This window comes from Nocardiopsis sp. NPDC006832, from assembly GCF_040635885.1.
Lineage (GTDB): Bacteria > Actinomycetota > Actinomycetes > Streptosporangiales > Streptosporangiaceae > Nocardiopsis.
In genome coordinates, this window is sequence record NZ_JBEYLC010000027.1 from 1 (window position 1) to 56483 (window position 56483).

Here is a 56483-nt window from a genome sequence, read left to right on the forward strand (position 1 = left end):
CGGACCGCAGGAGGGCGACCAGGAAACCGGCTTCGACCACCACCAGCGCGACGGTCGCCCGGACCGGATCACTGAGTGACGCGACGGTGTACAGGGCCACCAAGAGCGCGAGGTCGGCGAGGATCAACCCGACCGGCGAGACCATCTGTACCGCGGCGACGACGGCGATGACCGTGAACACCGTCATGGGCAAGGCCCGCCGCAGCACCAGGGGCAGCAACAGCGCGACCGCGAAGACCGTGCGAACGAGCGAGGCATCCGAGGGTCCCGTGCCGAGGGCACCGAGGTACGCGCCCACGGTCAGCAACAGGAAGGGAGCGACGCTGATCGTGTCGACCAGCAGCACGTGCTCTCCCAGCCATTTCCTCACTCTGTCGAACACCCTCGACATTGTAGGTCCCGGTGCTTCGGCCGCCCCGGGGAAAAGGGCTTTCCCGGGGCGGTACCGCGTGAGAGGTTGGGCGCATGCCTGATCCTCGACGTGACCTGCTGCGCGACCAGTACGACATGACCTGGGCGCTGTTCGAGTACCACCTGGAACGCCTGGATCCGCAGGACCACCTCTGGGAGCCCGCTCCGCTCCGCTGGACCGTGCACCGACAAGCCGACGGCCGGTGGCACCCGGACTGGGCCGAGACCGAACCCGACCCGATCCCGGTACCGACCATCGCCTGGATCACCTGGCACATCGGCTGGTGGTGGTCGGTCACCCTCGACCACGTCCTGGAACGCCCGGTACGGGAACGCACCGAGGTGACCTGGCCGGGCGAGGAGCGTGCCGTGCCCTGGCTGCGCGAGTTGGGGGCGGAGTGGCGCGAGGCCCTCGAAGGGATCGACCTGGACGCTCCCACGGCCTTCCCCTGGCCGGAGGGACGGACCCGGGCGGACACGGCCTGGTGGGTCAACGCCGAACTCATGAAGAACGCCGCCGAGATCGGGCAGCTGCGGATGCTGCGGGCCGCCCGGGGGTGACTCGTCGGACCCTCGATCCACCTCGGCCCGGGATGGTCGAACACGGCCACGTCGGCCGGGCGACCTCCGGTTTCGCACCCCGCCGCCCCAGGTGAACAAGGGCACAGCGGCGGTACGGAAGAAAACGCGGTGAACTATCGTCACTCAAGTGGGGACCTACCGGCGGGTATGAGGGGCCCTACGGCCCGTCCGTACCCGCCGAGGACGAACACCTGGAGAGTGCACAGTGCGACACCACACCCGGGCCGGGGGCGCCCGGCCGACCGCCGTGGAGCCACGGTGACCGCCGGGATCGAGGTGCGCGGCCTCACCAAGAGTCACCCGGGCGCACGCCCGGATCGCCCCGCGCTCCAGAACATCGACCTGGAGATCCCCCACCGCCAGTTCGTCAGCCTCATCGGCCCCAGCGGCTGCGGCAAGTCCACCCTGTTGCGCATCCTCGCCGGGTTGGATCACCCCGACACCGGACAGGTCTCCCTGCTCGGCCGGAGCCCGAAGCAGGCGAGCCGACGCAAGGCCATCGGCCTGGTCTCCCAGACCCCGGCCCTGCTGCCCTGGCTCACCGTCCGTCAGAACATCGCCCTGCCGGGGAAGGTCAACCGCCGCGCCGGTTCGGAGATCGACTCCCCCGACGAACTGCTGCGCGCCGTCGGGCTGGAGGAGGCCGCCGGCCAGTACCCGCACGAACTCTCCGGCGGCATGCTCCAACGCGTCGCCGTGGCCCGGGCCCTGGGCCTGCGCCCTGACGTGCTGCTGATGGACGAACCCTTCTCCGCCCTCGACGAGTTCACCCGCGAGGCCCTGCAGTACCAACTCCTGGGCCTGTGGCAGCAGCGGGCCACCACGGTCGTGTTCGTGACGCACTCCGTCCGCGAGGCGGTCGTGCTCTCCGACCGGATCGTCGTGATGTCGGCCCGCCCCGGTCGTATCCACGAGGTCCTCGACGTCGACCTGCCCCGCCCCCGTGACCGGAAGGTCGTGAAGGGGCCGCACATGCACGATCTGGAGGACCGGGTCCGCGCCTCGTTGCAGAGCGCGTGGAAGGCCGGCGCCGCCCCCGACGACCTCGTTCCGCTGTGAGAGAGGAGGCGGGCATCGCCACCCGCGTCACCGACGAGGCCGACGGCACCGGGGACCTCGGTTCGACACCTCCGACCCCGGTTCCGAACGCCACGGTCCCACCCGTCCCGGAGGGCACGCCCGCCGCGCCCGCGCGCGGCGCCCGTCGACGTTCGGTCCTGCACCCCGCCACGTGGCTGCCCGCCACCGTGGTCCTGGTCGTGCTCGGCCTGGCCTGGTCCGCGGTGGCCGAGGCGCACCCCTACATCCTGCCGGGGCTGGGCGAGGTCGGATCCGCCCTGGTCGGCGACCCTCCGCTGTTCCTGGAGAATGCCTGGGCGACGCTGAGCATCGCCCTGGTGGGCGTGGGCGTGGGCGCGGGCAGCGCGTTCGTGCTGGCCCTGCTGATGTCGGAGATCCCGATGGTGCGCCGGGCCGTGATGCCGTTCGCGGTGGTCCTGAACGTGACCCCGGTCGTGGCGATCACGCCGGCGCTGGTGGTCGCGTTCGGGTTCGGAATGGCGCCGAAGGTCATCGTCACCGCGATCATCACGTTCTTCCCCGTGCTGATCAACGTGGCCACCGGCCTGCGTTCGGTGCCCCTCCCGGTCCTGCACGTCTTTCGCACCCTGAACGCCTCCCGCTGGGAGGTGCTGTTGCGACTGCGCGTCCCGAGCAGCCTGCCCTACACGCTGGCCGCGCTGCGCGTGGTGGTTCCGTTGTCCCTGGTGGGAGCGGTGGTCGCCGAGTTCGTGGCCGCCGGTTCCTCGGGCGGCCTCGGCACCATGATCCGCAACTCCGCCTCCACCGCGCGCCTGGACCACGTCTACGCCGGGGTCGCCTGCCTGGCGGCCATGGGCGTGCTCCTGCTCACCCTGGTCACCCTGGTGGAGAAGCGCCTGCTGTTCTGGCACGACTCCCGACGCCCCACCCGTGGATGAAACGAAAGAGAACCAGCCGATGCCCGTCCCCGCTCAGCAGCGGTTCCGCCTCCTCGGACCCGCCGCGGTCCTGACCGCCGCCGCCCTCCTCGCCACGGCCTGCGGCGAGGACGCCGACACCCCCGAGGTGGCCGTCGCCATCGACCAGGAGCGGTGCGACGTCAACCGGGAGTCCGGGCCGATCACCTTCGTCACCGGCTACCACTACCAGGCCTCCGTCACCCAGCTGGAGGTCATCGCCGCCGATGCCCTCGGGTACTTCGACGCCCTGTGCCTGGACGTGGAGATCCAGCCCGGCAACGGCGACCTGATGGGCAACGCCCAACTGGTGTCCGCCGGGACCGCTCGGTTCACCGCGATGAGCAACGAGGCCGAGGTCCTGCAGGCGGACACGCGCGACCACGAGGTCATCGGCGTCGCCACCTACGGGCACGTGCCGATCTCCACGCTGCTCACGGGGACCGGCGTCGACGACCTCACCGAACTGGAGGGGCGGACCCTGGGCCACCAGAGCATGCTGCCCGCACCCGTGGAGGCCATGCTGGTCGAGGCCGGCGTGGATCTCGAAACCATCGAACAGGTCGAGGCCGGATACGACCCCTCCGTGCTCCCGCGCGACCAGGTCCAGGCCCTCACGGGTTTCCGTTCCAACGAACCGCATCGACTCGACGCCCTGGGTAAGGAGTACACCCAGTGGATGCCCGAGGACTTCGGGGTGGTCGGCTCCTTCGGGGTGATGGTGACCGACCCCGTCTGGGCGGAGGAGAACCCCACCGCCACCGAGGACTTCCTCCGGGCCGTCGGCCACGCGTTCGACCACTGTCAGGACGCCGCCGGGGCATGCGTGGGGTACGCGGCCGAACTGGACCGGGCGGGCTACGACACCGAGCACAACCTCAAGGTGTGGGACACCGAGCGCGAACTCGTGGCCTCCTCCACCCCCGATGGTGAGCCTCGGGGCTTCGTGGACCTCGAACTGACCGAACGGGAGGCGCAGACCCTGCTGGCCAACGGCGAACTCGACGAGGTCCCCGATCTGGGACCCCTCTTCGACACCCGTTACCTGGAGGCGGTCCACGAGGGATCCGAGTTGGTCTGGCCCGGGGCGAACTGAGGGTCCGGGCGGCGACGACCCTTACCGGCATACCCCGGGCACCGGCGATTCACATGAGCACAAGGGCGACACGGCAAGCTTTCCGTGCACTACCGTCCCACTCATGACAGAACCGACGCAGACCCCCTCCGGCCACCCCACACCGCCCGTCCTGAACATGATCGAGGCGCTCTCCGCCAAGTGTGGAACGCCCCTGGCCCCACGCCGCTTCACCTTGCCCGACGGCGTCCGGGTCGGCGTCGACGGGGCCGACCGCGACCCGCCCAGGGTGCTGGTCCAGGCCACCCGCGCCGGCGGGCGCGTCAAGTCCGCGCATCGCAACAAGGTCATCGCGGACGCCTTCAAACTCATCTGGTTACGGGACGCCCACTTCCCTGACGCGACGTTGATCCTCGCGCTGAGCCCGGATCTCTCCCACCTCCTCAGCCAGGGAAGCTGGTTGTCCGCGGCCCTCGAACAGAGAAGGATCCATACGGTTCTGGTCGGCGATGATGAAGGAAACCTTCCGCGCGATATCAGTCCGTGACCACCCGTTCACCGAACGGCAATGAAGCACTCCTACCTTTGACGGGTCAACGACCCCGCGGGCCGCTGACGTCCCATGCGCTTCCGCCCGCACTCCCCTTGACGTCCTTGGGACCCCCTACCCGAGCACGCCCCGGAGGGTGCATGGAAACGCATGCCCAGATGAAGAACGCTCCGCCCACCCGGGTGGACGCACTGTGACCAGCGATGACATCGAGATACGCCACCTCACCAAGCGTTACCGGGGTGGAGCGTCCGACCGGCCCGCGCTCCAGGACATCGACCTGGAGATCCCGCACCGCCGCTTCGTCAGCCTCATCGGCCCCAGCGGTTGCGGCAAATCCACCCTGCTGCGGGTGATCGCCGGGCTCACCGTCCCCGACCACGGCCACGTGTCCCTCTTCGGCCGTACGCCCCGCGAGATGTGTCGACGCAAGGCGATCGGCCTGGTCCCCCAGACCCCGGCCCTGCTGCCCTGGCTGAACGTCCGCCAGAACATCGCCCTGCCCACCATGGTCAACCGCCGACGCGGAACACCACCCGAGTCCACCGACGACCTGCTGCGCGCGGTCGGGCTGGAGGACTCCGCCCGCCGCTATCCGCACCAGCTCTCCGGCGGTATGAGCCAGCGGGTGGCCATCGCCCGCGCCCTGGGCCTGCGCCCGGACGTGCTGCTGATGGACGAACCCTTCTCCGCCCTCGACGAGTTCACCCGCGAGGCCCTGCGCATGCAGCTCCTGGAGTTGTGGCAGCGGCGGGCCACCACGGTCGTGTTCGTGACGCACTCCGTGCACGAGGCGGTCGTGCTCTCCGACCGGGTCATCGTGATGTCGGCCCGACCCGGCCGCATCCACGAGGTCCTCGACGTCGACCTGCCCCGCCCCCGAGACCGGGAGGTCGTCTCGGCCTCGCGCACGCGTGAGGTGGAGGGCCGGGTCCGGGCCTCCTTGCACGGCGCCTGGAGCTCCGGAATCACCGCCACGGAGTCGGTGGCGTCATGAGCACCGAGGTGATCGGCCCCTCCTCCACTTCCCCGTCCCCGGAACCCGCACGGGACACGACCGAACGGCGCCCCCGCGCCCGTTCCGTGTTCCACCCCTTCGTGTGGCTGCCCACGACCGTCCTCCTGCTGATCCTCGGTGCGGTGTGGGCGGCGGTGGCCGAGGCGCACCCCTACATCCTGCCGGGGCTGGGCGAGGTCGGAACGGCCCTGGTGGAGAACCCGGCACTGTTCCTCGGGAACGCCTGGTCCACCCTGGGCATCGCGCTGACCGGTGTGGCCGCGGGCGCGATCTCGGCCTTCGTCCTCGCGGTCGTCATGTCCGAGGTCCCGGTGGTCCGCCGCGCCCTCATGCCGATCGCGGTGGTCCTCAACGTGACCCCGGTCGTGGCGATCACGCCCGCGCTGGTGGTCGCGTTCGGCTTCGGGATGGCCCCCAAGGTCATCGTCACCGCGATCATCACGTTCTTCCCGGTCCTGATCAACGTGACGACCGGCCTGCGTTCGGTCTCCCCGACCGTGTTGCAGGTCTTTCAGACACTGAACGCCTCCCGTTGGGAGGTCCTGCTCCGGCTACGGCTCCCCGGCAGCCTGCCCTACACGCTGGCCGCCCTACGAGTCGTCCTGCCGCTGTCCGTGGTCGGCGCGGTGGTCGCCGAGTTCGTGGCCGCCGGTTCCTCCGGAGGCCTCGGCACCATGATCCGCAACTCCGCCTCCACCGCACGCCTGGACTTCGTCTACGCCGCCGTCACCTGCCTGGCGGCGATGGGACTCACCATGCTCGCGCTGGTCACGGCGATCGAAAGCCGGGTGCTGTTCTGGCACGAGTCCCGACGACATCCCTCCGGATGACCCCCCACAGAGAACGGAAGACCCCCTACATGACCCTCCCGAGCCATCCGATCCGCCCCGGACGCCTCACGGCGGCCCTCCTCACCGGCGCACTCCTGACCTCGGCCTGCGGCCAGGAAGCACCCGAACAGGACGCGGCCGCGGCCGTCATCGACGACGACCGCTGCATGGACAACCAGCGGGCCGGGACGATCACCTTCGTCACCGGATACCACTACCAGGCCTCCGTCAGCCAGCTGGAGGTCATCGCGGCCGACGCCCTGGGACTGTTCGAGACGCTCTGCCTGGACGTGGAGATCCAACCCGGCAACGGCGACGTGATGGGCAACGCCCAGTTGGTGTCGGCCGGAACCGCGCAGTTCACCCCCGCCAGCAACGAGGCCGAGATCGTCCAGGCCAACGAGCGCGACCACGAGGTGGTGGGCATCGCCACCTATGGGCACGTGCCCATCTCCACCCTGCTCACCCAACAGGGCGTGGACGACCTGACCGAGCTGGAGGGCCAGACCCTGGGCCACCAGAGCATGCTGCCCGCACCCGTGGAGGCCATGCTGGTCGAGGCCGGGGTCGACGTCGACACCATCGAACAGGTCGAGGCCGGATACGACCCCTCCGTGCTGCCGCGCGACCAGGTCCAGGCGCTCACTGGTTTCCGTTCCAACGAACCGCACCAGCTCGACGCCATGGACGAGAAGTACACCGAGTGGTTGCCCGAGGACTTCGGGGTGGTCGGTTCCTTCGGGGTGATGGCCACGAACCCCGAGTGGGCCGAGGAGCACCCCACCGTCGTCGAGGACTTCCTGCGCGCCGTCGCCCGGGCCTTCGACCACTGCTCGGAGAACGGCGAGGAGTGCGTCGGGTACGCCGCCGAGCTCGACGAGGCCGGATACGACACCGAGCACAACCTCAAGGTGTGGGACACCGAACGCGAACTCGTGGGCGGCTCCACCCCGGACGACCAGGTCAACGGTTACATCGACCTCAGCATGACCGAGGACGAGGTGGAGATCCTCAAGGACAGCGGCGAACTGGACTCGGTCCCGGACCTGGAGCCCATGTTCGACCCCCGTTACCTGGAAGCGGTCCACGTGGCCACCGAGGTCGTCTGGCCCGGCGACGAGTGAACCCGAGAGGAACCGAGGTACCACGATGACGAATCTCAGGGCTCCCGGAACCGAGTACGGGATCTTCCTGCCCATCGGCAGCGGCGGCTGGATCGTGTCCGAGACGGCGCCCCACCCGGAGGCGACCTACGCCTACAACCGCCGCTCCGCGACCCTCGCCGAGGAGCACGGCTTCGACTTCGTCATGTCCATGGGCAAGTGGCGCGGCTACGGTGGCGCCACCGGGCACTGGGACCACACCCTGGAGTCGATGACGATGATGGCGGGGCTGGCCGAGGCCACCGAACGGGTCGGGGTGTGGGCGACCGTCCACACCAACCTCTTCCACCCCGCCCTGGCCGCCAAGATGTTCACCACCCTCCAGGAGATCAGCGGCGGACGCGCCGGGATGAACATCGTCGTCGGTTCCTACGCCGACGAGTTCCGGCAGATGGGGCTGTGGCGTGAGGACCTGGAGCACGCCGACCGCTATCGGTACACCGAGGAGTGGGCCACGGCGCTGCGCCGGTTGTGGACCGAGGACTCGGTGACCCTGGACGGCGAGTTCTTCGACCTGAGGGACTGCCGTTCCCTGCCGCACCCCACCGCGCCGCCGACCATCATCGCCGCCGGTCGGTCCCCGGCCGGGCTGGACTTCCAGGCCCGGCACTGCGACGGGTCGTTCCTCACCGCCCACGACCTGACCGGGCTCCGGGACGCGTGTCGGCGGGTCCGTGCCGGGGCGGCCCGCCTGGGTCGCACCATCCGTACCTACTCGATGCTCACCGTGATCATGGACGACACCGACGCCGCCGCGGAGGCCCGTCGCCGTGAGTACGGCCGAGGCGCCGACATCGAGGCCATCGTCAACATGAAGCGCTCCTGGGGGCTGCCCGCGGACAAGGCACTGTCGCTGACGGCCGAGCGCCCGGAGGACGAGGCCTTCCAGACCCCCTTCGTGACGGGGTCGCCCGGCACGGTGGCCAAGAGGATCAACGAGATGGTCGAGGAGGCCGAGCTGGACGGTCTGATGCTGATCTTCCCCGACTACCACGCGGACCTCGCGGCGTTCGGCGAACGCGTGATGCCGATGCTGCGGTCCACGGCGGGGGCGCCGGCGTGAGTCTCGACGTCGTCGACGTGTCCGGGCGCTCTCGCCCGGTCCCGTCGGCGCGGGAGGAGGCGGCGTTGGTGGTCGTGGACGTCCAGCGGGACTTCGGCGACCCCGAACATCTCCCCTGGTTGGACGAGGAGGCACGGTCCCGGGTGTGGGACGCCGTCACCCGGATCTCCTGGCTGGTCGAACGGGCTCGCGCGGCCGACGTGCGGGTGGTCTGGGTGCGACTGGAACAGGATCCCGAGTCCCCTTGGTGGTCCTCGCTCTGGCTCCGAGGTCTGCTCGACGCGTCCACCGCCACGCGGCTTCCGTTGGAGCCCTGCGTGGCCGGGACCCCCGGCGCGGACTGGTTCCGGGTCTCCCCCGCCGGCGGGGAGGACGTGGTGGTCAAGCGACGCTATTCGGCCTTCCACGGAACCGGCCTGGACGCGCTACTGCGTTCACGGGGGATCACCTGGTTGGCGGTGTGCGGGCTGACCACCGACTGCTGCGTGGACGCCACCGTGCGCGACGGTTTCCAGTCGGGTTACCGCACCTTCCTGGTCGCCGACGCCACCGCCTCCTACCTGCGCGAATCCCAGGAGAGCACCTTCTCCGTACTCGCGAAACACGCGGCGTCGGTGGTCACGGCCGACACCATGGCTCAGGTCTGGGAACACACGCGATTGAGCAGTGACGGCGCAGGGTAGCCCCACTCTGCCAGTGCGGGTCCGGTCGATTCCGCTCCTCGGGGCGGCGCGTCCGGGCCCTTCTACCGTTGGGGGCGGTGATGGGTGTCGAACGCGGCCTTGCGGGGCTCCGGAATGTTCTGGAAGGCGTACGGTTCCCGGTGACACGGGACACGGTGGTGAACGCCGCGCTGGACGCGGGGGCGGACGAGGAGATGGTGAGCGCCCTGCGGGCCATGCCGGCCGCCGAGTTCAACGAGGCGAACGAGATCCTGCGCGCGGTGCCGCTGCCGGACGCCGAACCGGACTCGCACACCGAGTCGGCCCGCGCCCGAGAGCGCGACCGACACGATTGAACCGGGTTCCTCGACTTCAGGTGGGGGCGCTCCCGCGCAGGGGGGCGCCCACTCGGTACAGGTGGGTGATCGCCTCCGCGTGCGAGCGGACGAACCCCGTCTCGTGGTACGGGATCCCGATCTCCGCGCAGTAGTCGCGCACGATCGGCTGTGCCTTCGCCAGGTGCGGGCTGGGCATGTTCGGGAACAGGTGGTGCTCGATCTGGTAGTTGAGCCCACCGAGCGCCAGGTCGGTGAAGGCCCCGCCCCGGATGTTGCGCGAGGTCAGCACCTGCTTGCGCAGGAAGTCGAGTTTCTCGCCCTTCTTCAGGGTCGGCATCCCCTTGTGGTTGGGCGCGAAGATGCAGCCGAGGTAGACCCCGAACAGGCCCTGTTGGATCGCGATGAACGCGACCGCCTGTAGCGGGTCGAGGACCACGAAGACCACTCCGAGATAGATCACGAAGTGGGCGCCCAGCAGCACACCCTCCAGAACGCGGTGCTTGGTGGAGGGGCGCAGCAACGCGCGCACGCTCCCGTAGTGGAGGTTGAGCGCCTCCAGCAGCAGGACCGGGTAGAAGAGGAAGGCCTGGTAGCCGCCGAAGAACGCCGGGAGACCCCGGGCCTGTTCCGCCTGGTCCTCGGACCACACGAACAGGTCCGCTTGCACATCGGGGTCGAATTCCTCGTGGTTGGGGTTGGCGTGGTGTCGGGTGTGCTTGTCCTGCCACCACCCGTAGCCCAACCCGATCCCGAGGTTCCCCACGAGTCGGCCCACGCCCTCGCTGAGGCGACGACCGTTGAAGATCTGTCGGTGCGCGAGTTCGTGGGAGACCAGCCCCACCTGGCCGAACACCACCGCCAGGGCGACGGCGGTGACCAGTTGCCACCATGACGGTCCGATGAGGACGAAGGCGGTCCATCCACCGACGTAGGCCAGGAGGATGAGCGTCAACCGGATCGCGAAGTAGGCGGGCGTGCGTTCCATGAGTCCGGCTTCCCGAACCCGCAGGGAGAGCCGCGAGAAGTCGCTGCCCCTCCTGCTCTTCGTCGGTGCCGTGGTGCCTTCTTGCATGGGACCGCTCTTTTCCTGGTGGAGCCGGAGTCGACCGGTGCCCTCCGACGGTAATCGGTGTGAGGGCGCGAATCCATGGCACCCGTACGTCACACAAGAGGGGTACCTGCACCCCTGATTCTTGGTGGATCGTACTTTGCTACCCGCGAGTTACCCGAACTTCTCCGACGAAGGCACAGGTCAAAGCGGTGCAAAGTGAGGAGAAGGTCTCAAAACTGCACTCCGTTGAGCATTCGATACTGAAGTTAGGTTAGGCTCCCCTACATCAAGAACTCGTAAGGAGACCTCCATGAAGTCCGTCCCCCGTCCGTTCGCGGCGCTCTCCCTCACCCTGGTGTCCGCCCTGGCCCTGACCTCCTGTTCCACCGGTCAGGAAGAGACCGAGGACACCGCCGCGGCGAGCGACACCGTCGAGGTCGAGGACAACAACGGCACGCAGACGGTCGCCGTCCCGCCCGCGTCGGTGGTGGCGCTCGACAACCGCACCTTCGAGACCCTCTCGGACTGGGGCGTGGAGCTCTCCGCCGGTGCCGTGTCCCTCATGCCCGACACCATCGACTACACGCGGAACGACTCGATCATCGACCTCGGCTCGCACCGGGAGCCCGACCTCGAAGCGATCGTCGCCGCCGAACCCGACCTGGTCGTCAACGGGCAGCGCTTCGCCCAGTACCACGACGACATCGCCTCCCTGGTGCCAGACGCGACCATCCTCGAACTGGACCCGCGTGAGGGCGAGCCCTTCGACGCCGAACTCAAGCGCCAGGTCGAGGTCCTGGGCGAGGTCTTCGGCAAGCAGGACGAGGCCGAGCAGACCATCGCCGACTTCGACGCTTCGGTCGAGCGGGTCAACGAGGCCTACGACGGGGGCGACAGCGTCATGGCCGTCACCACCTCCGGCGGCGAGATCGGCTACCTGGCCCCGGGCGTCAGTCGCACCCTCGGCCCGGCCTTCGACATCTTCGAGCTGACCCCGGCACTGGAGGTCGAGGGCTCCAGCGAAGACCACCAGGGCGACGACATCTCCGTCGAGGCGATCGCCGACTCCGACCCCGACTGGATCCTCGTGATGGACCGCGACGCCGCCGTCGCCGCCGACGAGGAGGGCTACGAGACCGCCGAGAACATCCTGGCGAGCTCCGAGGCGCTCTCGAAGGTGACCGCCGTGGAGGACGAGCAGATCGTCCACATGCCCGTCGACACCTACACCAACGAGGGCATCCAGACCTACACCGAGTTCTTCAACGCCTTCGCCGACTCCCTGGAGGCTCAGGCTTGATCCGGCCCACCCGAATGTCTCGCGCCCGCGGTGATGCCTGGAGCACCACCGCCGGCGCGAGCCGCCGCGCGGAGGTCACCGGAACATGACGAACACCGCGACCCCGGCCCCGTCGCGCACACGGGACAAGGGCCGGCTCCTCGACTGGAAGCTGCTCATCGGTGTCGCCGTCGTGGGCGCACTGCTCGTGCTGTCGCTGTTCACCGGCGTGTACGACGTCTTCGGCGCCGACGACGGTGACGAGATGTTCGCGATCACCCGCATCCCGCGCACGATCGCCCTCGTACTGGCCGGCGCCGCCATGGCGATGTCCGGCCTGGTCATGCAGTTGCTGACGCAGAACCGCTTCGTCGAACCGACGACAACCGGCACCACCGAGTGGGCCGGGCTCGGCCTGCTCACCGTGATGATCCTGCTGCCGGGCGCGAGCATCGCCACCCGCATGTTCGGCGCGGTGCTGGCGGCCTTCATCGGCACGATGGTGTTCTTCCTCTTCCTGCGCCGCGTCACCCTGCGGTCCTCGCTCATCGTCCCGATCGTGGGCATCATGTTGGGCGCCGTCGTCAGCGCGGTTTCCACCTTCATCGCGTTGCAGACCGACATGCTGCAGAACCTCGGCGTGTGGTTCGCCGGCAGCTTCACCTCGGTGCTGCGGGGCCAGTACGAGATGCTGTGGATCGTGGCCCTGGTGGCCGTCGCGGTGTTCGTCGTCGCCGACCGGTTCACGGTCGCCGGCCTGGGCGAGGAGATCTCCACCAACGTCGGCCTGAACTACAACCGGGTCATCCTGCTCGGCACCGGGCTGATCGCGGTGGCGACCGGAGTCGTGACCGTGGTGGTGGGCAACCTGCCCTTCCTCGGCCTCATCGTCCCCAACGTCGTCTCGATGTTCCGCGGCGACGACCTGCGCGGCAACCTGCCATGGGTGTGTCTGTTGGGCGTGGGGATCGTCACGGTCTGCGACCTGATCGGCCGGACCATCATCATGCCCTTCGAGGTACCGGTGTCCCTCATCCTCGGGGTCGTCGGTGCCGTCGTGTTCATCCTTCTCCTGTTGAGGCAGCGTCGCCGTGGCTGAGACGACCGTTTCCCGTGTGACCGAACGTCCGCTCACCGCGCCGCCCTCGGAGCGTTCCTCGCGCACCCTGTCCACCCCGCGCGCCCGTCGCCGCTACCTGGTCATCATCGCGGTGCTCTCGGTGCTCGCGATCGGATTCGCCTTCGGCCAGCTGGCCTGGGACAACCCGATGCCGATCGGCTCGGACGGCTTCTGGCGCATCGCCGAGTTGCGCGCCACGAACCTGGTGATCATGGCCGTGGTCGCGATCTGCCAGGCCGTCGCCACGGTCAGCTTCCAGACCGTCACCAACAACCGCATCATCACCCCGTCGATCATGGGGTTCGAGGCGCTCTACACCGCCATCCAGACCGCCGCCGTGTACTTCCTGGGCGTCGCCGGGATCATGGCGGTCCAGGGCGTCTCGCAGTTCCTGCTACAGATCACGCTCATGGTCGGCTTCTCGATGCTGTTGTACGGATGGCTGCTGTCCGGCAGGTACGGAAACCTGCAGATCATGCTGCTGATCGGCATCATCATCGGCGGTGGCCTCGCCTCGGTCTCCACGTTCATGCAGCGGCTGCTCACGCCCAGCGAGTTCGACGTGCTGGCCGCGCGGCTGTTCGGCAACATCGCCAACGCCGACGCGTCCTACCTGCCGGTCGCGGTACCGCTGTGCCTGATCGCCACCGTCCTGCTGTGGGCGAGTTCGCGGCGGCTGAACATCGTGGCGTTGGGGCGTGACGCGAGCACGGGACTGGGCCTGAACCACCGCCGCGAGACGATGCGCGTGCTGTTCCTGGTGTCGATCCTGATGGCGGTCTCCACCGCGCTCATCGGCCCGATGACCTTCCTGGGCTTCCTCGTGGCGACGCTGGCCTACCAGTTCGCCGACACCCACGACCACCGGTACGTCTTCCCGGTCGCGGTGCTGACCTGCTTCGTCGTGCTCAACGGCGCCTACTTCGTCATGCGGAACATCTTCTACGCCAACGGCGTGGTCTCGATCATCATCGAACTCGTCGGTGGACTGGTGTTCCTGTTCGTCATCCTCAGAAAGGGCCGACTGTGATCACCCTGACCGGTGTGCGCAAGGAGTACAGCAGCGAGGTCGCGATCGGCCCCGTCGACCTGCGGATCCCCAAGGGCGGCGTGACCGCGCTGGTCGGTCCGAACGGCGCCGGCAAGTCGACGCTGCTGACGATGATCGGTCGGCTGCTCGGCCTGGACCAGGGCACCATCGACATCGCCGGTCACGACGTGTCGAAGACGGCGTCCAAGGACCTGGCCAGGGTCGTCTCGATCCTGCGCCAGGAGAACCACTTCGTCACCCGGCTGACGGTGCGCCAACTCGTCGCGTTCGGCCGTTTCCCCTACTCCAAGGGGCGGCTGACCGTGACCGACGAGGAGATCGTCAGCCGGGCCATCGACTTCCTGGCCCTGACCGACCTGGAACACCGCTACCTCGACCAACTGTCGGGCGGGCAGCGTCAGCGCGCCTACGTCGCGATGGTGCTCTGCCAGGACACCGAGTACGTGCTGCTCGACGAGCCGCTCAACAACCTCGACATGCGCCATTCGGTGCAGATGATGAAGCACCTGCGACGCGCGGCGGAGGAACTGGAGCGCACGATCGTGATCGTGCTGCACGACATCAACTTCGCGGGCCACTACGCCGACCACATCTGCGCCGTCAAGGACGGTTCGGTCGTCGAGTTCGGCACACCGGACGAGATCATGACCGACGAGGTGCTCACCCGGGTGTTCGAGACCCCGGTGACGGTCGTCGACGGACCCAACGGACCGCTCGCGGTCTACTACTGAGCCCCCGTTCCGGGCACGGGAGGGCGCGCCTCCCGTGCCCCATACTGGAACGATGCGCACCCCCCGAGCCGAAGTCGACGTCACCCCCGACCTCGTCCGCGCGCTCCTGCGCGAGCAGTGCCCCGAGTTGGCCGGGCTCCCCATCGAACCCGTCGCCAACGGGTGGGACAACGCGCTGTTCTCCCTGGGCGATGACCTGTGCGTGCGCATGCCCCGCCGCTCGATCGCCGCTCACCTGGTCCTCAAGGAACAACGGTGGCTGCCCGAGATCGCCACGCGCGTCGGCGTTCCCGTGCCCGCGCCGCTCCACGTGGGCCGCCCCGGCCATGGTTACCCCTGGAGTTGGTCGGTCAACCCGTGGTTCGAGGGCCGTACCGCGGCCGAGGTCCCACCCGCCGAGCGCGGCCCCCTCGTCGAACCCCTGGCGCTCTTCCTCTCCCGGTTGCACGTACCCGCGCCACCGGAGGCCCCACGGAACCCGGTCCGCGGGGTGCCCCTGCGCGAACGCCACGAGCGCGTCGTCCAACGCCTCGACGACTCCGACCACCCCCGCGCCGCCGACCTCCTCGACCTGTGGCACGAACTGGTCGACACCCCGGCCCGGGAGGGCCCGCCCCTGTGGCTGCACGGTGACCCGCACCCCGCCAACATCGTGGTCGACGACGCGAACGGACTCGCGGCCGTCCTGGACTTCGGCGACCTCACCTGCGGCGACCCGGCCACCGATCTCGGTACCGCCTGGATGACCTTCGAGGCCCCCGACCGCGTCCGCTTCCGTGACCGCCTCGACGGGCTCGTCGGCGTCGACGAACACACCTGGAAGCGCGCCCGCGCCTGGGCGGTCGTCTACGCGTCGGTGCTCGTCACCAGCACCGCCGACAACCCCCTGCTGGCCGGGATCGGCGAACACACCACCGCCCAGGTCCTCAAGGACGACTGACCCCGGGACCACGGGGCTGGGTCGATCACCGGTCTCAGCGGCCCCCGCGCGACCAAAGGCTACACGCCCTTATAGTTCACTACACGAACGTGTAGCCTGAAGTCATGGACATCGACCGCCTCACCAACGAAGACCTCACCGGACGGGCGCGGATCCGCGACGCCGCGCTGAAGGTCTTCGCCGAACGCGGGGTCAAAGGGGCCACCGTGCAGCTCATCGCCGCAGCGGCAGGTGTCTCCACCGGCCTGATCCGCCACCACTTCGGTTCCAAGGAAGGGTTGCGGCGGGCCTGCGACGAGTACGCGATCGGCACCCTCCTGGATCAGGCGCGGCGGGCCTTGGAGAAGGACACCGCCGCCCCCGGGTTCCTCGACTCGATGTACCGGGCCAGCGGTTCGAGCACCCGTTACCTGGCCCGCGCACTCGTGGAGGATTCTCCCGCCGCCTCGGAACTCTTCGACACCGGCGCGGCGCTCGCCGAACGCTTCCTCACCGAACAGGACCCCCACCGCTACCCGGCCGGAGCCACGACCACCCAGGACACCGCCACGGTCATGGGAGCCATGCAGTTGTCCACCCTCGCTCTGCACACCCACATCGGCCGTCGCATGGGCGTCGACCCCCTCGACCCCGCACACACCCCACGCCTGGTCGCGGCCATGGTCGAGGTCCACTCGGCCACCCACGCGTTCCTCTCCCAAGGGCGAGGGCGTCCCATCTCCGACGAGGCCACGGGCCCGTGGCAGGAGGAACCATGAGCACGACCGAGGCCATCCGCGTTCGCGGACTCCTCAAACGCTTCGGCCGCGCCACCGCACTGGACGGCTTGGACCTGACCGTACGAACCGGGGAGGTCCACGGCCTCCTGGGACCCAACGGGGCCGGAAAGAGCACCGCCCTGCGTGTCCTGCTCGGGCTGACCCGCGCCGACGCGGGCAGCGTGCACCTGCTCGGCGGCGACCCGTGGCGGGACACCGCGACCCTGCGGCGGCGCCTCGCCTACGTGCCGGGGGACGTCGCCCTGTGGCCGGGCCTGTCCGGTGGTGAGACGCTCGACCTGCTCGGCCGCCTACGCGGTGGCATCGATGAGCGCAGGCTCACCGAACTCGTGGACCGCTTCGCGCTGGACACCCGTGTCCGTGGGCGTGCCTACTCCAAGGGCAATCGGCAAAAGGTCGCCCTGGTGGCCGCGCTGGCCGCCGACACCGAACTCCTCGTACTGGACGAACCCACCTCCGGCCTGGACCCGCTCATGGAGGAGGTGTTCCGCCGCACCATCACCGAAGAACGCGACCGGGGTCGTACCGTACTGCTCTCCAGCCACATCCTTTCGGAGGTGGAGGCTCTCTGCGACCGGGTCTCCATCGTCCGTGCCGGACGCACCGTCGAGAGCGGCACCCTCGACGACCTCCGGCACCTGTCCCGCGTCACCGTCACCGCCGTTCTCACCTCCTCGCCCAGCGCGTTGGCGGATCTGGCCGGGGCGCACGACCTGGAGGTGTCGGGCGATCGGGTGCGTCTGCTCGTCGAACCGCGCTCCCTGACGGAACTGTGCTCCCGGTTGGCGTCACTGGGGGTCCGCGACCTCACCGCGCACCCACCGTCCCTGGAAGAACTGTTCCTGCGCCACTACGACACCGCCGGGGGCACGCGATGACCTCGATCGTCACCCGTCGCGTCGGAGGTTCGTCGACCGGAGCCGGTCTCCTGGCCCGGGAGATCCCGCGCAGGGAACGAGTCCTGCTCACGGCGTGGGTGCTGTCCACGATCGGTATCGTCCTGGGCGGTGTGGCCGCCGCCAGGACCACCTATCCGACCGCGGCCGACCGGGCGGACCGATGGGAGCAGCTCCAGCAGATCCCCATGTTCGTCCTGTTCCAGGGGCGGGCGTTCGCCGACACCGCCGAGGCGCTCGCCGCCCAGCAGGCCTTCGCGGTCGGGACCCTGTGCGCCGCTCTGGGCGCGGTACTGCTGGTCGTTCGCACCACCCGCGCGGAGGAGACCTCCGGAAGGCGCGAGCTACTCGGCGGTCTTCCACTGGGCCGACACGCTGATCTGGCCGCCGCCCTGATCGTGGCGCTGGGTGCTGGTGTGGTGATCGCCGCCGCGATCGCGGCCGGTCTGGTGGTCACCGGCGCACCCGCCACGGGTTCCACCGCGTTCGCGCTGGTGATCGGTTCCTCGGTGTGGGTGGGTGCGTCCCTGGCCGCTGTGGCCGTCCAGGTCACCACACGTACCGGAGCGGCGTTCGGGTTGGCCTTCGGCGCCTTCTACGCCCTGCACCTCCTGCGCGGACTCGGTGCGATGGCGGGCGGCGAAGGCCTCTGGACGACCTGGCTGGTACCGAACGGATGGCTGGAGAACGTTCGTCCCTTCACCGACGAGCGATGGTGGGCGTTGCTGCCCGTGCCGATCTGGACCGCGGTGGTGGTGGCGGTCGCCTTCGCCCTCGCCGGCCGTCGTGACCTGGGTGGGGGTCTGTTCCCCGACCGGGCCGGGCCCGCCCGGGCCGCACCTTCCCTCCGCTCGGTGTTCGCTCTGGCCCTGCGTTCGGAACGGGCGTCCCTCCTGCTGTGGGCGACGGTGATCGCCGGATGCGGCCTGGCGATGGGGTACGTCGGATCGGGGGCGATGGCGGAATACGCGGACACGGCCTGGGTTCGAGCGATGGGCGCCGGCATGGGGGTGGAGCCGGCGCGGGTCTTCTTCGTCTACACGGTGTTCGTGTTCGTGTTCCCGATCGCGGCCCAAGCCGTGTCGGCGACCCTGCGTCCACGCCGAGAGGAGGTCGCGGGAACGGGCGAACTACTGCTGTCCGGTCCCGTGGAACGCACTCGCTGGGCGGTGGCGCACCTGTCGGTCTCCTTCGTGTGCCCCACCGTGCTCCTCGCCGTGTTGGGCGTCGCGGTCGGAACGGGGTCCGCCCTGGGCACCAAGGACACCGCCGGCGACGTCATCCGCTTCACGGCGTTCACGCTGTCCCTGGTCCCGGCCTCGTGGGTGATCGTCGCCGTCACCTTCCTGGCCTTCGGAGCGGTCCCGCGCCTGTGCGTGGCACTCGGCTGGTCCGCGTTGGCGGTGGGTGTCCTGGTCGAGATCGCGGTCAAGGTCGGAACGGTCCCGGAGTCCCTGTTCCTACTCACCTCCCCGTTCGCGCACGTCAACCCCTACTACCGAACGACCGACGCCGCTCCTCTTCTCCTCGCGCTCCTGGCGCTGTCGCTCATCACGCTGGGGTGGTGGGCCCTGCGCCATCGGGACATCCCGGCCTGAGCACCGGACGCGGCCGGAGCGCCGAGCCGGGGGCTGGTCCTGTCCGCCGGCCCGGGCTAGACTTTCCGGAAAAATGTTAGGGACTAACATATTAATGAGGCCGGGCCATGACGCACTGGCGTGAGCGGAAGCGAGAACGCACCAGGAAGGCGCTGCGAGAGGCGGCCTTCCGGCTGTTCGTCGAGCACGGATACGAGGCCACGACTGTGGAACGGATCGCGGCCGAAGCGGGTGTCTCCCACATGACGTTCTTCCGGTACTTCCCCACCAAGGAGGACGTGGTCCTCCGCGACGACTACGACCCCCTCCTCGAAGAGCTGGTACGCGCCCAGCCACGCCGGCTCCCTCCGCTGCGACGTGTGCGCGACGCGGTCCTGAGCGTGTTCCCGGCCGTCTACGCCCAGGATCGGCGGGCCCTGTACCTGCGTTCCCGGTTGCTGCTGAGCACCCCCATCCTGCGCTCCCGAATGCCCGAAAGCCTGCGCGGCTCACAGGACGCCTTCGAGCGAGGGCTCGGCGATCCTTCCGGGGCCGAGCCGCCGCCACTGGCGGCGAGGGTGGTGGCATCGGCCTGCGTCGCCGCGCTCACCACCGCGATCACCGCCTGGGTGGAGAACAACGGTGACACCGACCTGATCGCGCTCGTGGAAGAGGCCTTCGACGCGCTCGAAGCACCGGGGACCGACGATGACTGAGCGACGAACCGAGGACGTCGTCTCCGTCACCGATCTACGGGTGCGCTATAGAGGGACGCGTGAGTACGCGGTGCGGGGCATGGACTTCACCGTGGGCCGGGGCGAGGTCTTCGGTTTCCTCGGCCCTTCGGGTGCCGGCAAGACCACGGTCCAACGGGTACTGACCCGGCTCTTACCCGACCACGAAGGCCGGGTGCGCGTATTCTCCCGTCCTTTGTCGGAGTGGGGTAGGGACTACTACGAGCGGATAGGCGTGGGGTTCGAACTGCCCGCCGAGTTCACCCGGCTCACCGCGAGGGAGAACCTGGAGGTGTTCGCCTCCCTGCACGGCGGCCCCACCTCTGGGATCGACGAGATCCTGGACCGCGTCGGTCTGGGCGAGGCCGCGCACCGTCGGCTGAGCGCGTTCTCCAAGGGCATGCGGATGCGTCTGAGCCTGGCCCGCGCCCTGCTGCACCGACCTCACCTGCTCTTCCTCGACGAACCGACCTCGGGTCAGGACCCGGTTCACGCGGCCCTCTTGCGCGACATCATCCGAGCCGAGGCGGACCGGGGCACCACGGTCTTCCTCACCACCCACGACATGCGCACGGCCGAAGAGCTGTGCGACCGCCTGGCCTTCGTCGTCGACGGCAGGATCGTCGCCCTGGACACCCCCAGGGGTTTCCGTCTACGCCACGGCGAACCCGGTGTCGTCGCCGAGTACTCGTGCGAGGGCCGCACGCGACGGCGGGTATTCGACCTCACCGCCCTGGGCCCCGACGGCGAACTGTCCGCCCTCGTGGGCTCGGGCACCGTCACGACCCTGCACACCCGCGAGGCCACACTCGACGAGGTCTTCGCGGCGGTCACGAAGGTTCGGCTGTGACACGGCTCCTCGGTGCCTGCGCCGTGGAGGCCAAGGTGGCGCGACGGTACGGGATCGTGGCGATCGCCGCGATCCTCGCCGTGCTCTGGACCGCTCTACTGGCGGCCCTTCCCGCGTCGACGGCGGTGGCGGTGGCGCCGTACCTGCTGTTCCTGGACACCGCGGGTTTCGGGGCGTTGTTCGCCGTCGCCCTGTTGATGTTCGAGCGGGTGGAGGGCACGGACGCGGCACGCGCGGTCACCCCCGTCGGCCCTGGGACGGCCACCGTCGCGCGCGTCCTGGTCCTCACCCTCGCGGTCATCGCCATCGCGATCCCGGTGACCATGGTGGTGCCGACCGGTGACCGGTTCTGGAGCGCGCTCGGACTCACCACGGCCGGAGTCCTGCTCACGTCCGTCCTCCTGGTGGGGATGTGCCTGGGTCTGGGAGCACGTACCCGTACCCTCCAGGGTGCCCTCATCGCCATCGCACCCGTCCTGGCTCCACTCATCTTCGTTCCCGTGCTGCACATGACCGAGATCGTTCAGAGCCTCCTGCTGTGGGCCGTCCCCACCACGGCGGGCGCCGAGTTGGTCCACTACGGCGTGACCGGGCAGGTGGGCGCGTCGGGAGGCCTCGGCATTGTGCTCGCGCTGCCGTACGCCCTGGGGTGCGCGATGGCCGTGTGTCGATGGGCGGCCATGGCCCCCGCCGATCCCACCGGCGGAGCACCACGGCGGCGCGGACCCGTGTCGAAGGCGGTCCGCGAACCGGAAACGGACCGTGTCCGGACTCAAGGTGCCGCAGGACGGCGCGGCCACGTGCGCACGGGCTCCGCGTCACCGTCCGGGAGGAGACGCCACCCACTCCTGGGATTGATCCGATGGGAACTGGTCGGCGCGCGACGCGACCCCCTGTTGACGATCATCGTCCTGGCGCTCGTCCCTCTGTTCCTGGCGCTCCGGTGGGCCCATCCCGTACTCGTCGAGTACCTGTGGTCGGTTCACCGATTCGACCTCCTTCCACACACCCCGGCCGTCTTCGGCGCTCTGCTCCTGCACATTCCCCTGATGGTGGGGGCCGCCGTGGCGTTGCGTGTGGTGGAGGACATCGACGACCGGATCCTCCTGCTTCTGCGGGTCTCCCCGCTTTCACCCACCGCCTACTTCGGCTTCTGGTCGGGGACGGCGGCCCTGCTCACCCTGATCGGCCTGATGCTCTCCGTGTCTCTGTCGGGGTTGGCGCCGGAGTGGTCCCCCGGGCTGATCACGGCCGTGGCGTTGGCGACGTCGGTCGCGCCTCTGGTCGTGTCGACCACCGCGGCCTACGCGAGCAACAAGGTGGAGGCACTGGTGGTGTTGAAGGGCGCGGCCGCCGTTTCGATCCTCGTTCCGTCGCTGCTCTGGATACTGCCCGCGCCCTGGTGGACACCACTGCTCGTCCTACCGCCGGCCTGGGCGTTCCTGGCCCTGACCGGGTCCGCGACCGACGCCGTCTCCACCACGTCGATCCTGATCGGCGGGCTGTCGACCACCGTGATCGTCTCCCTCCTGCTCGCGCGACGCATGGGTTCCCGACTACGGTCCTGAGACCAGGACGCCACGTGAGGCCGATGTCGAGCCACCCGAGTCCGACCACCACCCCAGGAGACCGTCGTGCCCCGAACCTCCCTCACCATCGCCATCACCGGGGCCAACTCCGGAATCGGCCTTCGCACGGCGGAACGACTCGCCGCCGAAGGACACCGCGTTCTCGCCCTGTGCCGCGATCCGGCCCGAGGTGAGAGGGCCTTGGAGCGCATCAACGACAGAGCCACCGTCGCGGCACGGCTCGTCGTCACCGACCTCTCCGATCCCGCGTCCATCGAGACCGCCGCGCGCCACCTCGGCGCGACCCTGGACCGACTCGACGTCTTGATCAACAACGCGGCGATCTTCGACCAGACGATGCGCGTACCCCGGTTCACCCCGGACGGTCACGAACTCGTCTGGGCCACCGACCATCTGGGACCGCACAGGCTCACCGCCGCGCTCAGCCCGCTCATGGCCACCGCCCCGGCACCGCGACTGCTGACCATCGCCAGCAAGGGTCTCGTCACGATGCCGTGGACCAGGATCCGCTTCGACGAACTCGACTCCCCACGCTGGTACAGCCCGACCAAGGCCTACTACCACGCCAAACTCGCCCAGATCATGACGAGTCTTCGGATCGCCCAGCACGCTCGTGGCTCCGTCGACGTGGTCTGTCTCCGGGTTCCGGCCGTACGCCTGGATCCCGATCGGCTGGCCTCGATGCCGCGTGTCCTGCGGGCGCTGTACGCCCCCAAGAACCAGGTGGCGCTTTCCCCGGAACGCATGGCCCGGACCTATGCTCGCCTGGCCACGCGGCAGGACGCCTGGAACGGCCGAACCGATGGTGAGACGGCCGACCGGAACCCACCGCGAGGGGTCTACCTGGACGAACGATGCCGTCCCGTCCCCCTGCCACCGTCCGCCCGTGATGGGAACGCCCGGGAACGCCTGTGGCGGGTCAGTCAAGAGCAGACCGGCCACCCGGAGTGGGCTTGGTGAGGCCGACCCCGACGACGATCAGGCCTTGCCGTGTGTCGGGGGGAGCAGACCCACCTGTCGGTAGATCGACCGCAGGTGCCGTTCCGCCCGCTCCCGGTCCAAGGGCTCCGGTTGCAGGACCCGGTAAATGACGGCACCGACCATCATGTCGATGAGCGCGTCGAAGTCCGCTTCGGCATCGACCGTTCCCTCCTTCACCGCGCGTTCCAACAGGAGCGCCGCGACGCGGCGGCGGGGCAGGATGTAGTGCTCCCAACTGGCCTCCATGATGCGCGGATGTGTCCCTGCGGACCCCAACATCTGGGCCAGCAGGGCGCGGAACCCGGGTTCGGTGATGAGTGCGACGGAGGCAGGCAGGGATTGTTCGATCACCTCGGCGACGCTCGCCGTGTCGTCCGGCGGTCGTTCGGGGTGGTCCCCTCGCCCGTGTTCGATGGCCTGGGCGATCAGTTCCTCCTTGGAGGACCCGCGTCGGTAGACCGTCGGTTTGCCGACCCCGGCGCGCGCCGCGATGGCCTGTATGGAGGCTCCCCCCGCTCCTTTCTCCAGGAACAACTCCAAGGCCGCGTCCAGGATCGCCCGGTCGGTCGCCGGGTCGCGCGGCCGCCCACGCCGGGGGCGCTCCGGTCCGGTGGTCATCGGGTCCGCCCTTCGTTCAGCAGGCCGTCCAGTACACGTCCGATCCGGTCGTCGCCGGTACGACCGCGCCAGAGCAGGTGTCCGTCGGGACGGACGAGCAGGAGGTCGCGGAGCCCCGCTGAACGGGGGGTGAGGACGGTGACGTCGTTCCCGAGACGCTCCCGGACGGTGTCCGCCTCGGTCGGTTCCCGCGTGGGTGCCAGCAGGACCCAGTGCGAGCCGAGTTCACCGTGCAGTCGGGTCGGTTCGCCGTCCTCTCCCAGGCACGGCAGGTCCGGAACCCGATCGCCCGGGCCGGGGCGTTTCGAAGGGAACGATGGACGTCGTCCGCCCAAGGGGCCCTTGCGGTAGCTCACGCTCAACTGGGAGGCGATCGAGGTCGCCCAGCGTTGGACCGCGGGCAGGTCGATGAGCTTGAGAAGGACGTGTTCTCGGAGGTAGCGCAGTACCCTTCCCTCTCCCAACTGAAGGCGGGAGTTGGCCGTGGTGGTGCGCAACACGACTTCGGCCAGCGGTCGCCGCTCGTCCTGGTAGGTGTCCACCAGGGCCGATCCCGCCTTCCCTCGCAAGACCAGGGCGAGTTTCCAGGCGAGGTTCTCCGCGTCACCGATGCCCGTCAGCATCCCCTGCCCGCCCATCGGCGAGTGGATGTGCGCGGCGTCCCCGGCGATCAGGACCCGGCCCCGGCGGTAGGAATCCGCCAGCCGTCGGTGGATGCGAAAGACCGAGGTCCAGGTGGCGTCGAGTACACGCGCCCTGGCGATGTGCGTGCGTTCGGGGAGCAAGGTGCGCAGTCGTTCGAGGATCTCCTCTTCGCCGGGACGTTGCTCTCCGAGCCCCGGAACGTAGGCCATCAGACGCCAGAGCACACCCTCACCGGCGGGGTCGCGCATGGGCAGGGCGCCGAGGACACCGTCGCGATGCAGCCACCCGTAGGAGCCGTCCGGTTCCAGTGACCAGTCCATGTGCACGTCGGCGAGCAACCAGGTGTCGGCGATGGGGGCTCCGGGAAATGCCTCGCCGACGAGCTTGCGCGTGGCGGAGTGGGCCCCGTCCGCGCCCACGAGCCAGCGCGCCCGGATCGGGTCGCCCTCCTCCACGGAGGCGACCACCCCGTCGAGGTCCTGTCGGATCCCGACCAGTCGCGTACCCCACCGCACCGAACCGCCCAGGTCCGCCAAGCGCTCCCGCAGGACCCTCTCGACCTCGGATTGGGGAGTGAGGAGCGCGGGGCGACTGGTGCGCAGGCCGACGTCCCCGAAGCGCACCACGGAGACCGGTTCACCGGCCACGTGCACCTTGATGGTCAGCGCGGAGATCGCCTGTTCGGGCAGATCCCCCAAGGCTCCCAAGCGGTCGAGCACCTCGGCTCCCCGCGCGTGCAGGAAGTTCGCCCGGGAGCTCCACGAGGGTCCCTCGGCGGCGTCGATCACCCGCACGGGGACACCTTGGAGCATGAGCGCGCACGCGGTGGTCAATCCTGTGGGGCCGGCTCCCACCACCAGGACTTCGGCGTCGTACATGGCCACCTCTTTTTATTAACGGGGCGGGATCGTAAACATATTAAGCCCCGAGTGGACGGGCACGTCAAGGCCGTACTCACCCGCCCGGACGCCGCCAGGAGTCCGGGAAGGCTCGTTCAGTACATCCGCGCCGGCGGTTCGGTGGCCTACCTCCGACCCGCTTCTCCGGAAACGTCGTAGGCGAATGCGAGCATCGGGCCCTGAACCCTTGATCGAAGGAGAAGCCCATGTCGTTCCAGGCCTATTTGGACACCATCGAGGACAAGACCGGTCTGGTCCCGCGTGAGCTGGTCGACCTCGCCAAGGAGAAGGGGCTCGACGATCCCTCGGTCAAGGCCGGCACCATCATCCAGTGGTTGAGCGACGACCACGGGCTGGGGCGCGGCCACGCGATGGCCTTGGTCCACGTCATCAAGAAGGGGCCGAGGATCGACGCCGAGCACGTGGGCGCCTCGGGCAGCCACCGGGACGAGTCGGCGGAGCTCTGGCTCGACGGCAAGGCGAGCAACCCGAACAGGACCTGAACCCGTCAGTCGGTGACGGTGATCGCTCCCGAGGGACAGACATCGGCGGCCTCGTCCACCCGGGTACGCAGCGCGGGCGGGGGCGCGGGCTCGGACAACACGACCCGTCCGTCCTCCGGCTCCTGGTCGAAGACCTCGGGCGCGGTCAAAGCGCACATCCCCGCGCCCACGCACACCGTCCGATCCACCCGCACCCTCACGCCGACCCACTCCCCCAGGTGACCGGGAGCCGGTGGACACCGTAGATGGCCATGTCCTCTCGTGTGGGCACCTCGCTCTCGGGCACCGCCATCCGAAGTGTGCGAAACCGGGCGAGCAGCGCGGGCAGGACCACCTGCATCTCGACCCGGGCGAGCTGTTGGCCCAGGCACTGGTGGATCCCGTGACCGAAGGCGAGGTGCCCGCCGGTCGACCGGTGTGGATCGACCGTGTCCGGTTCGGGGAACACCTTCGGGTCGCGGTCGGCCGCGGCGATCGACACCGTGACGGTCTCCCTCGCCCGGATCCGGTGCCCGCCCAGCTCCAGGTCCTCCAGCGCCGTCCGCAGCGTGTGGGGAACGATGCTCAGGTACCGCAGCAGTTCCTCGACGAGGCGGGGGCCGCTGTCCGGTTCATCACGCAGTGCCTCCGCCTGCTCGGGGTGGGTCAGCAGGTGGAAGGCGCCCAGGCCGATCATGTTGGCCGTGGTGTCCAGTCCGGCCCCCAGGAGCAGGAAGGCGATGTTGGTGAGTTCGTCCTCCTCCAGTTCGCCCCCCGCGACCAGAGCGCCGAGGAGGTCGTCTGTGGGCTCTTCGCGTTTGTCGTCCACCAGTCGCTTCAGGAAATCCCGCATCGCGACGAAGGCGGCCATCTTGTCCTCCCTGGAGGAGTCCACCCGGGACACCGCCGCCACGGTCCGTTGGAACCGGTCCACGTCCCCTTGAGGAACCCCGAGGAGTTCGCCGATGACGAGGGCGGGCACCGGTGAGGCGTACGCCTCCACCAGGTCCAGCGGCGGGCCCCGGTGTTCCATCCGGTCGAGGTGTTCTTCGGTGATCTCCTCGACGCGCGCGGTCAGCCGGCGCATCCGCCGGACGGTGAACTGCCCGGTGAGCAGCCGACGGTAGCGGGTGTGCTCGGGCGGGTCGTGGCTGAGGAACATACCGCGTGGCGCCGGCCGGGGCGGCGCGGTGACGTCCGTTCCCGGTGAGGGGTCGTGCCGAATCTCGTTGCGGGTACTGAACCGGGGGTCGGCCAGGACCTGTCGAACTTGCGCGTGCCCGGTCACCAGCCAACCGGTGTGGCCGTCCGGGTAGGCCAGTCGGCTGACCGGGTCCTGGCCGCGCAGCCTGGCCAGCTCCACGGGAGGGTCGAAGGGTGTCGGGCGTCGTGTGGGTAATGAGGTGGGCCGGGTGGTGTCCTCGGTCATCTTCGGATCTCCCCTGGAACTCATCGGTCACCGACTCGGGTCGCGGTCACGACCCGCGGGTTCATGGGCGGAACCTCGTCTCGTGGAGCACGGCGAGGAAGAACTCCTCGGCCTCGCGCACCGTGCCGCCCTTGGGGTGGGTGTTCAGGTGGGTCACGACCGCACCGGCGAGGATCTGCCGAACGATCTCCAGATCGGTGTCCTGCGGGAACCGGCCGCGCTCCTTCTCCTTGTGCAACACCTCGCGGATCACGGCGTTGCGCGGCTCGACGCTGACCTCCCGGAACACCGCGGCGAACTCCGGGTGATCGTGGCCCGCGGGCATCAGGCGCAACGTCAGACTGCGGATCCGCTCGTTCTCGGGCGCCTCCAACGACCGGGCCCACCAACCGAGCAGTTCCTCGATGTCCCGCGGCTGGGGTATCTCCTTCGGTCGGAACCCGAAGGTCCAGTGGATCGCCGCGATGTGCAGTTCGGTCCGATCGCCGTAGCGCCGATAGACCGTCGGCCGGCTCACCCCGGCACGTTTGGCGACCTGGTCGATGCCCGCGCCGTCGATACCCGCCTCGATCAGCAGGTCCGAGGCGGCCTTGAGGATGGCCTCGTCGGCCGCACCGCTTCGGGGACGGCCGACTCTGGATGGGCTCGACTGTGTCATATCAAATAAGTTACATGACACATCTGTAATGGATCAAGGCCGGAAGTCGACCGTGAATGCCTCCCCCACCCCGGTCAGTCGGCCGGGTCGGCTTCCTCCACCGGCGCGTCGGCTCGGGTGACCAGGTCGCGGATCCGCTCGGAGAACTCGTAGGGAGCCAAGTGGCCCGCACCCTCCAACACGTCCACGTCGGCGTCCAGGAACCGTCGGGCCGGACCGTGCAGACGCGCCGGCGAGAAGAACACGTCCTCCGAACCGGTCGCCACGATGACGTTCTTCCTCTGCCAGGCCAGCAGCGACTCGGCCGGCAACGGACCCGGCGCCAGACTGGTCTTGCAGCATTTGCCCACCATCGTCATCCAGGACGCGAACGGGTGGACCGGGTACCGGAAGTCGGGTCCGCTCATGAAGTTCAACAGCCGGGTGCTCTTGTCCTCCCTGGGGCCGATCATCCACGGCAGGGTGACCCGCATGAGTTCGGGGGAGGTCGCCGGTGGGGTCAGCCCCGCCGCACCCACCAAAACCATCCCCTTGACCAGGGAGCTCGGCTCGCCCGCCAGGGCCACGGCGGCACCGAGGGAGTGCCCCAGGATGATCGCGGGCCGGTCCACGAGCCGGGGCAGCACCTCGTCGAGCCAGTCCCCGTAGGCCTGGGCGCGGTGGCCGCGAGGGCGCTTGCCACAGCTCAGACCCGGTTGTCCGGGCAGGTCCACCAGGATCACGTCCCGCTCGGCGGACATGTCGGAGGCTGGCGAGGCGCTCAGGGCGCTGTTGAAGTTGGTCCCGCTGAGCACCACCACCGGAGCACCGGGGCCACCCTCGAAACGGAAGGCCCGGGTGGGTCCGATGGACGTGGAGAGTTCGGGAAGTGACCGGAGCCCGGGCAGTTCGGTGAGTCGTTCCTCACACCAATCGCGCACGGCCCGCTCCGCGAGGTCCGAGCGGTAGATGCGGGCACCGTGGACGGTGGTCTCGGTCATCGGGCACCTGGTTTCGGGTAGGGGTCGGCCATCGCCGACCAGACTTCCCGGCACACCTGATGAGGGACTCTACGCCCACACGCGAACACCGGCCACCACAGTGGCGATCCGAGACCGACTCGTTGGCAAAGGGTTATTTTGCCTGATCAGGGGCTATATTGGCACCTGCACTCATCGGGCACTTCGGTCCACGTTCAGCGAGGGAAAAGCGGCCGGAACTGGACATACTCGTTCGCATCAACGACCATGGGCGCGGCGTCACATGACGCAATAGGTGTGCCGGGAAGACTGGTCGGCGTCCTTACCGACTCATGTCCCCGGAGCCCGACGCCATGACGCCACACCACCCTGAGCTGTCACGCAGCCTGCGCAGAGACCGATTCGCGGAGCGGTCCGAACTACCGGACGAACATGGTCTCCCCCTCGGCACCAACGGTTACACCACCTCTTGGGGCACCAACGCGCACGGTGAACTCAGTGCCTGCCCACCTGGGCCCATTTGACGACACCCCCGTGACCCATCTTCCGCTCCGTCACACCGTGTTCGTCTCCCGGGTCTCTCCGGCCACGCGCACGGTGATCAGCCGTGAAAGGACAGTGGCGTGGTGCTGCTGCTTCTCCTCATCGTGCTCGCCGTGACCGTCGCGAGCACACCTTTACTGAACCGCTTGCTGGGCCGAAACGCGGGTTGGCCCATCGCCACCGTGTTCCTCGCCCTGACCGTGGTGGTCGCCCTACAGGCACCTCAGGTGTTGGGTGAGAGCGCCCCCTTGGAGTACACCCGGCCTTGGATGCCGAGCCTGGGAGTCGACCTGCACCTGCGCATGGACGGCCTGAGCTGGCTGTTCACCATGCTGGTGACCGGTATCGGAACCCTGATCATGGCCTACTCCACCCGGTACTTCCCCCCTGGGCGCAGACTCGGCTTCTACTGCCTGATGAGCGTGTTCGCGTTCGCGATGACCGGTCTGGTCCTGGCCGACGACGTCGTGTTGCTCTTCGTCTTCTGGGAGCTCACCACGATCGCGTCGTTCTACCTGATCGGTCTCTCCGGACTCACCGCCGATCGACCGGCGATCCGCACCTTCCTTCTCACCGCGATGGGTGGGATGGCCCTGTTGGGCGCCGTCGCTCTCCTGGTCATACGTACAGGGACGACCCAGCTGAGCGCGATCCTGGCCGATCCCTCCTGGACCCAGGACAAGGTGTTCGTCTCCGTGGTGGCGCTGCTGGTGATGGTGGCGGTGTTCACCAAGTCGGCCCAGTTCCCGTTCCATTACTGGCTGCCGGACGCCATGGCCGCGAGCACCCCGGTCAGCGCCTACCTGCACGCCGCCGCCATGGTCAAGGCCGGCATCTACCTGGCGATGCGGTTCACCCCGGCGTTCGCGGACGTGTTCCTGTGGAACGCGCTGCTCATCACCGCCGGGCTGACCACCGCCCTGATCGGCGCGTTCTTCGCGATCCAGCAGAACGACCTCAAGCGCCTGGCCGCCTTCTCCACGGTCAGCCAACTGGGGCTGCTGGTCGCGGTGATCGGGGTGGGCACCCCGGAGGCCTTGGTCGCCGCGTCGGTGCACACCGTGGCCCACGCCCTGTTCAAATCGGCCCTGTTCATGGTGGTCGGCCTGGTCGACCATCAGACCGGCACACGCGACATTCGCAGGCTGGGGGGCCTACGCCACCGGATGCCGGTCACGGCGACGATCGCCACGCTGTCCGCCCTGTCCATGGCGGGCATCCCGCCCCTGCTCGGTTTCATCAGCAAGGAGAACCTGTTCGAAGCGTTCCTGCACGCCCCCGGTCCGGGCTGGTTCGGCCCGCTCGCCGGAGTGGTCGCTGTGGGCGCTTCGGTGTTCACGTTCGCCTACTCCTTCCGGTTCGTCTACCGCACCTTCTTCGGTGCTTCCCGAAGCGAAGAGGGAACCAGGGAGGCCACGGCCGGTGAGGCCCGGATCGGCTTTTGGACCCCCGCCATCATCGCCGCGTTCGGCGGCGTGCTGCTGGGTCTGACCGTCCCGGTCTTGGACCCACTGGTCAACACGGTGGCGGCCGACACCACACACACGGTGGTCGACACCCACCTGGTGCTGTGGCACGGCTTCAACGCCGCACTGTTCATGTCGATGGCGGCGGTCGGCCTGGGCGCCTTGGTGGCCTGGAGGTCCCGTGCCGGTGACGCCATGGCCGGACGCGACCTCGTTCCGTTCACCGGGGTAGGGATCTTCGAAGCCCTCTACGGTGGAATCATCCGCGCGGGAAGGCGAGTGGGCGATCTGACACGGTCCGACTCCCCCGCCTTCCACCTGGGCACACCGATGATCGTCATCATCGGGCTGACCTGCGTGATTTCCGTGGTGGGCCTGGAGCTCCCCCCGGTGGCCGGGCAGACCGCGCTCGGTCTCGACTGGTTGTTGGTGGGCCTGATGGCCGTCGCCGTCGGCTCCGCCGTCGTCACCCGGTCCCGAATGGCGGGCCTGGCGCTGGTGGGTGTCGCCGGTTTCACCACCGCCCTGTGGCTGTTCTTCCTCGGCGCCTTCGACGTCGCCCTCACCCAGTTGCTGGTGGAGATCCTGACGGTGGTCGTGGCGGTCCTGGTCCTGCGCCGGCTGCCCCGTCGCTTCCACTCGGTGAAGCGTCGCCGAACCGTACTGACCGCGGCCATCGCGATCGGCGCCGGCCTGTGCGCCGGAGTGGCCGCCTTCGCGCTCACCGGACGCCGTGAACTGTCCCCGGCCGCCGATTACTTCCTCGGCAACGCGCCCGAGGACACCGGCGGCACGAACGTGGTCAACACCATCCTCGTGGACTACCGGGCCCTGGACACCCTCGGCGAACTCACCGTCCTGGGTGTGGCCGGGCTGGTCATCATCGCGGTGCTGCGCTCCAGCGACCTGCTGCCCACCCACGGCTCGCGTCAAATCATCGTCGGCGCGACCAACGCGGCCTACGATCCGGCCGACAACACGGTGCTCATGCGCACTGTCGGTAGATTCCTCATGCCGTTGTTGGTCCTGTGGTCCCTTTACCTGCTGTTCCGTGGCCACAACGAACCGGGCGGTGGTTTCATCGCCGGTCTGGTCGGTGGCGCCGGGTTCGCCCTCGCCTACCTGGCCGCACCCAGCGACCGGGACGCGCGCATCCGTCTGGCCTATCCCGCGATCATCGGGGTCGGTGTCCTGGTCGCGGCGCTCTCGGGTGTCCTGGGCTTCGTGGACGGTTCCTTCCTCAAGCCACTGCACGCGGACATCCCGCTGGCCTGGGGCGGTCACTTCCACTTCACGACGGCGTTCGTCTTCGACATCGGTGTCTACCTGGCCGTCGTGGGGGTTCTGCTCACCGCCCTCAACGAACTCGGCCTGGAGCGGGGGTCCGACACGAGCGAGAGTCAGGAAGACCCTCCGACATCACAGGAGGGCGAGAAGCCGGTGAACGACACGAACGGCGCCTCCACCATGGACGGCGCCACCACCGGAGGTAAGCGATGACCCTCGCCATCACCATAGCCATCATGGTCGCCGGCGGTGTCTACCTGATGCTTCAGCGCGGCATGGTGCGCATCGTCCTCGGCCTGATCCTGGTCGGGCACGCGGTCAACCTGCTGATCATGTCGGCGGGCGGGGTGTTCCGCAGGGACCTGCCCCTGTTGCAGTTCGGCACCGCCCTCACGGCGGCCGACCCACTCCCCCAGGCGTTCGTGTTGACCGCGATCGTCATCGCCTTCTCCATCGCGATCTACATGCTCACCCTCGCCGCCTCCGGTAGCGACGACGACACGGAGGGGAACTCATGATCCCTGTGTTGCTTCCCCTCTTCGTAGCGGTCCCGCTGATCGGGGCGGGACTGCTCATCGTGGTACGCGGTCCGCTCTGGTTGCGTCGCGTCCTGCTGCTGGCTCCGAGCACCGCGGGAACGCTGGGCGGCGGTGGGCTGATCTGGCTCACCCGAGACGGCACGGTGTTCGCGCACAACGTGGGTCTGTGGCAGGACGGGATCGCCATCCCGTTCGTCGCCGACGTGTTCAGCGCACTGATGTTGTGGACGACGTCCTTGCTGGCGCTGGTGTGCTCCATGTTCGCGGTGGCCACCGGGGACGACCGGCAGTCCTTCTTCTCCCCGCTGGTGCTGGTGCTCACCGCCGGCGTGTCCGGCGCACTGCTCACCGGCGACATCTTCAACATGTTCGTGTTCATCGAGGTCATGTTGCTGCCCTCGTACGGGCTGTTGGCGATGCTGGGGGCCTTGGGCAGGCTGAAGGCCGGACGCATCTACGTCACCGTCAACCTATTGACGTCCACGATTTTCCTGGCCGGCGTGGCCCTGGTCTACGCCGTCGCCGGAACCGTACACCTGGGCGAGCTCGCCGGAGCGGCCAAGGAGTCGCCGTTGGTGGCGGTCGGCATGGGTGTGGTCATCCTCGCACTGGCGATCAAGGCCGCGGTCGTCCCCGTGCACGGCTGGTTGGCCCGTACCTATCCGGCGGCCTCCCCCGCGATCACGGCCCTGTTCTCCGGGCTGCACACAAAGGTCGCCATCTACGCGATCTACCGTCTGTACGCGGTGGTCTTCGACGGCGACTCCCGGTTCCTGTGGATCGGGGTGGTGGCCTTCACCCTCACCATGGTCATCGGTGTCATGGGAGCGGTCGGTGAGAACACCACCCGCTCCATCCTGGTCTTCCACATGATCAGTCAGATCGGGTACATCCTGCTGGGCGTGGCCCTGTTCACCGAGCTGGGCCTGATGGCGGGCATCTTCTACCTGATCCACCACATGATCGTGAAGGCGTCCCTGTTCCTGTCCACGGGGGCCATCGAGCACACTCACGGAACCGGCGCGTTGGACCGACTCGGCGGCGTCGCCAGACGCCAACCCCTCATCGGATTGGTGTTCATGGGAGCGGCCTTGTCCTTGGCGGGCCTCCCACCGTTCTCGGGGTTCGTCGCCAAGCTTTCCCTGATCCTGGCCGCCGTCGAGGATCAGCAGTGGACCGTGACGGCCGTGATGATCGCGGTCAGCCTCATCACGTTGATGTCCATGCTCAAGATCTGGGGTGGTGTGTTCTGGGGCAAGGAACCCTCCTCCTCGGAGGAAGACGTTCCGATGACCGCCGGGGCCAACGGGGGTTCCGTCCAGACGGTGACGAGGCCGAAGATCCGAATGACACTGATCCTTCCCGGCCTGGTGCTGACCGCGACCACCCTGTGTATCGGACTCGGCGCCGAGTTCCTGCTCGACCTGAGCGCGCAGGCCGCCGCGAACCTCTTGGACACGTCCACCTACGTCGAGGCGGTGCTGGGACGATGAACCACCTGAAGTGGGCGCTTCGGCTGCTCTGGTTCCCTTTCTACGCCGGGGGTGAGATCACCAAGACCTCCTTCCAGGTCATGTGGGACATCGTCACTCCTGGCAGTGCGTCGACACCCGCCTTCGTGGAGGTCCCGATCCGTGGCCGAACCGACTTCGAGGTGACGATGTTGGCCAATCTGATCTCCCTGACCCCGGGCACCGTCACGGTGGCCGTACGACACGAACCCTCCACCCTGTGGGTGCACGGGTTGTACGTGCAGGACCGCGAGTCCTTCCGCGAGGACATCCGTGCCATGGAGGACAGAATCCTCGCGGTCACCCGACCGCCCCGGTCCGCGGAATCGATCACCGCCGAGGGAGGAACCCGCTGATGCACGTCATCGACATCGGTCTGGCCGCGATCGTGGTGGCGATGGTCATCGCCACCTACCGCATTCTCACCGGTCCCTCCGCGGCCGACCGTGGCGCCGCCACCGACGTCATCTTCTTCGGGTTCGTCGGTCTGGTGGCCATGTTGGGCTTTCGCCTGGACACCGCACTGGTCGTGGACATCGTGCTGGTCTGCTCACTGGTCGGGTTCTTGGCCGCACTCTCCATGGCCCGACTGATCACCGGAGGCAAGCGATGAACGTGCTGTACCCGCTCGGAGTCGTCTGCATGATCGCGGGAGCCGTGGTGTTCCTGGTCGGTGCGGTCGGCCTGCTCCGACTCCGGGACTTCTACGCGCGGCTGAGCGGTGTCACCATCGCCGGGGCCCTGGGCACGGCGCTCCTGCTGCTCGGGCTCCTCTTGCACTACCCGACCGTGGAGAACACCATCAAGATCGGCCTCGCCCTGTTGATCCAGCTGTCGACCGCAGCGGTGGGCGGCAACGCCATCGCGCGTGCCGGCTACCTGACCGGGGTGGCACCGGTTGAGGACACGAAGTTCGACGACCTGTCCACAGCGACCACCGAAGGCCGAGACGAGGGCGCACTCTAGCCGGTCTCGGCAACACCGGAGCGAGCGGGTCCCGTCCTTGAGGGGAAGGCGGGGCCCGGCCGTATGAGCGCACGCAGACCCCCCGGCCAACAACGCCTTCACCCGATCCGATACCAGGGTTTTCGATGCGTTACAACACATCGGATCTTTCGGCCCCCCGCACAAACCGTGTGCTAGGTTGATCGAAGTTGCAGTAGTGACCCCGCATAAAGCTCCATCTTTTTCGGGCGCTCACCGCGGTGACGGGAAAATCGTCAAATCGCGGTTTTCTTCATGCTCCCGAACGAGAGGCACAATCTATGGCCACCGGTACCGTCAAGTGGTTCAACGGCGAAAAGGGCTTCGGCTTCATCGAGCAGGACGGCGGCGGCCCCGACGTCTTCGCCCACTACTCCGCCATCCAGGCCAACGGCTACCGCGAGCTCGCGGAAGGCCAGGCCGTCCAGTTCGACGTCACCCAGGGTGCCAAGGGCCTGCAGGCCGACAACATCACCCTGGTCTGAGAGAGCTGAGGCTCTTTCCATAGCAGGGGCCCGCCCTCAGGGCGCTGGGCCTCTGCCTTTCTTCTTTTCGGACCGGTTTTCTCGCCGTCGCGTCTCGACCGGCACCGGCCATCAACCACGCCCCGGATTCTCCGTGTGGGCAGTGGATCTCGCAGTATTATCCCGGCGCCGCCGGTGCTCAGCGTCGAGGTCGCAGCGACCTCCACGCCCGGCACGGGTCGTCGGTGGAAGGTTTACCTTGAACCACACGTCCCGTACCAACACCCGACGCCCCCGTCCCTCCGGGGAGTACGGCCGCAGGCGCCCTCGTAGCTCCTTCGGTGGCGGCCCCCGTCAGGGCGGCAACCGAGAAGGCGGCCGAGGCCGTTTCGACGGCGGACGCTCCTCCGGTGAGTTCGCCCTCCCCACCACGGTCACTCCCGGGCTCGACCCGGTAGAGGCCTTCCAGGACCTGGACATGCCCGACCCGCTGAAGTCGATGCTGACGCGCCAGGGCCTGACCACTCCGTCGGCGATCCAGGCGGCCACCCTGCCGAACTCGCTGGCGGGCCGCGACGTCTTGGGCCGCAGCCAGACCGGGTCGGGCAAGACGCTGGCCTTCGGGCTGTCCCTGCTCGCCCGTCTCGACGGTCGCAAGGCCGAGTCGCGGCACCCCCTCGCGGTGGTGCTCGCCCCGACCCGTGAGCTCGCCCAGCAGGTCACCGACTCGCTCACCCCGTACGCCCGTTCGGTGCGGGTGCGCATGGCCACCGTGGTGGGCGGCATGCCCATCCACCGCCAGGCGCGCTCCCTGCACCAGGGCGTGGAACTCGTCGTCGCCACCCCGGGTCGTCTGCGCGACCTGATGGAGCGCGGCGACTGCGTCTTGGACCAGGTGGAGGCCACCGTCCTGGACGAGGCCGACCAGATGACCGACATGGGCTTCATGCCGCAGGTCACCGCGATCCTCGAAGAGGCCCCCGCCGGCGGTCAGTGCCTGCTGTTCTCGGCGACCCTGGACCGCAACGTGGACCGTCTGGTCCGCCGCTTCCTCAACGACCCGGTGGTGCACTCGGTCGACCCCTCCGAGGGCACCGTCACCACGATGGAGCACCACCTCCTGCACGTGTCCCCCGCGGACAAGCAGGCCACGGCGACCCGCATCGCCGCCCGTGACGGACGGGTCATCATGTTCCTGGACACCAAGCACGCCGTGGACCGGATGGCCCAGTACCTGCTGGACAACGGCGTCCGGGCCGCGCCCCTGCACGGCGGCCGTTCCCAGCCCCAGCGCACCCGCACCCTCAAGCAGTTCAAGGAGGGCACGGTCACCGCGCTGATCGCCACCAACGTCGCCGCGCGCGGCATCCACGTGGACGACCTCGACCTGGTGGTCAACGTGGACCCGCCCACCGACCACAAGGACTACCTGCACCGTGGCGGCCGTACCGCCCGTGCCGGCGAGTCCGGCAACGTGGTCACCCTGGTGCTGCCGAGCCAGCGTCGCGGCATGGCCCGCATGATGTACCAGGCGCGTGTCGACGCCCAGGTCTCGCAGGTGCACCCCGAGGACCCGGAGCTCGCCCGCATCACCGGTGCCCGTGAGCCCTCCGGTGAGCCGGTGACCCTGCCCCGTGGCCGCGAGGACAACCCTCGTCGTGGCCCGCGCGGTGGGGGCTACGGCGGCGGTGGCTACAACGGTGGGCGCAACCGTCGCCCGCGTCGCCCCTCGGCGAGCCGCGGCCGGGACTGACGTACCGGCCCGCGTACGCGAACACATGAGGACCCCGTCCCGTCCAGGTCACCCGACCCGGACGGGGCGGGGTTCTTCGTCATGGTCCCTTCCCGGTCGGGAGCGTAGGCGCTAGCCTGCCCTGGACGTCGTCATCCGCTCATCGGATGCCTCAACCCGCACCCCCAGCGAGGCTCCATGCACTCCAGCACCACCGCCCGCACCGGAGCCCAGGGCGCGCTGGTCCTCGCAGCCCTCTTCCTCGTCGCCGCCTGTCTGCGCCCGGCCCTGACCTCGGTCGGTTCGGTCCTGGGGCAGATCGGCGACACCACGGGGTTGTCCGGCTCCGCGTTGGGGCTGTTGGGAGCGCTTCCGCTCCTCGGCTTCGCCGTCGTCTCACCCTTGGTCCACGGGCCGGCGTCCCGCTGGGGCGTGGACCGGGTGGTGCTGGTGGCGATGGTGGTGCTGTGCGCGGGGATCGTCCTGCGTTCCCTGCCGCCGCTGCCCGCCCTGTGGATCGGCACCGCGTTGATCGGCGCCTCGGTGGCGGTCGGCAACGTGCTGGTACCCGCCATCATCCGGCGGGACCAACCCTCCCGGATCTCCCTGTTGACCGGGGTCAACACCTCCGTGATGAACGCGTCGGCCGCCCTGGCCGCCGGCCTCGCCGTGCCGTTGTCGCTGCTGTTGGGGAGTTGGCGGCCGGCGCTGGGCCTGTGGGCGGGCCTGGTGGCGGTGGCCGTCCTGGTGTGGGCGGTGCGGATGCGCCGGGTACCCGGGCCCGAAGTTGTCGGGGCCGTCGGCGTCACCCACGAAGTACCCGAACGGTCGGTGTGGACCTCCGCCAAGGCCTGGCAGGTCACCGTCTTCATGGGGTTGCAGTCCACCACCTACTTCACCCTCATGAACTGGCTTCCCACCGTGGAGGCCTCTCGGGGCGTCGCTCCCACCACGGCCGGCTGGCACCTGTTCGGCTTCCAACTGGCGGGCATCGTGGCGGGCCTGGCCATCACCACGCTGATGGGACGTCGGGCCGAGCAGCGTCCGGCCTGCCTGGTGGTGAGCGTGGCCATGGTGGTGGCCATGGCCGGACTGGTGTGGGCGCCCGGGTGGGGGCTGCTGTGGGTCCTGCTGGCGGGGGCGAGCACGGGTGGCGCCATCGTGGTGGCGCTGGCGCTCATCGCGCTCCGCGGTGGCACGCACGGAAGGACCATCCGCCTGTCCGGGATGGCGCAGTCCATGGGCTACCTGTTGGCCGCCGGCGGCCCTGTGGCCGCGGGCACGCTCGGACAGGCCATGGGTGTGTGGGAACCGGTGCTGTTGCTGGTGGGCGCCCTCGCGCTGGCGCAGGTGGGCGTTTCCCTGTTGGCCGGTCGACCCGAACGAAGCCCCCGAGCACGGGAACGCTCCGACCGCTGAGGGCATGGAGGGCCCAGGGCATGGAGAAGGGCGCCCCCGCCGGTCCCCGTCAGACGGTGACGGATCCGGTAGGGGCGCCCCTGGGAGTGCCGGGCGGTGTCCGGGAGAGGAGGAAACACCGCCCAGGGAAGGACCGCCCGCTCTCTGCTTCGAGCGATCCGTGGTCGACGGCTACAGCGAGATGCCCAGTGCCCAGGTCATCAGGCCGTACATGGTGCCGAGGATGAGGAACAGGGCCACGAGGTTGAGCCAGACGCCGCCCTTGATCATCTCGCCGATCTTGACGTAGCCCGAACCGAAGGCGATCGCGTTCGGCGGGGTCGCCACCGGGAGCATGAAGGCCATGGTGGCGGCGAGCGCGACCGGGACCACCAGGGCGAGGACGTCGATGTCCATGCCCATGGCCACGCCACCCATGATCGGCAGGAACGTCGCCGCCGTCGCGGTGTTGCTGGTGAGCTCGGTGAGGAACAGGACCAACGCGCTGACGGCCAGGATCAGCACCCAGGTGGGCACCCCGGACAGGAAGGAGACCTGGGCGCCGACCCAGGCGCTCAATCCGGAGTCGGTGAACTGGGCGGAGATGGCCAGCCCGCCACCGAAGAGGAGCAGCACGCCCCAGGGAAGCTTGACCGCCGTCTCCCAGTCCATCAGGGGGGTCTTACGGTCCACGGGCAGGAGGAAGAGCAGGACCGCTACGGTCATCGCGACACCCGCGTCCGTGACGTTGCCCAGCCAAGGAGCCACGGCGGCGACCGGACCCAGGTCGGCGATCATCGGGATGAAGATCCAGGACAGGGCGGCGAAGGCGAACACCGCCAGCACGAGCTTCTCACCACGTGACATGGCGCCCATCTTGGTGAGTTCCTCGCGGATCATCTCCTGGGCGCCCTCGACCTTCTTCACCCCCGGCTTGAAGAGGCGGGTCAGGACGAACCAGGCGATCAGCATGAAGACCGCGGCCAGCGGCACACCGGCCATCATCCACTGACCGAAGCCGATCTGGATGTCGTGGTTGTCGGCGAGGTAGCCGACCATCAGGACGTTGGGCGGGGTACCGATCAGAGTGGCGACCGAGCCGATGGACGAGGAGTAGGCGATGCCCAGCATGAGGGCGGTCGCGAAGTTCGCGTCCGTACGTCCGCCACGGAACTGGGCGATCAGCGCGACGACGGAGAGGCCGACCGGCAGCATCATCACGGCGGTGGCGGTGTTGGACACCCACATGGTGATGAAACCGGTGGCGATCATGAAGCCGCCGACCAGGCCGACCGTGTTGGAACCGACCTTGGAGACGATCGTCAGGGCGATGCGCTTGTGCAGGTTCCACTTCTGCATCGCCAGGGCCAGCATGAAGCCGCCCATGAACAGGAAGATCGTGTCGGAGCCGTACGCGGAGGCCACGTCCCCGACCTCCGCGCCCTCCACCATCAGCGGGAAGAGCACCAAGGGCAGCAGGGAGGTCACCGGGATCGGCAGGGCCTCGGTGGCCCACCAGATGGCGATCCAGACGGTGACTGCGGCGACGACCGAACCGTTGACGGACATGACCTCTTCGGTCTCGCCGTCACCCAGCGGCAGTGGCATCTCCGGCATCACGAGGAAGACCAGGAGACCGAGCAGGGGACCGAGAACGAGTCCGATGACACGACCGCGGGTCATCCCCTGCGAGGATTTCTCCTCGGGTTTGACCGGCGTTGTGTCGGGGGTATCGACGCCCTTCTGGGTCGCCATGGGTTCCTCCTCCATTGAGCGCCGGATGTGTACGGCACCCTTCTTCGGAGGGCTGCTCGCGGGTTGCCGCGAGATTGCCTCCGGGTTACGTCTTGACTCAATAGATAGTCAGTTCACAAAGGGGTGTGTGCAACGCAACTCACTGTTTCTTTGGATTCCTCTGACATTGGGCGACGTTGGGTATAAACCGTGGGACACGGAGTGAGGTGGGGTGACCCCCTGACCCCACACTCGACCCCGTCTAAGCTGCGGGTATGCGATCGTCCGGACCGACCAGACGGGCCGCCCTGTTGGGCGGTCTCGGTGCCCTCTCCATCGCGGCCGTGAGCGGCTGCGCGAGCGACCCCGCACCGGAACTCGGTCGGATCGTCGTCGCGACCGGCCCCCCTGGAGCCGTCTACCGCGAGATCGGCGCCGCCCTCGCGCGACTGTTGGACGAACACCTGCCCGACCAAGAGCTCGTCACCGTCGAGACGGGCGCCTCCCACGACAACCTGCGCATGTTGGCCGAGGACGAGGCCCACCTCGGCCTCGCCAACCTCGACTCGGTGCTCGCCACCGACATCACCACGGAAGGATCCGCGATCAGCGCGGTGGGCAGGCTCTTCGACAGCTTCGTCCACCTGGCCGTGCGCGAGGACTCCCCCGTGCGGTCGCTCTCCGACATCGAGGGGATGCGGGTCTCCCTGGGCACCGTCAACTCCGGCACCGAGTTCACCGCCGCGCAGATCCTGGAGGTCACCGGGGTGCGGCCCGAGGAGGTACGACTCGACCAGGCCGAATCCGCCGCGGCCCTCGACGCCGGGGACATCGACGCGATGTTCTCCCTGACGGGACTCCCCACCCCCGCGATCGCCGACCTCGCCGAGGAACGAGCCCTGCGGCTGGTCGATCTGGCCGACACCGCCGACGCGATGGTCGGCGTGTACCCGGAGTCGTACTTTTCCGCGACCATCCCCGCCACCACCTACAGCGGCATCCCCGCCTGCCCCACCATGTCCATCCCCAACCTGCTGCTGTGCCGCCGGGACCTGCCGGACGAACTCGTTCGACGGATCACCGAAACCGTGTACACCGGCGCCGCACGCCTGGCCGAACAGCGCCCGGAAGCCGCACAGATCAACGTGCGCACCGGGATCTCCACCGGCATCGTGCCCCTGCACCCCGGGGCCGAGCAGTGGTACCGGGAGAACAAGCCCGCGTAGTACCGGGCCCCACCTCAGGGCCGGGGAGGCTCATCGTCATCGGATTCCTTCGGGGGGTCGGCCGGTGGCAGGACGATGACCACCCCGAGCCCATGGCGCCCGTCCTCGGCCAGTCCGTCACCCAGGACGAGCCGTCCACCGGACTCCCGAACCAGGTCGGCGACGATCGCCAGCCCCAACCCCGTCCCCTCGATGTTCTGGTGGCTGGGAGAGCGCCAGAACCGGCCGAGGGCGGCCTCACGCTCCTCCTCCGGCAACCCCGTGCCGTTGTCGAACACCCCGATCCGTACCTCCTCGCCGTCGTCGGCACGGATCTCGATCCGGTCGCCGCCGGAGAGCCGCATGGCGTTGCTGAACAGCTCGTCGAGGATGCTGCCCAGGCCGCCCGCAGGAGCCTGCGCCCACACCTGTTCGGGCAGGTCGGTGACGACCTCGATCCCGCGCGACTCCCCCAGGGCGCGCCACCTGGGGACCCGGGTCTCGACCAGGGCCGTCAACTCCACCGCCTCGCTGCCGGTGACGCTCTCCAACCGGGTGGCGGCCAGCAGCGAATTGAGCATCCGATGCATCATCGTGGTCTCCTCGATCGCCACGGCGTGCGCCTCCACCGCGTCCTCCCCCTTGAGGTAGGGCGCCAGGTTCTCCACCGACAACCGCAGACTCGCCAGAGGGTTGCGCAGCTGGTGGGAGGCCTCCGAGACGAACGCGCGCTGCCGCTCCAGGGCCCGGCGCACCACGTCGACCATGGTGTTGAAGGATTCGGTGAGCCTGCGCAGCTCGGATGGGCCGCGTTCGGCGTCCACGTGCACGTCCAGGTCGCCCGCGGTCACCGCGGTGGTGGCCTCGTCCAGCCGATGGACGGGTTGCAGCACCCACCAGGACAGCGGCAACGAGGCCGCCACCAACAGGGCCAGCGGAACCAGGCTGAGCAGGGTCATCCACCCCCACGCGGTGAGGATGTCGGCGCCCAGTCCATCGGTGGAGGAGACCAGCACCACGGCACCGGCGACCTCGCTGTCACGACCGATCGGTTCGGCCACCACCAGCGGATCGGAACTCCACGGCCATACCGTGGTCGGTGGCTCCGGACGTTCTCCGGCCAGGGCCGCGGTGATCCCCGCCCCCATGTCCACGTCCGCGACCAGGGCTCGCATCCGCTCACGGTCTCCGGACCCGGTCACGACCTCCCCGTCGGGGGCGACCACGACCGTCGGGATCCCGTAGAGCTGCTCGTATCGGGACATCTCCTGGGCCAGGGCGTTGTCCCGGTCGGTCTCCAGCGCGGTGCGCGCGAGCGCCGCGAAACGACCGGCGTCCCCCAGCCGGTCGACGTACACCTCCTGGGTCTGCTGTTGGGCGATCACCGCACCCAGAGGCGCGACAACGGCTCCGACCAGTACGAACGCCACCGGCAACAGGATCGTCAGCAGACGCCTGAGCATGGGTCAGTCCCCGTCGAGCACGTAGCCGACCCCGCGCACCGTACGGATGTGCACGGCGTCCCCCACCTTGTTGCGCAACGAGGCGATGTGGGTGTCCAGGGTTCGTGAGGAGGCCTCCCAGGCGGCGCCCCACACCTGGTCCAGGATCTGGTCCCGGGCCACCACGTTCGGCGCACGGGCGACCAGCAGGCGTAGGAGATCGAACTCCTTACGCGTCAGTTGCAGGGGTTCGCCGCCGAGTTCGGCCTCCCTGGAGTCGACATCGATGACCAGGTCACCGACCCGCAGCGGCGGGTTCTCGGGCTCGGGTTCGGCCCGCGCCGACCGGGTGCGTCGTAGTACCGCGTCGATGCGCGCGAGGAGTTCGGCCACCCCGAAGGGTTTGACCACGTAGTCGTCGGCCCCGGCTCGCAGGCCCCGCACCCGGTCACGTTCCTCGCTGCGCGCGGTCACCGCGATGATCGCGGTCTGGGGGCGCCGACGCAGGCGGCGCAGGAGGTCGATCCCGTCGGCGTCGGGAAGTCCGAGGTCGAGCAGGACGACGTCCGCGGCCGGCGCCGTGAGCGCCCGCTCCGCGGTGGCCACCCGTTGGACGTCGAAGGAGGCGGAGCGCAGCGCGGTCACCAGCCCGCGTGCCACCCGGTCATCGTCCTCGACCACGAGAATACGCATGGCTAGCCATAGTAGGCAGTGTTCACGGCGGGCGGCCCCACTCCACGCCCTCACCCCCACCGAGGGATGTACGGAGCGGCCTCCCGCACCCTCCGCCCGACACCGGGAACCTCGTATCCCGGCCCCCGAAACCACTCCGCGGTCTGCTCCAAAGAAGCATCGACTCTCCACCCACCGATCAGCGGGGTACCGCACGAGGCTAGAAGAGAAAGCCCTTCGGGAGAATGGATCCGAGGAAACAACAACGGCCGCCCAGCATCGTTGGTGGGCGGCCGTGTCGAAAGGAGGATCAGGCGGCGTGCACCGCGGACCTGTCCTCCGAGCGGACACGGCGGCGACCCCACGGCATCACGCTGTCGACGGCGAAGCGGCCACCGGCGAAGCCCAGGGCCAGCGCGGCGGCGGCCATGACGAGAGGCAATTCGAAGCCGCCGACCAGCGGGTCTCCGACGTGGGCGAAGAAGTAGGCGCCGCCCATCATGAGGGCGAGCAGCACCCCGGCGACGGGCAGGGCGAACCCGACGATGAGCGCCACCCCGGCGCCGACCTCGATGCCCACGCCCAGCAGGGCGGCGAACTGCGGGAAGGGGATGCCCATCGCCTCGAAACCGCCGGCGGTGCCCTGGAGGTCGGTGGCCTTGGGCAGCCCGTGGGCGATGAAGACGACACCGACGACGACGCGAGCGATCAGGGCGGTCAGGTCGCTGATCATGGTTTTGGGTGTCTGTTCGGTCATGGTGCGTTCCTGTTCTGTGAGCGGGTGTCCCGGTGGTCGAGGTCGGCGTCCGGTTCCAACACTTGAGACCACAACCTTTTGCCGGGAAACAACAGGATAATGCGTATCCGCTCGCGTACATAGCGTGCCGAGCGGAGAAGTTACGATCCCCACACGACCGCCCTGCTCAGGATGGATAACAGAATCCGGCTCAGTTCCGGACTCCAGGCCCCTTCGGGTCCGGGTACCGCGGCTCCTCGTCGTGGGGGTCCAGCGAACCCAACATCGCCTCGGAGATCTCGCGCAGCTGTCCGACCTGCTCCCGGGTGAGCGTGTCGAACACCAGGCGTCGCACCTCTTGGACGTGCCCGGCGGCCGCCTCGCGCAGCGTCTCCATCCCCTTGTCGGTGAGTTCGACGAGGGTCGTGCGCCGGTCCCCCGGACGCTTGAAGCGGCGGATCATCTCCTCCGCCTCCAGGCGCGCCGCCGCATGCGACAACCTGCTGGGCGAGGAGCGCAGCAGGCGGGCCAGACGCGTCATCGTCAGTTCCCGCTTCGGGGCCTCGGAGAGCATCGCCAGGATCTGGTAGTAGGCGTGCGGCATCCCGGAATCATGCCTGAGCTGACGATCCAGGGCCCCGTCCAGCAGGTGCACGGCCATGAGGAAGGTGCGCCAGGTCCGCTGCTCGTCATCATCGAGCCACCGTGTCTCGGTCATCGGACCCGAACCCTCCGAACCACTCGAACACTCGATCACGTCGCCGGCCGCCGACCGAGCCCACTGGTCTGGTCCGAACCGAGGCGATCCCCATCGTCCCGGCACATGGGGGGACGCTCCTCTCGACCTCGGATCCGCGGCCGCTCACACCCCGCCGACCTATGGTTTCGGGGGCTTTCCGCAACGCTACTACGCCGTAACGTACGCCGGCCCGAGCACGCGCGAACCCGTCCCGCTCGTACGGGAACCCGTGACCGGTACAGGTGCCTCGGCCCGCCGACGGCCGCGCACTCCCGGGTTTGGGCACAAGCCCGCCGAGTGGCCGATTCGTCCCCGATCGGATGGGCGTCTTCCCAGCGCACAAAGCCATCAAACACACGAAAAGGTCTACCGACCTCGGCCCGGTTCTGCGAGACTCCCCAACATGACGGGCACACACAACCCTGCCGACGCGAGGACCGTGGAGGATCTGCTCCGCATCGACGGACGGATCAAGTACGTGCACTTCTGGGGCCATGAGCCATCACCGGATGGGCTCACGGCCACCTGCCTCTCCCAATGGTGGCCGGCCGACTTCACCGTCGACGGCGTCACCTATCGCACCGCCGAGCACTTCATGATGGCCGAGAAGGCGCGACTCTTCGGTGACACCGAGGCCGCCGAACGGATCGTCGCCGCCGAACACCCCAAGCAGGCCAAGGAGATCGGACGCGAGGTCGGGGACTTCGACGAGGAGACCTGGGAGCGCGAACGCTTCGGGATCGTCGTCCGAGGCAACCTCGCCAAGTTCGGTCAGAACGAGGATCTGCTGGAGTATCTCCTGGGCACGAAGGAACGGGTCCTGGTCGAGGCCAGCCCCCGCGACCGCGTGTGGGGGATCGGGATGGGACGGGAGAACGAGAACGCCGAACGTCCCAAGTACTGGCGCGGGCGCAACCTGCTGGGCTTCGCGCTGATGGAGACCCGTGCCCGACTGACCGCCGAACAAGCCGCCTGACCCATCGCCATTCGCCCACGCGGGGCCCGGAGGGACCACCTCCGGGCCCGTTTCGTCCCTTAGGCCCCATCCCGATCGGCTGTTCTCCCCGATTTCACCCCGGGTCCGGCCGATCACCCTCCTCGGCCCTGCCCACCGGCGTAGAGTCCGCACACGCGAACATCACGGTGCCCCGGCACCACGGCGTGTCGACCGTCCCCGGGCCACCGTCCTCGCCTCGTCCAGGACCACACCCAGGGGATTCCCATGGCCTATTACCGAATCCAACTCAACGACGGCACCAGTCACACCCTCCAAGCGGTGCGCATGCGAACCGACGCCGGCAGCTTCTACTTGGAGGAGCGCGAGGCGGGCGACTGGCGCGAGGTCTTCAGCAACCCCATCACCGAGGTCGAGCACGTCCAGCGCCGGTTCACCGAGAACGACGGCACCTGGACCTGGCTCCAGGAACGGCTGCCCGCCCCCGTGGGCGGCGTGCGCGCCTGGTGATCCCACGGCGGCCCGGTACCGAATCAGCGCACCTTGAAGGCGAGACGGTGCGCGATGGCGCGGCTGGAGGAGCCCACCGCCAGGTGATAGACGCCCTCCGGGGTGCGCCGTGCGTGCTCGACGGGGTCCCAGATCGCGAGGGCGCGCGGTGGGACGTCGAGGTCGACCGTGACGGTCCGGCCCGGCGCGACGCGCACCGAGGCGAAGGCCGCCAGGGAACGTAGGGGGCGCGGGATTCCGGCCTCGGTGGGCGGTTCCAGGTAGACCTGCACGACGTGGTGTCCGGGACGCCGACCCGTGTTGGTGAGGGTGACGGTGACCGTGGGCGCATCGGTGACCAGGCCGTCGTTACCCGGGGTGGTCCCCGGCGTGGACAGTGCCGCGTCGTCGATCCGCCAGGTGGTGTAGCCCAGACCGAACCCGAACGGGCGGTGCGGTTCGATCCCGTCCCGGTCGTAGGCGCGGTGACCGACGAAGACCCCCTCGGCGTAGTCGTGGATCCCGTCGACGGGACGGGTGTCCAGGATGGGCACGTCGTCGTGGTCGCGCGGCAGGGTCCAGGGCAGCCGGCCGGTGGGTTCGGCACGGCCGGTGAGGGTGTCGGCGAGGGCGTGGCCGTACTCCTGGCCCCCGAACCAGGACCACAGGACGGCGGGCACCTGGTCGAGCCAGGGCAGGAGGACGGGCGCGCCGGCGTTGACCACCACCACGGTGTTCGGGTTGGCGGCGTAGACCCGTCGGACGAGTTCGTCCTGGCCGCCCGGCAGGTCGAGGGTGGGGCGGTCGTAGCCCTCGGACTCGACCTCGTCGTTGGTGCCGACCACGACGATGGCGACGTCGGCCGTTTCCGCGACGCGGACGGCCTCCTGAATCTCCTCCTCCACGGTGGGGCCGGGCGACGCGTGGCGAACCTGGACGATGACACCACGGCCGAACCCGCCGAAGTCCCCGACCTCCATGTCGACGTCGATCGACACGGTGCGGGGCTCGGACCCTTCGGGGACCTCGATCTCCACCCTGGGCCCATCGGGGTGGGCGTGCCGCGATTGGAGGATGTCGTCGACGGAGGCGCGTCGGTCGCTCTCGGAGACGGTCTCGTCGTCGACGCGGATGGTGTGCGCGCCCACGGCCGCGACCTCGATCCGGTGGGTCCCGGGCTCGGCGAGGGTGAGGGTGGCGAGGAACCCGGCCCGTTCCGCGCTCTCCTGAACGTGGATGTGGAATGCGCCGCCCGGCACCTCGGGGGCGTCGATGGCCTCGCCGTGTCCGTCGTAGAGGGTGAGGTCGGCCTCGGTCAGGTGTTCGGTGGCGACGATCGGAAGGAGACGTCGGGGATCGCCGCCGCGGACGAGAGTGACCTCGACGTGTTCGGGCAGCACCTCCCGTAGCCCTTCCGCCGGGTCGACCAGGTACCCGGTGTTGACGTGGGCGCTACCGCCGCCCTGGGTGTGGGCGTCCACGGCGTTGGGCCCGATGAGGGCCACCGTCCGCACGGAGTCCGGCAGGGGAAGGACGTCGCCCTCGTTACGGAGCAGGACGTGGCCGCGTGAGCCGACCTCCCGCAGGATGACGCGTTCGTCCTCGCCCGCCACGGCCGAGGTGGTGTCCCGATCGAGTCTGCCGACCCGTTCGGCCAGGCGGAGCAGTCGGACCACCTTGTCGTCGACGACGGACTCCTCGACCTCACCGGCACGGACCGCGTCCACCAGCGCTCGGCCCCAGGGGCCGTCGGGGCCCGGCATGACGATGTCGAGTCCGGCGTCGGCGGAGCGGGCGCCGCTCCGAGTGGCGGCCCAGTCGCTGAACACGACGCCGTCGAATCCGAGCTCGTCCTTGAGGAGGTCGGTGAGCAACCGGCGGTGCTCGGTCATGGTGGACGATTCGACCTCGTCGTCGACGCCGTTGTAGGCGGCCATGACGGTCCAGGCGCCGGCGGTGATCGCGGCTTCGAAGGGTGGAAGGTAGACCTCGCGAAGGGTCCGCTCGTCGATGCGGGAAACGTAACCGGTGCGTTCTTGTTCGGTCTCGTTGCCGATGAAGTGCTTGGGACAGGTGCCCACGCCCTGCCCCTGGACGGCGCGGACGAAGGCCGCGCCGAGTTCGGCGGTCAGGTGGGGGTCTTCGGAGAGACATTCGAAGTGGCGTCCACCTGCCGGGGATCGTTGCAGGTTGAGCACCGGGGCCAGGATCACGTCGACGTCCTTGCGGCGGGCCTCGGCGGCGAAGAAGCGGCCCACGCGTTCCATGAGTTCGGTGTCCCAGGCCGCGGCGACCGCCGTGGGACCGGGCAGGCTCGCGGAGTGCTCGTCCTGGGTCACCTCGGTCCCGCGTACCCCGGCGGGACCGTCGGAGACGGTGATCGGGAGCAGGCCGATCTCGGCGGCGGCGTGCAGGACCCAGCCGGTCCGGCCGGTGAGCAGGCGCGCCTTGTCCTCCAGGGACAGGCGGCCCACGCGCTGGTGAAGGTCTGCGGTCATGAGCCCCTAGCCCCCTGATCCACGTCTCGTAAAGCGAGACATTACTTACTTAATGTTCATTCAGCAAGAGGGGCGGGGAACATCGATAGCGTGGACGGGATCGGGCCCCCGAACCCCCCGGCCATCGGCCCGAAGCACCCCCGCGGTACGAGGAAGTGGAGAGCGGACCATGAGCGAGACGACCCCCACCGGCACGCCTTCGCCCGGGGGCGATCCGCCCTCACCGGTCCCGCGCAAACGGGTCAATCGCCGCGAGCGGATCCTGCGCACCGCGGCCGAGGTATTCGCCGCGCAGGGGTTCAACAACACGTCGCTGGCCGACATCGCGGCGACCCTCGACATCACCCCCGCGGGGGTCCTGCACCATTTCGGCTCCAAGACCGAACTGCTCACCGCGGTGCTGGAGCTGCGCGACACCAACGACCCCGCGCCCTCCGGCGCGGGCATGCTGGACCACCTGGTCACCACCGCCGAGCGCAACGCCGCGCGCCCCGGCACGACCCGGCTCTACGCGGTGCTCTCCGCCGAGAGCGCCACCGCCCGACATCCCGCCCAGGACTGGTTCCGAGACCGGTACACCGTACTGCGTCGGGAGGTGGAGGAGGCGGTCCTGGACCGGATCGGCCCGGAGCACCGCGAGATGGCGAACACCCCCGGACCCGATGGTCACACCCCCGCCCACTCCGCGGCCACCGCGATCCTGGCCGCGATGGACGGCCTTCAGGTGCAGTGGTTGCTGGACCCGGAGTCGGTGGACATGGCCACGGTCACCGAGCTGGTGATCGATGCCCTGGTCGCCCGGTTGCGCACGACGGAGGGCGGGGGGCCTTCGGGGCCCGTCCAGACCTGAACGCACTCGACGGCCTCGCGAGCGGGCAGACGAAGGGGCGCCCGCGGTGCCGTGCACCGCGAACGCCCCTCGTGGTCCTGTCCCGCCCCTGGGGCGGTGATGACCGCGCTTCCTACAGGTCCTCACCGTGGACGGAACCCGGGGTCCCGTCGGTGGTCATCTGTGCCTCGTCGGTCTCGCTGCCCTCAAGCCACTCGTCCCAGGACTTCTGCCAGTAACCCCAGCCGTTGTCCCACTCGAACTCACGGTCGGTGCCGGTGGTGTCGAGGATGTCGCCCATCAGGGTGTTCTCGTAGAACCACACCGCGTCGTCCATGCGCAGGTTGGTGCAGCCGTTGGAGGTGTTGGCCGAACCGATCGCGCCATTGCTGGACATCTCGTGCACGAACTCGCCGCTGTTGGAGGTGCGGACCGCGTAGTTCACGTCCACGCGGTAGGAACCCGGGGAGTCCTCGGGGATGCCCACGGTGCTGGAGTCCATGGTGATGGTGTCGTAGCGCTCCATGAGCACGTGCACGCCGGTGGTCGTGGTGTCGAACCGACGGTTGGCCGCACCGTTGCTCACGTCGATGGTGCGCTCGTGCTCGCCATCGATCTCGATCTTCATCTCGTGGTCGGGCACGTGCATCGTGGCGATGAGCTCGCGGCCGATCTCGAAGTCGATCTGGTAGTCACGCACACCGTAGACACCCTCGGAGGCCTCGACCCCGGACAGGTTCAGGTCGACGGTGACGTTCTGGTGCGGCTCCCAGTACTCCTCGGGCCGGAAGACCGCCATCTGGTCGGTCACCCAGTTCCAGGCGCCGGCGATCTCCTGCTCGGCGACCACGTTCATGGAGTTCTCGACCTGGCCCTTGTTGCTGACCGGCATGTCGAAGTTGATCACGACGGGCATGCCGACACCGACGGTGTCGCCGGAGCTCGGGAAGTTGGAGGCCAACTCCAGGCGCTGCCCGGCGACCGCCTCCAGGGTGCTGAACTCGCTGGTGGCCTCGGTCTCCTCACCGGCCTCGTTCTCCGCGGTCGCGGTGACCACGATCTCCGAGCCCGGACGCAGGTTCCAGTCACTGATCCACTCGGTGCCGTCCTCGTTGAGGGTGCCGGTCATCTCGTACAGCTCGGCCTCGTCGTCCTCACCCTCGGCCTCGCCGCCGTCGGGGACGGCCGCTTCGCTGACCACGGTCTGGTCGATCTGGACGTCACTGATGGTTCCGTGCTCGGCGGTGACCCGGACCGGGGTGTTGGGTGCGATCTCCTCGCCGCCCTCTTCCGGGGTGATGCTCAGCTCGGCCGGTTCCGCGTCCGCGGCGGGGTCGGAGTTACTCTGCGTCTCGGCGTCGCCTGAACTGCACGCGGTCGCGACGAGCGCGAGCGCCACGAGTCCGATGCCGAACCGGCGCTTCACCGCCGACTGGGTCTTGCCCGTCACGTCTGGACCTCCATAGAACATCTCGATAACCGGCCTACGTAGTAGGACGCTCCGATCCGGAAAAGGTTCTGAACTCCCGCGTATCGGTATGGAGCGGTTATCTGATGGTGTCCGACCCACCTCGTCCGGAATCGCCGAGAATACACCCAGGGGGTACGTGGCCGGTCCGCCAGGGGGTGGGTTTCCGGCCGATCCGAATCACGCCCACCTTGTCCCCCCATCATGCACCGCGTAGAATCTTGTTCATTCGCCCAGGTTCTTTGGCGAACGAAAACTGAGCATTCGAGCAGGTTTCCCCTGGGAGGCCGAAGGACACGAAGGAGCTGTGCCATGCCGTGGATGTGGTTGGCCGGAGCGATCGTCCTGGAGGTGATCGCGACCACCTCACTGAAGTTCTCCGAGGGATTCACCCGTCTGTTCCCCTCCATCGTCGTGGTCATCGGCTACGGCGGCGCGTTCTACGCGCTCTCCCAAGCGCTCGCCAGAGGCCTGCCGCTCGGTGTCGCCTACGGGGCCTGGGCCGCCATCGGGGTCGCCCTGGTCGCCATCATCGGAGCGGTCCTGCTGGGAGAATCCCTCACCTGGACGCAGATCGGCGGCATCGCCCTGGTCATGGCCGGGGTCATGGCCCTGGAGATGGGCGGACGGCATTGAACACGTGCGCACCGACCGGCCATCGAACGGGAGGAACACCATGAGTACCGCGAAGACCACCGAGGACCCGGACAACATCAGCGACGGCCGCCGCCGCAAGGGCGAACAGCGACGCCGGCTCCTACTGGACGCCACCATGGCGGTCATCGCCCGGGAGGGTGTCACCGCGGTCAGCCAGCGTCGTGTGGCGACCGAGGCAGCGGTCCCGCCCAGCACCGTCACCTACTACTACGCGACCATCGACGACCTCCTCGTCGACACGCTCACCCGGGCCAACGACGCCTACGTGGCGGTGGCGGAGGCCCTCCCCGACGACCCGGACGGCGCGCTGCGCGGGTTCGCGGCGCTCATCGCCGAGGGCACCGGGCACGACCGAGCCCACGCTCTGGCGGAGATGGAACTGTTCCTCATCGCCGCCCGACGCCCCAGCCTGCGGGATCAGGTCACGCGTTGGCACGACGCGGTGGACGCCTTCCTCTCCCCCTACCTGCCGGACCCCGAGGCCCGCGCCGGGGTGGCCGCCGCCTGCGACGGCTATTTCCTGCGCTGCTGTGTCCTGGAACCACCGCCCTCGGCGGACCAGGTGTACCGGTCCCTGCGCCGTCTGATCGACCAGGCCGGCTGACCGTTCACTCCGCTTGGCGGACCAGGCCACCCGACCGACCTCGAACGGTCGGCGCCGGTCCCCCTCAACCCCGTTCGCCCTTCGACCCGTCCCGGACCATGTCCACCAGCAATCGCAGGACGAACATCACGGTGGCCGCCAGCAGGACCCACGCCAACAGGTTGAGCGCTTGGGTGTGCGTGGCCAGGTCCGACCAGGCCACCCCGGGCTGTTCGGTCACGTTGAACAGTCCCACCGACATGAACCCGGTGACCACCGCCAGGACGGTCATGACCGCGCGGCGGACCACCGAGCGCAGGAGTCTTCGGTCCTGCGGGTGGGCGAAGAGCCGCGCCTGCACCGTGAACCGGCCCTTGTGGAGCTGGTCGGTGATCCGGTCGAGCCGACGTGGCAGTCGGCGCAGGGTCGGCAGCAGGGCCAACAGCTCTCCGGTCGCCAGCTCTCGCAGGTTTCCGCCGTCCAACCGCTCCGACATCCGCGCCCCCGCGTACCGCTTGGCCTCGGACACCGTGTCGAACCCCGGGGCGAGGAACATCAACGTTCCCTCCAGGGTGGCCAGCGCCCGGAACACCGCCGCCAGTTCGGCCGGCAGGACCAGCCCGAACCGGGTGACCAGCATGAGCAGCTCGGTGAACATCCGCATACTGGCCGTGGCCCCACCATGCAGGTAGCGCGCCATGAACCGACCGAGCGACCGGCGCAGCCGCTCCGGGTCGATCTCCCCCGGATCGTCCACCACGTCCAAAAGCGTGTCGGTGAGCAGGACCGCGTCACCCCGGTCGATGGCCAGCAGCATCATCTGCAACGCCTCACGGGTCCGGGCGTCCAATCGGCCCACCGACCCGTAGTCGAGCAGACCCACCCCTCCGTCGTCGAGCAGCAGGATGTTGCCCGGGTGCGGGTCGGCGTGGAAGATCCCGCCGACGAGCACCTGCTCCAGCAAGCAGTCCAGCAGGGTCTTGGCGATCTCCTCCCCACGCCGCTCCGGCAGCTCGGTCCCGCCGATCTGGTGCCCGTGCAGTCGTTCCATCACCAGCACCCGACGGCTGGTGTAGGCCTCGTGGACCCGCGGGATGCGCACCGGCGAGTCGACGGACGCCTCCGCGACGGCGGCGATGTTGGCCGCCTCCACCTCGAAGTCCAACTCCTCCAGAAGGGCGTCGGCGAACCTCTCGGCGAGGCCGCGCACCCCGATCGCGGGCCCCCACTCGGTGTGCTCGTCCACCCGCTTGGCGAGGCGTCTGATGATGTCGAGGTCGCGTCGGACCACCGGACCGATTCCCGGTCGTTGCACCTTGACCACGACCTCCTCACCACCGAGCAGCCGCGCCGGATGCGCCTGGGCGATGGACGCGGCGGCCAGGGGTTCGGGGGTGAAGTCGGCGAACACCTCGTCGACCCCGCGTCCCAGTTCGGCGGCCACGCAGTCGCGGATGTCGTCGTAGGGGACCCGGGCCACCTCACTGTGCAGTCGGCCCAGTTCCTCGACGAACACCGGTGGCAGCAGGTCGCGGCGGGTGGCCAACACCTGGCCGAGCTTGACGAACACCACCCCCGCCTCTTCCATGGACCGGGCCAGGGAGCGGGCGAGCCTGCGCTGTACCGAGGTGTCGTCCACCCCCTCCCGTCGGCCTATGACGTATCCGCCCAGGCCGTGCCGGACCAGGATCCACAGGATCCCGCGGTACCGGCCCAGTCTTCCGAACAGGTCGGTGGTCTCGCGGAGCAGGGCGACCGGACGGACCCCGGTACCTCGCGGCATGAGGAGTTCGAGGGCGACGAACGCGAGCATCGAGCCCACCGCCATCGCGAACAACATCAACGCCAAGAAGCCCGGTTGGTCCATCCGGGCCGGCTCCGCGGTGTTCAACGCGTCGAAGGAGCCGTAGTGGGCCAGGACCGCACCCACCGATCCGATCGGTGCGCCGAACATCGCGGCCAGCGCCAGACGTGGCAGGTTGAAGGGCACGTCCATGAGCCGGCTGGCGAGTTTGCCCAGGCCCAACAGGACCAGGATCATCACGACCAGGGAGAAGACCTGACCGATGATCATGCCCAGCACAGATGTGACGGTCAGCGATTCCACACGGAAGGCCCTTCTACGGCACGGCGCGGCGGGGAGCCGCGCTGTGGGAGGAACGGGGTGGCGGGAGAACCCCGCCGTGTTCAACATTGCCGGCTTCGGCCGACCCGCGACAGCCCACGTCCTCGGACTGTGGACAACCCCATCGAACCGCGCCGACCTCCTCGAACACGGACGAGGGCCCGCCGATCCCTCGACAGGCCCTCGTCACCGCCCGTGCCACGCCCTTTCAGGACGACGGCATCGGCGCTATCGGTCTCAGCAGGTCAGCTCCCAGGAGCATTCCAGCTCCCCGCTCACCGCGGGCTCACTGCGCAGGGACACGGTCCCCTCCGGCGCCTGGTTGCCCAGGTACTCGGCGAGCCGGACCACGATGGCGTCCTGCACGTGCAGGGGCGCCGCACCGGCGTGGTCGTTGTTGACGACGCTGAAGTGGACCTCCGAGCCGTCCGGCCCCTGTACGTAGCCGGACAGGGCGCTCACCCCGGACATGGTGCCGGTCTTGGCCTGCGCGACGCCGTCGGCCGCCGTGCCGTCCATGCGCGAGGCCAGGGTGCCGCCGACGAACGGGTCGCTGTCGCCGGCCACCGGCAGGGAGTCGTGCCAGACCTCGTACCAGGGGGCGTCCTGCACCCGGGTCAGCAGGTCGATCATGCTGTTCGCGGTGATCCGGTCGGTCCGGGAGAGCCCCGAACCGTCGTTGAGGACCAGGTCGGAGGTGTCCACACCGAGTTCCTGGAGAGCCTCCTCCACCCCGGCCAGGCCGGCTTCCCACGAGCCCTCGCCCGCGGTCTCCTGGCCGACGCTCTTGACCAGCATCTCCGTGTGACCGTTGTTGCTGAACTTCATCAGCGGAACGAGGATCTCCTCCAAGGTCATGGAGGTGTTCTCGGCGACGGCGTGGGGCTCCGCCCAGTCCTCGGGGACCTCGCCCTGAGCGATGTCCCCCTCGACCTCGACCCCGTTCTCCTCCAGGGCCCGGGCGAACACGTGCCCGGCCATCCCGGCGGGCTCGTCGACCGTGCGCAGCTGTACCGACGGCTCGGCGTCGGCGGGCAGGCTCCCGGTCACCTCGATGGTGTTGGTGCCGACCGGACGGTCGACCACCAGGGTGTTCTCGCCCTCGGCCGGTCCGGTGACGGCCTGGTTGTCGACCTCCACGTGGCCCTCGGCGGCGCCGGGGTCCACGCTCACCGCCTCACCGTCGTCGGTGGCGGTGACGGTCACCTCCGTCACTCCGGTGTCGTAGCGGTCTCCGTGGGCCACGGTGAGCGCCGAGATCTGCGCGGAGTAGGCGTAGGGCTCGTCCTCGGGCCACCAGTCGTCCACCAGGCGCTGATCGTCGAACCAGGTGTCGTCGGCGTACACCTCGCCCACCGAGGTGATCCCGGCGGCGGCCACGTCCGCGGCCATGGCGTCGATGTCGTCCGCGCTCAGCGTCGGGTCGCCGCCGCCGACCAGGTACAGCCCGGGCACCTCTCCTGCGGCGGT

The 56483-nt window shown here is 68.9% G+C and carries 55 protein-coding genes and 1 pseudogene (1 of these 56 running past the window's edge); 39 read left to right on the plus strand and 17 right to left on the minus strand.

Features of this window, described 5'->3' with window-relative positions; all coding sequences use genetic code 11:
• A pseudogene (locus ABZ717_RS14610) lies at positions 1–382 on the minus strand (sensor histidine kinase); the annotation flags it as partial.
• Between the two features lie 83 nt (positions 383–465).
• Between ABZ717_RS14610 and ABZ717_RS14615 the strand changes: the two are divergent.
• The 11 genes from ABZ717_RS14615 (at position 466) to ABZ717_RS14665 (ending at position 9707) form a co-directional block, all read left to right on the plus strand.
• The gene (locus ABZ717_RS14615; RefSeq protein ID WP_358509724.1) at positions 466–972 is read left to right on the plus strand and encodes a DinB family protein; all 507 of its coding nucleotides are present in this window, start codon (positions 466–468) and stop codon (positions 970–972) included.
• Between the two features lie 279 nt (positions 973–1251).
• Positions 1252–2052, plus strand: a complete 801-nt coding sequence (locus ABZ717_RS14620; RefSeq protein WP_358509727.1) for an ABC transporter ATP-binding protein — start codon at positions 1252–1254, stop codon at positions 2050–2052.
• On the plus strand, positions 2049–2972 hold the full coding sequence (locus ABZ717_RS14625) for an ABC transporter permease (protein ID WP_358509730.1): 924 nt from the start codon (positions 2049–2051) through the stop codon (positions 2970–2972). Before ABZ717_RS14620 ends, ABZ717_RS14625 begins: the two co-directional genes overlap by 4 nt.
• A 19-nt stretch (positions 2973–2991) precedes the next feature.
• Entirely contained in the window at positions 2992–4086 is a 1095-nt protein-coding gene (locus ABZ717_RS14630) for an ABC transporter substrate-binding protein (protein ID WP_358509733.1), read from the plus strand.
• A 103-nt stretch (positions 4087–4189) separates the two neighbouring features.
• A complete protein-coding gene (locus tag ABZ717_RS14635; RefSeq protein ID WP_358509736.1) occupies positions 4190–4612 on the plus strand; it encodes a hypothetical protein in 423 nt (140 codons plus the stop codon).
• 196 nt (positions 4613–4808) lie between these two features.
• A complete protein-coding gene (locus ABZ717_RS14640) occupies positions 4809–5612 on the plus strand; it encodes an ABC transporter ATP-binding protein (protein WP_358509738.1) in 804 nt (267 codons plus the stop codon).
• Positions 5609–6463: an ABC transporter permease gene (locus ABZ717_RS14645; RefSeq protein ID WP_358509741.1), complete on the plus strand. Its 855-nt coding sequence runs from the start codon at positions 5609–5611 to the stop codon at positions 6461–6463. The genes ABZ717_RS14640 and ABZ717_RS14645 overlap by 4 nt, the downstream gene beginning before the upstream one ends.
• Before the next feature lie 29 nt (positions 6464–6492).
• Positions 6493–7587, plus strand: a complete 1095-nt coding sequence (locus ABZ717_RS14650; protein ID WP_358509743.1) for an ABC transporter substrate-binding protein — start codon at positions 6493–6495, stop codon at positions 7585–7587.
• A 25-nt stretch (positions 7588–7612) separates the two neighbouring features.
• Complete coding sequence (locus tag ABZ717_RS14655) at positions 7613–8689, plus strand: LLM class flavin-dependent oxidoreductase (RefSeq protein ID WP_358509745.1); 1077 nt, start codon at positions 7613–7615, stop codon at positions 8687–8689.
• Positions 8686–9372, plus strand: coding sequence for an isochorismatase family cysteine hydrolase (locus ABZ717_RS14660; protein ID WP_358509748.1), 687 nt, complete (start codon positions 8686–8688; stop codon positions 9370–9372). The genes ABZ717_RS14655 and ABZ717_RS14660 overlap by 4 nt, the downstream gene beginning before the upstream one ends.
• Before the next feature lie 80 nt (positions 9373–9452).
• On the plus strand, positions 9453–9707 hold the full coding sequence (locus ABZ717_RS14665; RefSeq protein WP_358509904.1) for a DUF2795 domain-containing protein: 255 nt from the start codon (positions 9453–9455) through the stop codon (positions 9705–9707).
• 16 nt (positions 9708–9723) lie between these two features.
• Here the strand turns inward: ABZ717_RS14665 and ABZ717_RS14670 are convergent, their stop codons facing one another.
• Positions 9724–10674, minus strand: coding sequence for an acyl-CoA desaturase (locus tag ABZ717_RS14670; protein ID WP_358509907.1), 951 nt, complete (start codon positions 10672–10674; stop codon positions 9724–9726).
• A gap of 376 nt (positions 10675–11050) precedes the next feature.
• On the opposite strand from ABZ717_RS14670, the gene ABZ717_RS14675 reads away from it, so the two are divergent.
• From ABZ717_RS14675 to ABZ717_RS14730, 12 genes are all read left to right on the plus strand, one after another.
• The gene (locus ABZ717_RS14675; protein ID WP_358509750.1) at positions 11051–12040 is read left to right on the plus strand and encodes an ABC transporter substrate-binding protein; all 990 of its coding nucleotides are present in this window, start codon (positions 11051–11053) and stop codon (positions 12038–12040) included.
• Between the two features lie 85 nt (positions 12041–12125).
• Positions 12126–13118: an iron chelate uptake ABC transporter family permease subunit gene (locus ABZ717_RS14680; RefSeq protein WP_358509753.1), complete on the plus strand. Its 993-nt coding sequence runs from the start codon at positions 12126–12128 to the stop codon at positions 13116–13118.
• Positions 13119–13134: 16 nt separating this feature from the next.
• Positions 13135–14169, plus strand: a complete 1035-nt coding sequence (locus ABZ717_RS14685) for an iron chelate uptake ABC transporter family permease subunit (protein ID WP_358509756.1) — start codon at positions 13135–13137, stop codon at positions 14167–14169.
• A complete protein-coding gene (locus tag ABZ717_RS14690) occupies positions 14166–14921 on the plus strand; it encodes an ATP-binding cassette domain-containing protein (protein ID WP_358509758.1) in 756 nt (251 codons plus the stop codon). Before ABZ717_RS14685 ends, ABZ717_RS14690 begins: the two co-directional genes overlap by 4 nt.
• Positions 14922–14973: 52 nt before the next feature.
• Positions 14974–15861 carry an aminoglycoside phosphotransferase family protein gene (locus ABZ717_RS14695; RefSeq protein WP_358509761.1) on the plus strand — a complete coding sequence of 296 codons (888 nt, stop codon included), beginning with the start codon at positions 14974–14976 and terminating at the stop codon, positions 15859–15861.
• A 104-nt stretch (positions 15862–15965) separates the two neighbouring features.
• The gene (locus ABZ717_RS14700) at positions 15966–16619 is read left to right on the plus strand and encodes a helix-turn-helix domain-containing protein (protein ID WP_358509764.1); all 654 of its coding nucleotides are present in this window, start codon (positions 15966–15968) and stop codon (positions 16617–16619) included.
• Positions 16616–17518, plus strand: a complete 903-nt coding sequence (locus ABZ717_RS14705) for an ABC transporter ATP-binding protein (RefSeq protein ID WP_358509767.1) — start codon at positions 16616–16618, stop codon at positions 17516–17518. The genes ABZ717_RS14700 and ABZ717_RS14705 overlap by 4 nt, the downstream gene beginning before the upstream one ends.
• Positions 17515–19134 carry an antibiotic ABC transporter gene (locus tag ABZ717_RS14710; protein WP_358509769.1) on the plus strand — a complete coding sequence of 540 codons (1620 nt, stop codon included), beginning with the start codon at positions 17515–17517 and terminating at the stop codon, positions 19132–19134. Before ABZ717_RS14705 ends, ABZ717_RS14710 begins: the two co-directional genes overlap by 4 nt.
• A 107-nt stretch (positions 19135–19241) precedes the next feature.
• Complete coding sequence (locus ABZ717_RS14715) at positions 19242–19829, plus strand: TetR family transcriptional regulator (protein ID WP_358509772.1); 588 nt, start codon at positions 19242–19244, stop codon at positions 19827–19829.
• Complete coding sequence (locus tag ABZ717_RS14720) at positions 19822–20697, plus strand: ABC transporter ATP-binding protein (protein ID WP_358509774.1); 876 nt, start codon at positions 19822–19824, stop codon at positions 20695–20697. The genes ABZ717_RS14715 and ABZ717_RS14720 overlap by 8 nt, the downstream gene beginning before the upstream one ends.
• Entirely contained in the window at positions 20694–22265 is a 1572-nt protein-coding gene (locus ABZ717_RS14725) for a hypothetical protein (RefSeq protein WP_358509777.1), read from the plus strand. Before ABZ717_RS14720 ends, ABZ717_RS14725 begins: the two co-directional genes overlap by 4 nt.
• 66 nt (positions 22266–22331) lie before the next feature.
• Positions 22332–23246, plus strand: a complete 915-nt coding sequence (locus ABZ717_RS14730) for an SDR family NAD(P)-dependent oxidoreductase (protein ID WP_358509780.1) — start codon at positions 22332–22334, stop codon at positions 23244–23246.
• A gap of 18 nt (positions 23247–23264) precedes the next feature.
• Here the strand turns inward: ABZ717_RS14730 and ABZ717_RS14735 are convergent, their stop codons facing one another.
• Positions 23265–23885 carry a TetR/AcrR family transcriptional regulator gene (locus ABZ717_RS14735; protein WP_358509783.1) on the minus strand — a complete coding sequence of 207 codons (621 nt, stop codon included), beginning with the start codon at positions 23883–23885 and terminating at the stop codon, positions 23265–23267.
• Positions 23882–25408 carry an FAD-dependent monooxygenase gene (locus ABZ717_RS14740; protein WP_358509786.1) on the minus strand — a complete coding sequence of 509 codons (1527 nt, stop codon included), beginning with the start codon at positions 25406–25408 and terminating at the stop codon, positions 23882–23884. Before ABZ717_RS14740 ends, ABZ717_RS14735 begins: the two co-directional genes overlap by 4 nt.
• 227 nt (positions 25409–25635) lie before the next feature.
• Between ABZ717_RS14740 and ABZ717_RS14745 the strand changes: the two genes are divergently transcribed.
• Positions 25636–25932, plus strand: a complete 297-nt coding sequence (locus ABZ717_RS14745; protein WP_358509789.1) for a DUF4287 domain-containing protein — start codon at positions 25636–25638, stop codon at positions 25930–25932.
• 5 nt (positions 25933–25937) lie between these two features.
• Here ABZ717_RS14745 and ABZ717_RS14750 read toward each other — a convergent pair whose 3' ends face one another.
• The 4 genes from ABZ717_RS14750 to ABZ717_RS14765 form a co-directional block, all read right to left on the minus strand.
• Complete coding sequence (locus tag ABZ717_RS14750; RefSeq protein WP_358509792.1) at positions 25938–26132, minus strand: ferredoxin; 195 nt, start codon at positions 26130–26132, stop codon at positions 25938–25940.
• Positions 26129–27340 carry a cytochrome P450 gene (locus tag ABZ717_RS14755; protein ID WP_358509795.1) on the minus strand — a complete coding sequence of 404 codons (1212 nt, stop codon included), beginning with the start codon at positions 27338–27340 and terminating at the stop codon, positions 26129–26131. The genes ABZ717_RS14750 and ABZ717_RS14755 overlap by 4 nt, the downstream gene beginning before the upstream one ends.
• Positions 27341–27401: 61 nt before the next feature.
• Positions 27402–27998, minus strand: a complete 597-nt coding sequence (locus tag ABZ717_RS14760) for a TetR/AcrR family transcriptional regulator (protein ID WP_358509799.1) — start codon at positions 27996–27998, stop codon at positions 27402–27404.
• A 74-nt stretch (positions 27999–28072) separates the two neighbouring features.
• Positions 28073–28978, minus strand: coding sequence for an alpha/beta hydrolase (locus tag ABZ717_RS14765; RefSeq protein WP_358509801.1), 906 nt, complete (start codon positions 28976–28978; stop codon positions 28073–28075).
• Positions 28979–29580: 602 nt separating this feature from the next.
• Here ABZ717_RS14765 and ABZ717_RS14770 point away from each other — a divergent pair.
• The 9 genes from ABZ717_RS14770 (at position 29581) to ABZ717_RS14810 (ending at position 38902) form a co-directional block, all read left to right on the plus strand.
• Entirely contained in the window at positions 29581–32466 is a 2886-nt protein-coding gene (locus tag ABZ717_RS14770) for a DUF4040 family protein (protein WP_358509803.1), read from the plus strand.
• Positions 32463–32771, plus strand: a complete 309-nt coding sequence (locus ABZ717_RS14775) for a cation:proton antiporter subunit C (RefSeq protein WP_087098612.1) — start codon at positions 32463–32465, stop codon at positions 32769–32771. The genes ABZ717_RS14770 and ABZ717_RS14775 overlap by 4 nt, the downstream gene beginning before the upstream one ends.
• The gene (locus tag ABZ717_RS14780) at positions 32768–34285 is read left to right on the plus strand and encodes a monovalent cation/H+ antiporter subunit D family protein (protein WP_358509805.1); all 1518 of its coding nucleotides are present in this window, start codon (positions 32768–32770) and stop codon (positions 34283–34285) included. The genes ABZ717_RS14775 and ABZ717_RS14780 overlap by 4 nt, the downstream gene beginning before the upstream one ends.
• Positions 34282–34659, plus strand: a complete 378-nt coding sequence (locus tag ABZ717_RS14785) for a Na+/H+ antiporter subunit E (RefSeq protein ID WP_358509807.1) — start codon at positions 34282–34284, stop codon at positions 34657–34659. Before ABZ717_RS14780 ends, ABZ717_RS14785 begins: the two co-directional genes overlap by 4 nt.
• Positions 34659–34916 (plus strand): monovalent cation/H+ antiporter complex subunit F, encoded by a 258-nt coding sequence (locus tag ABZ717_RS14790; RefSeq protein ID WP_358509809.1) that lies wholly within the window; start codon positions 34659–34661, stop codon positions 34914–34916. The genes ABZ717_RS14785 and ABZ717_RS14790 overlap by 1 nt, the downstream gene beginning before the upstream one ends.
• The gene (gene mnhG / locus ABZ717_RS14795; protein ID WP_358509812.1) at positions 34913–35269 is read left to right on the plus strand and encodes a monovalent cation/H(+) antiporter subunit G; all 357 of its coding nucleotides are present in this window, start codon (positions 34913–34915) and stop codon (positions 35267–35269) included. Before ABZ717_RS14790 ends, mnhG begins: the two co-directional genes overlap by 4 nt.
• A gap of 299 nt (positions 35270–35568) precedes the next feature.
• Entirely contained in the window at positions 35569–35772 is a 204-nt protein-coding gene (locus ABZ717_RS14800) for a cold-shock protein (RefSeq protein ID WP_304073583.1), read from the plus strand.
• A 238-nt stretch (positions 35773–36010) separates the two neighbouring features.
• Positions 36011–37504 carry a DEAD/DEAH box helicase gene (locus ABZ717_RS14805; protein ID WP_358509814.1) on the plus strand — a complete coding sequence of 498 codons (1494 nt, stop codon included), beginning with the start codon at positions 36011–36013 and terminating at the stop codon, positions 37502–37504.
• 177 nt (positions 37505–37681) lie between these two features.
• Positions 37682–38902: an MFS transporter gene (locus ABZ717_RS14810; protein ID WP_358509817.1), complete on the plus strand. Its 1221-nt coding sequence runs from the start codon at positions 37682–37684 to the stop codon at positions 38900–38902.
• Between the two features lie 171 nt (positions 38903–39073).
• Here ABZ717_RS14810 and ABZ717_RS14815 read toward each other — a convergent pair whose 3' ends face one another.
• Positions 39074–40636: a DASS family sodium-coupled anion symporter gene (locus ABZ717_RS14815; RefSeq protein WP_358509820.1), complete on the minus strand. Its 1563-nt coding sequence runs from the start codon at positions 40634–40636 to the stop codon at positions 39074–39076.
• A 254-nt stretch (positions 40637–40890) separates the two neighbouring features.
• On the opposite strand from ABZ717_RS14815, the gene ABZ717_RS14820 reads away from it, so the two are divergent.
• On the plus strand, positions 40891–41841 hold the full coding sequence (locus tag ABZ717_RS14820) for a TAXI family TRAP transporter solute-binding subunit (RefSeq protein ID WP_358509823.1): 951 nt from the start codon (positions 40891–40893) through the stop codon (positions 41839–41841).
• A gap of 14 nt (positions 41842–41855) precedes the next feature.
• On the opposite strand, the gene ABZ717_RS14825 is transcribed toward ABZ717_RS14820, so the two are convergent.
• From ABZ717_RS14825 to ABZ717_RS14840, 4 genes are all read right to left on the minus strand, one after another.
• A complete protein-coding gene (locus ABZ717_RS14825) occupies positions 41856–43283 on the minus strand; it encodes a HAMP domain-containing sensor histidine kinase (protein WP_358509825.1) in 1428 nt (475 codons plus the stop codon).
• Between the two features lie 3 nt (positions 43284–43286).
• Positions 43287–43955, minus strand: a complete 669-nt coding sequence (locus ABZ717_RS14830; RefSeq protein ID WP_358509828.1) for a response regulator transcription factor — start codon at positions 43953–43955, stop codon at positions 43287–43289.
• Positions 43956–44244: 289 nt separating this feature from the next.
• Positions 44245–44691: a DoxX family protein gene (locus ABZ717_RS14835; protein WP_358509831.1), complete on the minus strand. Its 447-nt coding sequence runs from the start codon at positions 44689–44691 to the stop codon at positions 44245–44247.
• 190 nt (positions 44692–44881) lie between these two features.
• Positions 44882–45388 carry a MarR family transcriptional regulator gene (locus tag ABZ717_RS14840; protein ID WP_358509834.1) on the minus strand — a complete coding sequence of 169 codons (507 nt, stop codon included), beginning with the start codon at positions 45386–45388 and terminating at the stop codon, positions 44882–44884.
• Positions 45389–45812: 424 nt separating this feature from the next.
• Here ABZ717_RS14840 and ABZ717_RS14845 point away from each other — a divergent pair, with 424 nt between their 5' ends.
• Both ABZ717_RS14845 and ABZ717_RS14850 read left to right on the plus strand, forming a co-directional pair.
• Positions 45813–46385, plus strand: coding sequence for an NADAR family protein (locus ABZ717_RS14845; protein ID WP_358509837.1), 573 nt, complete (start codon positions 45813–45815; stop codon positions 46383–46385).
• 246 nt (positions 46386–46631) lie between these two features.
• Complete coding sequence (locus ABZ717_RS14850; protein ID WP_358509840.1) at positions 46632–46874, plus strand: hypothetical protein; 243 nt, start codon at positions 46632–46634, stop codon at positions 46872–46874.
• 23 nt (positions 46875–46897) lie between these two features.
• Here the strand turns inward: ABZ717_RS14850 and ABZ717_RS14855 are convergent, their stop codons facing one another.
• Entirely contained in the window at positions 46898–49351 is a 2454-nt protein-coding gene (locus ABZ717_RS14855; protein ID WP_358509843.1) for a glycoside hydrolase family 3 C-terminal domain-containing protein, read from the minus strand.
• Positions 49352–49520: 169 nt separating this feature from the next.
• Here ABZ717_RS14855 and ABZ717_RS14860 point away from each other — a divergent pair, with 169 nt between their 5' ends.
• Positions 49521–50201, plus strand: coding sequence for a TetR/AcrR family transcriptional regulator (locus tag ABZ717_RS14860; protein WP_358509846.1), 681 nt, complete (start codon positions 49521–49523; stop codon positions 50199–50201).
• 112 nt (positions 50202–50313) lie between these two features.
• Here the strand turns inward: ABZ717_RS14860 and ABZ717_RS14865 are convergent, their stop codons facing one another.
• Positions 50314–51630: an Ig-like domain-containing protein gene (locus ABZ717_RS14865; RefSeq protein ID WP_358509849.1), complete on the minus strand. Its 1317-nt coding sequence runs from the start codon at positions 51628–51630 to the stop codon at positions 50314–50316.
• A gap of 330 nt (positions 51631–51960) precedes the next feature.
• On the opposite strand from ABZ717_RS14865, the gene ABZ717_RS14870 reads away from it, so the two are divergent.
• Both ABZ717_RS14870 and ABZ717_RS14875 read left to right on the plus strand, forming a co-directional pair.
• Positions 51961–52284 (plus strand): multidrug efflux SMR transporter, encoded by a 324-nt coding sequence (locus ABZ717_RS14870; protein ID WP_358509852.1) that lies wholly within the window; start codon positions 51961–51963, stop codon positions 52282–52284.
• Positions 52285–52324: 40 nt separating this feature from the next.
• On the plus strand, positions 52325–52909 hold the full coding sequence (locus ABZ717_RS14875; protein WP_358509855.1) for a TetR family transcriptional regulator: 585 nt from the start codon (positions 52325–52327) through the stop codon (positions 52907–52909).
• Between the two features lie 64 nt (positions 52910–52973).
• On the opposite strand, the gene ABZ717_RS14880 is transcribed toward ABZ717_RS14875, so the two are convergent.
• Together ABZ717_RS14880 and dacB are read right to left on the minus strand one after the other, a co-directional pair.
• Positions 52974–54962: an AarF/UbiB family protein gene (locus ABZ717_RS14880; protein ID WP_358509910.1), complete on the minus strand. Its 1989-nt coding sequence runs from the start codon at positions 54960–54962 to the stop codon at positions 52974–52976.
• Positions 54963–55250: 288 nt separating this feature from the next.
• A protein-coding gene (gene dacB, locus ABZ717_RS14885) for a D-alanyl-D-alanine carboxypeptidase/D-alanyl-D-alanine-endopeptidase (protein WP_358509912.1) crosses the window boundary here: on the minus strand, positions 55251–56483 show its 3' portion. It continues 279 nt past the right edge of the window; the window shows 1233 of its 1512 coding nt (coding positions 280–1512); the start codon falls outside the window, past its right edge — the gene reads right to left on this strand; the stop codon is at positions 55251–55253.

Coding starts and splice junctions, on each gene's coding strand:
- ABZ717_RS14615 (WP_358509724.1), top strand. CDS start 466: ATGCCTGATCCTCGACGTGACCTGCTGCGCGACCAGTACGACATGACC.
- ABZ717_RS14630 (WP_358509733.1), top strand. CDS start 2,992: ATGCCCGTCCCCGCTCAGCAGCGGTTCCGCCTCCTCGGACCCGCCGCG.
- ABZ717_RS14635 (WP_358509736.1), top strand. CDS start 4,190: ATGACAGAACCGACGCAGACCCCCTCCGGCCACCCCACACCGCCCGTC.
- ABZ717_RS14645 (WP_358509741.1), top strand. CDS start 5,609: ATGAGCACCGAGGTGATCGGCCCCTCCTCCACTTCCCCGTCCCCGGAA.
- ABZ717_RS14650 (WP_358509743.1), top strand. CDS start 6,493: ATGACCCTCCCGAGCCATCCGATCCGCCCCGGACGCCTCACGGCGGCC.
- ABZ717_RS14655 (WP_358509745.1), top strand. CDS start 7,613: ATGACGAATCTCAGGGCTCCCGGAACCGAGTACGGGATCTTCCTGCCC.
- ABZ717_RS14665 (WP_358509904.1), top strand. CDS start 9,453: ATGGGTGTCGAACGCGGCCTTGCGGGGCTCCGGAATGTTCTGGAAGGC.
- ABZ717_RS14670 (WP_358509907.1), bottom strand. CDS start 10,674: ATGGAACGCACGCCCGCCTACTTCGCGATCCGGTTGACGCTCATCCTC.
- ABZ717_RS14675 (WP_358509750.1), top strand. CDS start 11,051: ATGAAGTCCGTCCCCCGTCCGTTCGCGGCGCTCTCCCTCACCCTGGTG.
- ABZ717_RS14680 (WP_358509753.1), top strand. CDS start 12,126: ATGACGAACACCGCGACCCCGGCCCCGTCGCGCACACGGGACAAGGGC.
- ABZ717_RS14695 (WP_358509761.1), top strand. CDS start 14,974: ATGCGCACCCCCCGAGCCGAAGTCGACGTCACCCCCGACCTCGTCCGC.
- ABZ717_RS14700 (WP_358509764.1), top strand. CDS start 15,966: ATGGACATCGACCGCCTCACCAACGAAGACCTCACCGGACGGGCGCGG.
- ABZ717_RS14705 (WP_358509767.1), top strand. CDS start 16,616: ATGAGCACGACCGAGGCCATCCGCGTTCGCGGACTCCTCAAACGCTTC.
- ABZ717_RS14710 (WP_358509769.1), top strand. CDS start 17,515: ATGACCTCGATCGTCACCCGTCGCGTCGGAGGTTCGTCGACCGGAGCC.
- ABZ717_RS14715 (WP_358509772.1), top strand. CDS start 19,242: ATGACGCACTGGCGTGAGCGGAAGCGAGAACGCACCAGGAAGGCGCTG.
- ABZ717_RS14720 (WP_358509774.1), top strand. CDS start 19,822: ATGACTGAGCGACGAACCGAGGACGTCGTCTCCGTCACCGATCTACGG.
- ABZ717_RS14735 (WP_358509783.1), bottom strand. CDS start 23,885: ATGACCACCGGACCGGAGCGCCCCCGGCGTGGGCGGCCGCGCGACCCG.
- ABZ717_RS14740 (WP_358509786.1), bottom strand. CDS start 25,408: ATGTACGACGCCGAAGTCCTGGTGGTGGGAGCCGGCCCCACAGGATTG.
- ABZ717_RS14745 (WP_358509789.1), top strand. CDS start 25,636: ATGTCGTTCCAGGCCTATTTGGACACCATCGAGGACAAGACCGGTCTG.
- ABZ717_RS14755 (WP_358509795.1), bottom strand. CDS start 27,340: ATGACCGAGGACACCACCCGGCCCACCTCATTACCCACACGACGCCCG.
- ABZ717_RS14760 (WP_358509799.1), bottom strand. CDS start 27,998: ATGACACAGTCGAGCCCATCCAGAGTCGGCCGTCCCCGAAGCGGTGCG.
- ABZ717_RS14765 (WP_358509801.1), bottom strand. CDS start 28,978: ATGACCGAGACCACCGTCCACGGTGCCCGCATCTACCGCTCGGACCTC.
- ABZ717_RS14775 (WP_087098612.1), top strand. CDS start 32,463: ATGACCCTCGCCATCACCATAGCCATCATGGTCGCCGGCGGTGTCTAC.
- ABZ717_RS14780 (WP_358509805.1), top strand. CDS start 32,768: ATGATCCCTGTGTTGCTTCCCCTCTTCGTAGCGGTCCCGCTGATCGGG.
- ABZ717_RS14785 (WP_358509807.1), top strand. CDS start 34,282: ATGAACCACCTGAAGTGGGCGCTTCGGCTGCTCTGGTTCCCTTTCTAC.
- ABZ717_RS14790 (WP_358509809.1), top strand. CDS start 34,659: ATGCACGTCATCGACATCGGTCTGGCCGCGATCGTGGTGGCGATGGTC.
- mnhG (WP_358509812.1), top strand. CDS start 34,913: ATGAACGTGCTGTACCCGCTCGGAGTCGTCTGCATGATCGCGGGAGCC.
- ABZ717_RS14800 (WP_304073583.1), top strand. CDS start 35,569: ATGGCCACCGGTACCGTCAAGTGGTTCAACGGCGAAAAGGGCTTCGGC.
- ABZ717_RS14810 (WP_358509817.1), top strand. CDS start 37,682: ATGCACTCCAGCACCACCGCCCGCACCGGAGCCCAGGGCGCGCTGGTC.
- ABZ717_RS14815 (WP_358509820.1), bottom strand. CDS start 40,636: ATGGCGACCCAGAAGGGCGTCGATACCCCCGACACAACGCCGGTCAAA.
- ABZ717_RS14820 (WP_358509823.1), top strand. CDS start 40,891: ATGCGATCGTCCGGACCGACCAGACGGGCCGCCCTGTTGGGCGGTCTC.
- ABZ717_RS14825 (WP_358509825.1), bottom strand. CDS start 43,283: ATGCTCAGGCGTCTGCTGACGATCCTGTTGCCGGTGGCGTTCGTACTG.
- ABZ717_RS14830 (WP_358509828.1), bottom strand. CDS start 43,955: ATGCGTATTCTCGTGGTCGAGGACGATGACCGGGTGGCACGCGGGCTG.
- ABZ717_RS14835 (WP_358509831.1), bottom strand. CDS start 44,691: ATGACCGAACAGACACCCAAAACCATGATCAGCGACCTGACCGCCCTG.
- ABZ717_RS14840 (WP_358509834.1), bottom strand. CDS start 45,388: ATGACCGAGACACGGTGGCTCGATGATGACGAGCAGCGGACCTGGCGC.
- ABZ717_RS14845 (WP_358509837.1), top strand. CDS start 45,813: ATGACGGGCACACACAACCCTGCCGACGCGAGGACCGTGGAGGATCTG.
- ABZ717_RS14850 (WP_358509840.1), top strand. CDS start 46,632: ATGGCCTATTACCGAATCCAACTCAACGACGGCACCAGTCACACCCTC.
- ABZ717_RS14855 (WP_358509843.1), bottom strand. CDS start 49,351: ATGACCGCAGACCTTCACCAGCGCGTGGGCCGCCTGTCCCTGGAGGAC.
- ABZ717_RS14860 (WP_358509846.1), top strand. CDS start 49,521: ATGAGCGAGACGACCCCCACCGGCACGCCTTCGCCCGGGGGCGATCCG.
- ABZ717_RS14870 (WP_358509852.1), top strand. CDS start 51,961: ATGCCGTGGATGTGGTTGGCCGGAGCGATCGTCCTGGAGGTGATCGCG.
- ABZ717_RS14875 (WP_358509855.1), top strand. CDS start 52,325: ATGAGTACCGCGAAGACCACCGAGGACCCGGACAACATCAGCGACGGC.
- ABZ717_RS14880 (WP_358509910.1), bottom strand. CDS start 54,962: ATGATCATCGGTCAGGTCTTCTCCCTGGTCGTGATGATCCTGGTCCTG.